The sequence below is a fragment of the Photorhabdus akhurstii genome, assembly GCF_018448925.1.
Classification (GTDB): Bacteria; Pseudomonadota; Gammaproteobacteria; order Enterobacterales; family Enterobacteriaceae; genus Photorhabdus; species Photorhabdus akhurstii.
The window spans coordinates 115,343-173,013 of sequence record NZ_RCWE01000003.1; the positions used below are offsets into that span (position 1 = coordinate 115,343).

56 protein-coding genes and 2 pseudogenes (1 of these 58 cut by a window edge) are annotated in these 57,671 nt (G+C 42.0%); 50 read left to right on the forward strand and 8 right to left on the reverse strand.

The genetic code is table 11. The annotated features are described in order from the left end of the window. Window positions 1–154: 154 nt before the first annotated feature. The 32 genes from EAE93_RS05190 to EAE93_RS05345 all read left to right on the forward strand — a co-directional run bounded on the left by EAE93_RS05190 (window position 155) and on the right by EAE93_RS05345 (window position 25,014). Window positions 155–514, forward strand: a complete 360-nt coding sequence (locus tag EAE93_RS05190; protein WP_072164817.1) for a POTRA domain-containing protein — start codon at window positions 155–157, stop codon at window positions 512–514. Beyond that, entirely contained in the window at window positions 466–9,576 is a 9,111-nt protein-coding gene (locus EAE93_RS05195) for a two-partner secretion domain-containing protein (protein WP_250150884.1), read from the forward strand. Before EAE93_RS05190 ends, EAE93_RS05195 begins: the two co-directional genes overlap by 49 nt. A 7-nt stretch (window positions 9,577–9,583) precedes the next feature. Further along, window positions 9,584–9,781, forward strand: coding sequence for a DUF4926 domain-containing protein (locus tag EAE93_RS05200; protein WP_040154812.1), 198 nt, complete (start codon window positions 9,584–9,586; stop codon window positions 9,779–9,781). Between the two features lie 291 nt (window positions 9,782–10,072). Further along, window positions 10,073–10,528: a hypothetical protein gene (locus EAE93_RS24350; RefSeq protein WP_250150885.1), complete on the forward strand. Its 456-nt coding sequence runs from the start codon at window positions 10,073–10,075 to the stop codon at window positions 10,526–10,528. A gap of 27 nt (window positions 10,529–10,555) precedes the next feature. After that, a complete protein-coding gene (locus EAE93_RS05210; protein WP_214039229.1) occupies window positions 10,556–10,984 on the forward strand; it encodes a hypothetical protein in 429 nt (142 codons plus the stop codon). A 36-nt stretch (window positions 10,985–11,020) separates the two neighbouring features. Next, on the forward strand, window positions 11,021–12,229 hold the full coding sequence (locus tag EAE93_RS24355; RefSeq protein ID WP_250150886.1) for a DUF637 domain-containing protein: 1,209 nt from the start codon (window positions 11,021–11,023) through the stop codon (window positions 12,227–12,229). An 8-nt stretch (window positions 12,230–12,237) separates the two neighbouring features. Continuing rightward, window positions 12,238–12,600, forward strand: a complete 363-nt coding sequence (locus tag EAE93_RS05225) for a hypothetical protein (protein WP_065821667.1) — start codon at window positions 12,238–12,240, stop codon at window positions 12,598–12,600. 130 nt (window positions 12,601–12,730) lie between these two features. Then, window positions 12,731–13,048 (forward strand): hypothetical protein, encoded by a 318-nt coding sequence (locus EAE93_RS05230; RefSeq protein WP_040154251.1) that lies wholly within the window; start codon window positions 12,731–12,733, stop codon window positions 13,046–13,048. A gap of 59 nt (window positions 13,049–13,107) precedes the next feature. Continuing rightward, window positions 13,108–14,502, forward strand: a complete 1,395-nt coding sequence (locus EAE93_RS25280; protein ID WP_250150887.1) for a deaminase domain-containing protein — start codon at window positions 13,108–13,110, stop codon at window positions 14,500–14,502. Next, complete coding sequence (locus EAE93_RS05240; protein ID WP_040150920.1) at window positions 14,502–14,849, forward strand: hypothetical protein; 348 nt, start codon at window positions 14,502–14,504, stop codon at window positions 14,847–14,849. Before EAE93_RS25280 ends, EAE93_RS05240 begins: the two co-directional genes overlap by 1 nt. A gap of 136 nt (window positions 14,850–14,985) precedes the next feature. Then, the gene (locus tag EAE93_RS05245) at window positions 14,986–15,228 is read left to right on the forward strand and encodes a hypothetical protein (RefSeq protein ID WP_214039230.1); all 243 of its coding nucleotides are present in this window, start codon (window positions 14,986–14,988) and stop codon (window positions 15,226–15,228) included. Then, entirely contained in the window at window positions 15,210–15,830 is a 621-nt protein-coding gene (locus EAE93_RS05250; RefSeq protein ID WP_214039231.1) for a CdiA family toxin C-terminal domain-containing protein, read from the forward strand. The genes EAE93_RS05245 and EAE93_RS05250 overlap by 19 nt, the downstream gene beginning before the upstream one ends. Window positions 15,831–15,838: 8 nt before the next feature. Then, a complete protein-coding gene (cdiI, locus tag EAE93_RS05255; RefSeq protein WP_214039233.1) occupies window positions 15,839–16,198 on the forward strand; it encodes a ribonuclease toxin immunity protein CdiI in 360 nt (119 codons plus the stop codon). A 131-nt stretch (window positions 16,199–16,329) separates the two neighbouring features. After that, window positions 16,330–17,124: a cytidine deaminase-like fold-containing protein gene (locus EAE93_RS24365; protein ID WP_250150888.1), complete on the forward strand. Its 795-nt coding sequence runs from the start codon at window positions 16,330–16,332 to the stop codon at window positions 17,122–17,124. Beyond that, entirely contained in the window at window positions 17,121–17,531 is a 411-nt protein-coding gene (locus EAE93_RS05265) for a DUF6911 family protein (protein WP_214039234.1), read from the forward strand. Before EAE93_RS24365 ends, EAE93_RS05265 begins: the two co-directional genes overlap by 4 nt. A 24-nt stretch (window positions 17,532–17,555) precedes the next feature. After that, window positions 17,556–17,801: a hypothetical protein gene (locus EAE93_RS05270; RefSeq protein ID WP_040152663.1), complete on the forward strand. Its 246-nt coding sequence runs from the start codon at window positions 17,556–17,558 to the stop codon at window positions 17,799–17,801. A gap of 1 nt (window position 17,802) precedes the next feature. Then, a complete protein-coding gene (locus EAE93_RS05275; protein ID WP_214039235.1) occupies window positions 17,803–18,279 on the forward strand; it encodes a DUF769 domain-containing protein in 477 nt (158 codons plus the stop codon). Window positions 18,280–18,631: 352 nt separating this feature from the next. Beyond that, window positions 18,632–19,186, forward strand: a complete 555-nt coding sequence (locus EAE93_RS05280) for a CdiA family toxin C-terminal domain-containing protein (RefSeq protein WP_269468821.1) — start codon at window positions 18,632–18,634, stop codon at window positions 19,184–19,186. Window positions 19,187–19,194: 8 nt separating this feature from the next. Continuing rightward, on the forward strand, window positions 19,195–19,554 hold the full coding sequence (gene cdiI, locus EAE93_RS05285; protein ID WP_181148423.1) for a ribonuclease toxin immunity protein CdiI: 360 nt from the start codon (window positions 19,195–19,197) through the stop codon (window positions 19,552–19,554). Window positions 19,555–19,772: 218 nt separating this feature from the next. After that, window positions 19,773–20,075, forward strand: coding sequence for a hypothetical protein (locus tag EAE93_RS05290; RefSeq protein WP_110086751.1), 303 nt, complete (start codon window positions 19,773–19,775; stop codon window positions 20,073–20,075). A gap of 81 nt (window positions 20,076–20,156) precedes the next feature. Then, a complete protein-coding gene (locus EAE93_RS24370) occupies window positions 20,157–20,525 on the forward strand; it encodes a hypothetical protein (protein ID WP_250150889.1) in 369 nt (122 codons plus the stop codon). Continuing rightward, a complete protein-coding gene (locus EAE93_RS24375; protein WP_250150890.1) occupies window positions 20,522–20,749 on the forward strand; it encodes a hypothetical protein in 228 nt (75 codons plus the stop codon). The genes EAE93_RS24370 and EAE93_RS24375 overlap by 4 nt, the downstream gene beginning before the upstream one ends. Then, entirely contained in the window at window positions 20,746–21,246 is a 501-nt protein-coding gene (locus EAE93_RS05300; RefSeq protein WP_036810725.1) for a hypothetical protein, read from the forward strand. The genes EAE93_RS24375 and EAE93_RS05300 overlap by 4 nt, the downstream gene beginning before the upstream one ends. 307 nt (window positions 21,247–21,553) lie before the next feature. Further along, a complete protein-coding gene (locus EAE93_RS05305; RefSeq protein ID WP_214039236.1) occupies window positions 21,554–21,898 on the forward strand; it encodes a hypothetical protein in 345 nt (114 codons plus the stop codon). Beyond that, window positions 21,885–22,139 carry a hypothetical protein gene (locus EAE93_RS05310; RefSeq protein WP_214039237.1) on the forward strand — a complete coding sequence of 85 codons (255 nt, stop codon included), beginning with the start codon at window positions 21,885–21,887 and terminating at the stop codon, window positions 22,137–22,139. Before EAE93_RS05305 ends, EAE93_RS05310 begins: the two co-directional genes overlap by 14 nt. A gap of 190 nt (window positions 22,140–22,329) precedes the next feature. Continuing rightward, window positions 22,330–22,518 (forward strand): hypothetical protein, encoded by a 189-nt coding sequence (locus EAE93_RS24380; protein WP_250150891.1) that lies wholly within the window; start codon window positions 22,330–22,332, stop codon window positions 22,516–22,518. A gap of 5 nt (window positions 22,519–22,523) precedes the next feature. Beyond that, window positions 22,524–22,703 (forward strand): hypothetical protein, encoded by a 180-nt coding sequence (locus tag EAE93_RS05320; RefSeq protein ID WP_214039238.1) that lies wholly within the window; start codon window positions 22,524–22,526, stop codon window positions 22,701–22,703. Window positions 22,704–23,095: 392 nt separating this feature from the next. Then, on the forward strand, window positions 23,096–23,599 hold the full coding sequence (locus EAE93_RS05325) for a filamentous hemagglutinin (protein ID WP_238326583.1): 504 nt from the start codon (window positions 23,096–23,098) through the stop codon (window positions 23,597–23,599). A gap of 11 nt (window positions 23,600–23,610) precedes the next feature. Next, complete coding sequence (locus EAE93_RS05330; protein ID WP_040154113.1) at window positions 23,611–23,958, forward strand: immunity 8 family protein; 348 nt, start codon at window positions 23,611–23,613, stop codon at window positions 23,956–23,958. 138 nt (window positions 23,959–24,096) lie between these two features. Then, window positions 24,097–24,264, forward strand: a complete 168-nt coding sequence (locus EAE93_RS05335; protein WP_157297563.1) for a VENN motif pre-toxin domain-containing protein — start codon at window positions 24,097–24,099, stop codon at window positions 24,262–24,264. Then, window positions 24,227–24,400, forward strand: coding sequence for a hypothetical protein (locus EAE93_RS05340; RefSeq protein ID WP_214039239.1), 174 nt, complete (start codon window positions 24,227–24,229; stop codon window positions 24,398–24,400). Before EAE93_RS05335 ends, EAE93_RS05340 begins: the two co-directional genes overlap by 38 nt. A gap of 95 nt (window positions 24,401–24,495) precedes the next feature. Further along, a complete protein-coding gene (locus tag EAE93_RS05345) occupies window positions 24,496–25,014 on the forward strand; it encodes a hypothetical protein (protein WP_036810718.1) in 519 nt (172 codons plus the stop codon). 138 nt (window positions 25,015–25,152) lie between these two features. Here the strand turns inward: EAE93_RS05345 and EAE93_RS05350 are convergent, their stop codons facing one another. Next, window positions 25,153–25,359, reverse strand: a complete 207-nt coding sequence (locus tag EAE93_RS05350) for a hypothetical protein (protein WP_146110684.1) — start codon at window positions 25,357–25,359, stop codon at window positions 25,153–25,155. A gap of 91 nt (window positions 25,360–25,450) precedes the next feature. Here EAE93_RS05350 and EAE93_RS05355 point away from each other — a divergent pair, with 91 nt between their 5' ends. From EAE93_RS05355 to EAE93_RS05365, 3 genes and pseudogenes are all read left to right on the forward strand, one after another. Further along, a complete protein-coding gene (locus EAE93_RS05355) occupies window positions 25,451–25,666 on the forward strand; it encodes a hypothetical protein (RefSeq protein ID WP_146110683.1) in 216 nt (71 codons plus the stop codon). Further along, window positions 25,663–26,145, forward strand: a complete 483-nt coding sequence (locus EAE93_RS05360; RefSeq protein ID WP_052739693.1) for a hypothetical protein — start codon at window positions 25,663–25,665, stop codon at window positions 26,143–26,145. The genes EAE93_RS05355 and EAE93_RS05360 overlap by 4 nt, the downstream gene beginning before the upstream one ends. A gap of 161 nt (window positions 26,146–26,306) precedes the next feature. Further along, window positions 26,307–26,588: pseudogene (locus EAE93_RS05365) on the forward strand (DUF637 domain-containing protein); the annotation flags it as partial. A 374-nt stretch (window positions 26,589–26,962) separates the two neighbouring features. On the opposite strand, the pseudogene EAE93_RS05370 reads toward EAE93_RS05365, so the two are convergent. From EAE93_RS05370 to EAE93_RS25030, 6 genes and pseudogenes are all read right to left on the reverse strand, one after another. Continuing rightward, window positions 26,963–28,003, reverse strand: a pseudogene (locus EAE93_RS05370) (IS630 family transposase). A 638-nt stretch (window positions 28,004–28,641) separates the two neighbouring features. Next, window positions 28,642–29,907, reverse strand: coding sequence for a hypothetical protein (locus EAE93_RS05375; protein ID WP_036782113.1), 1,266 nt, complete (start codon window positions 29,905–29,907; stop codon window positions 28,642–28,644). 2 nt (window positions 29,908–29,909) lie between these two features. After that, entirely contained in the window at window positions 29,910–30,461 is a 552-nt protein-coding gene (locus EAE93_RS05380; protein WP_036782115.1) for a hypothetical protein, read from the reverse strand. After that, window positions 30,430–31,293, reverse strand: a complete 864-nt coding sequence (locus tag EAE93_RS05385) for a multinuclear nonheme iron-dependent oxidase (RefSeq protein WP_036782117.1) — start codon at window positions 31,291–31,293, stop codon at window positions 30,430–30,432. The genes EAE93_RS05380 and EAE93_RS05385 overlap by 32 nt, the downstream gene beginning before the upstream one ends. A gap of 40 nt (window positions 31,294–31,333) precedes the next feature. Next, entirely contained in the window at window positions 31,334–33,100 is a 1,767-nt protein-coding gene (locus tag EAE93_RS05390) for a B12-binding domain-containing radical SAM protein (protein ID WP_214039240.1), read from the reverse strand. 258 nt (window positions 33,101–33,358) lie between these two features. Further along, entirely contained in the window at window positions 33,359–33,481 is a 123-nt protein-coding gene (locus EAE93_RS25030; protein ID WP_269468822.1) for a hypothetical protein, read from the reverse strand. A 243-nt stretch (window positions 33,482–33,724) separates the two neighbouring features. On the opposite strand from EAE93_RS25030, the gene EAE93_RS05395 reads away from it, so the two are divergent. Then, window positions 33,725–33,973, forward strand: a complete 249-nt coding sequence (locus EAE93_RS05395; protein WP_144408102.1) for a hypothetical protein — start codon at window positions 33,725–33,727, stop codon at window positions 33,971–33,973. 163 nt (window positions 33,974–34,136) lie between these two features. Here EAE93_RS05395 and EAE93_RS05400 read toward each other — a convergent pair whose 3' ends face one another. Then, a complete protein-coding gene (locus tag EAE93_RS05400) occupies window positions 34,137–34,922 on the reverse strand; it encodes a cupin-like domain-containing protein (RefSeq protein WP_214039241.1) in 786 nt (261 codons plus the stop codon). Between the two features lie 1,428 nt (window positions 34,923–36,350). On the opposite strand from EAE93_RS05400, the gene EAE93_RS05405 reads away from it, so the two are divergent. The 14 genes from EAE93_RS05405 to EAE93_RS05460 all read left to right on the forward strand — a co-directional run. Beyond that, the gene (locus tag EAE93_RS05405) at window positions 36,351–37,784 is read left to right on the forward strand and encodes an NAD(P)/FAD-dependent oxidoreductase (RefSeq protein WP_036782125.1); all 1,434 of its coding nucleotides are present in this window, start codon (window positions 36,351–36,353) and stop codon (window positions 37,782–37,784) included. After that, on the forward strand, window positions 37,781–38,632 hold the full coding sequence (locus EAE93_RS05410; RefSeq protein ID WP_214039242.1) for a HemK/PrmC family methyltransferase: 852 nt from the start codon (window positions 37,781–37,783) through the stop codon (window positions 38,630–38,632). Before EAE93_RS05405 ends, EAE93_RS05410 begins: the two co-directional genes overlap by 4 nt. A gap of 24 nt (window positions 38,633–38,656) precedes the next feature. After that, on the forward strand, window positions 38,657–39,931 hold the full coding sequence (locus EAE93_RS05415) for an 8-amino-7-oxononanoate synthase family protein (protein WP_214039243.1): 1,275 nt from the start codon (window positions 38,657–38,659) through the stop codon (window positions 39,929–39,931). Between the two features lie 61 nt (window positions 39,932–39,992). Beyond that, window positions 39,993–40,334 (forward strand): chorismate mutase, encoded by a 342-nt coding sequence (locus EAE93_RS05420; RefSeq protein WP_046397125.1) that lies wholly within the window; start codon window positions 39,993–39,995, stop codon window positions 40,332–40,334. Next, window positions 40,315–42,390: an aminodeoxychorismate synthase component I gene (gene pabB / locus EAE93_RS05425; RefSeq protein WP_214039245.1), complete on the forward strand. Its 2,076-nt coding sequence runs from the start codon at window positions 40,315–40,317 to the stop codon at window positions 42,388–42,390. The genes EAE93_RS05420 and pabB overlap by 20 nt, the downstream gene beginning before the upstream one ends. Beyond that, window positions 42,383–43,270, forward strand: a complete 888-nt coding sequence (locus tag EAE93_RS05430) for a prephenate dehydrogenase dimerization domain-containing protein (RefSeq protein WP_036810687.1) — start codon at window positions 42,383–42,385, stop codon at window positions 43,268–43,270. The genes pabB and EAE93_RS05430 overlap by 8 nt, the downstream gene beginning before the upstream one ends. A 21-nt stretch (window positions 43,271–43,291) precedes the next feature. Beyond that, window positions 43,292–44,824 (forward strand): MFS transporter, encoded by a 1,533-nt coding sequence (locus EAE93_RS05435; protein ID WP_214039246.1) that lies wholly within the window; start codon window positions 43,292–43,294, stop codon window positions 44,822–44,824. Window positions 44,825–45,855: 1,031 nt separating this feature from the next. Then, window positions 45,856–47,100 carry a hypothetical protein gene (locus EAE93_RS05440; RefSeq protein WP_036810681.1) on the forward strand — a complete coding sequence of 415 codons (1,245 nt, stop codon included), beginning with the start codon at window positions 45,856–45,858 and terminating at the stop codon, window positions 47,098–47,100. Between the two features lie 140 nt (window positions 47,101–47,240). Then, the gene (locus EAE93_RS25035) at window positions 47,241–47,375 is read left to right on the forward strand and encodes a hypothetical protein (protein ID WP_265183089.1); all 135 of its coding nucleotides are present in this window, start codon (window positions 47,241–47,243) and stop codon (window positions 47,373–47,375) included. 502 nt (window positions 47,376–47,877) lie between these two features. Then, window positions 47,878–49,173 (forward strand): hypothetical protein, encoded by a 1,296-nt coding sequence (locus tag EAE93_RS24385; protein WP_036810678.1) that lies wholly within the window; start codon window positions 47,878–47,880, stop codon window positions 49,171–49,173. A gap of 791 nt (window positions 49,174–49,964) precedes the next feature. Then, window positions 49,965–51,290, forward strand: a complete 1,326-nt coding sequence (locus tag EAE93_RS05450) for a hypothetical protein (RefSeq protein ID WP_214039247.1) — start codon at window positions 49,965–49,967, stop codon at window positions 51,288–51,290. 141 nt (window positions 51,291–51,431) lie between these two features. Further along, the gene (locus EAE93_RS05455; protein WP_214039248.1) at window positions 51,432–56,636 is read left to right on the forward strand and encodes a type I polyketide synthase; all 5,205 of its coding nucleotides are present in this window, start codon (window positions 51,432–51,434) and stop codon (window positions 56,634–56,636) included. Window positions 56,637–57,160: 524 nt separating this feature from the next. After that, on the forward strand, window positions 57,161–57,295 hold the full coding sequence (locus EAE93_RS25040) for a hypothetical protein (RefSeq protein ID WP_269468823.1): 135 nt from the start codon (window positions 57,161–57,163) through the stop codon (window positions 57,293–57,295). Window positions 57,296–57,347: 52 nt separating this feature from the next. Further along, window positions 57,348–57,671: the beginning of a collagen-like protein gene (locus EAE93_RS05460; RefSeq protein ID WP_036777618.1), read on the forward strand. It continues 1,002 nt past the right edge of the window; the window shows 324 of its 1,326 coding nt (coding positions 1–324); its start codon is at window positions 57,348–57,350; its stop codon lies off the right edge, out of view.

Genomic DNA, 57,671 nt, shown 5'->3' on the forward strand with positions numbered 1-57,671 from the left:
ACCGCGATTTTCTGGCATTTAATATATCAGATTCTCCATTAGCAGGATTAAAAATCCGGGCGCTGATCACATTTTATACTGATAATTTAGACGGATAAATCATTCTTCATTAGAATAGTTTAATTATGTCACTATCAAATTATCAATATTTTCTATGGAAAGATTATCGCTTTATCACCGCAGTCTGGCAGCGCTTGTCCTGCTGGCAATATCCGAATGGACTCATGTTTCAACATCGGGTGCATTGGGATCTATTTGTCACACTATTCACCGGATTGAATTTGCAGGGGCAGAAAGTTTGTCCCGGTCAGACCAAGAACACTCGATGCATCCTTATTTATCCGCAGGGTTAACTTCGCAGGATATCAACGCACGGGTACGAAAAACCACTAATACCTCATTGGGTAATTTATTAGTCAGCATTACTGACTTTGCCACACTTAAATTAAGAAAAGGGACAGTACGATGGATAAACGCCACAATTCGATGGCCAGGGTCACGAGTTATCTTTTAATTTACCTGACGGCAATCCAGCCATTGCACCCGGCGATGGCTGTCGGCATAACACCGGATAACAACCGCACACAGGTACAAAATCAGGGCAATGTGCCGGTGGTGAATATCGCCACGCCGAATGATGCGGGCATATCCCACAACACCTATCAAGAATTCAATGTCGCCACTCAGGGAGCCGTACTTAATAACGCGACACAAACGGCTCAATCGCAACTGGCAGGGCAACTTAACGCGAACCCTAACCTGAAAGGCAAAGCGGCGGAACTGATTATTAACGAAGTCACCGGCAGTGGCCGCTCTGACTTGCAAGGCCAGTTGGAAATTGTTGGCAATAAAGCCAACGTGATGATTGCCAACCCTAACGGCATTACCTGTGATGGTTGTGGTTTTATTAATACCACCGGCGCAACCCTGACCACCGGTAAACCCCAATTTGATCAACAGGGCGCACTAGAAGCACTGGAAGTGAAAAAAGGCCAGATTACCATTGGCGGTAAAGGGCTGGATGGCAAGACGACAGATTATGTCGATATCATCAGCCGGGCGGCGGAGTTGAATGGAAAAATTCAGGCTAACACCCTGTCGCTGACTCAGGGGGCCAACCGTATCAGCTTGAAAGACGGCACGGTTAAACCTATCGCCGGAGAAGGAGCAAAACCGCAATTAGCGGTTGATACCAAAGCCTTAGGCGGCATGTATGCCAATAAAATCCGACTGGTTGCCACTGAAAAGGGGGTTGGGGTTAATCTCACCAACCTGACCACAACCCAAGACGCTATCAGTTTAACCGCTGAGGGTAAAATTATCTTGGGGGAGGTACACGCCAAGACAGATATCAACATCAACAGCAAAACCGTTGAAACGGCGGAAAAAAGCCATGTGCAGGCGGGCCAACATCTGATATTGACCACCGAAACACTGCAAAATCAGGGACAAATCCGTGCGGGTGGCGATGTCACGATTAAAGCGACTAAACTGGATAACGTAAACCCGACTAAGAAAAGTCACCCTATTATTACCGCGGGTAAAAACAATAGCATTACTGCTAACGAGATAAATAATGTTGGCGAGTTAAGCGCGGCGCAAAACCTCACCCTGACAGGCAAAAATTTTTCAACCAAAGCAATAAAAGACAGTCAGGAAAATATCGTCGGTAAACTGAGTGCCGGTGGGGATCTGACGGCGACATTTCAAGATACATTTCGTTTTGATTTTGATAAAGAACATTTTAAAGCGGGAAAGAACCCCACTGATCTGGCGTTAATCACCGGGAAAAACATTTCTCTCACTGCCCGAGATTTAGTAAATCGTGCGTCAATGAGGGCAGAACAAAACTTAACCGCTGACGCGGAAACGATCTATTTAGGCCAGGGGAATTTAAAAGCCGGGAACCATGTCATGTTGGATGGAAAGTCACACCTTGATGTGAATGGTTATGATATCTCCGGTCATGATGTGACCTTGCTTGCCAGCCGGGGAATGCTGTCTGTTGTCTCTGGGGACGACTATACCCCGGAAGGAACAAGGGTATTAACCACGCTTTCTGCTGATAACCTATTACGCATTATCGCCGATGGTCCTATTGATATTGCAGATACCCTGATTAACCGGGCGAAAAATATCTTTTTGGCAACCAATGATAAACTTGAGATTTATGCCTCGGGTGATTTAATTGATGAACAGAGTCCACTCAATGACGGTGCTAAACAAGAATTAATTAATCAGCGTCTGCGTCAGCTTAGCCAATTGCAAGCGGATGAAAATATTGAGATCCATGCAGGAAAGATTGTCGATCTGAGAAGTATTTCTTTAACCGCGGGGAAGGATATTACGCTGACCAGTGGCGGCATACTTGATGTGAGTAAAATCACAGCGGAGAACCCTTATGAATATTCAAATGAGCATGGAGATGACTATGTAAAACATTATGAAAATGCCGATGACGAGGAAGACGAACAATCTTACCCACAATTTCAATTCCCGATAATAAAAAGTACCCTCACGGCCGGCAATAACTTAACCATTAATACCGGTGGTGACATTATTGATACTGAGGCAACGTTATTGGCAAAAGGGACAACTGCCATCACCAAAAACAACGCAGAGTTGCATTCATCGGCGGGGAAGTATAACTCAGTTGAAGGGAAATATACGCCGGTGACTTCTGCGCTGATTGGAAGTGCGTTAAGTCATGCTCCTCAACTGACAATAAACTTCTCAGAAGTAGAAGGAGAAGTACCGGGAATTAAACTGGCGGATAAGCAAACACGGATCACCTCGAAAAACAATCGCCCTATTATTCATATTGCAGCGCCTAACGCCCGTGGTGTTTCACATAACCGTTATCAGGAATTTAATGTTGGGACCTCAGGATTAGTATTTAATAACGCGACCCATAATACGCAGTCTCTGTTGGCGGGGCAAATTGGCGCCAATCTTAACTTCAACGGTAAATCAGCCGAGCTGATTATTAATGAAGTTGTGGGCACCTTAGCCTCAAATTTGCAAGGGCTGTTGGAAGTCGCAGGGCAAAAAGCCGATATCCTCATTGCCAACCCGAACGGCATTACCTGTAATGGCTGTAGTTTTGTTAATACCCCGGCTGTCACCTTATCGACCGGTAAACCGGTGTTTGATAAAGAGGGCGCGTTAGCGGCTCTGGAAGTAAAAAAAGGCGCCATCACCTTGGGTGAAAAGGGGCTGGATGCGACGGCGCAAGATTCTATCGATATCATCAGCCGGACCACTAAGCTTAACGGTAAACTACAGGCGAAAAACCTGACATTGACACAAGGCCCCAACCGGATTGATTTCAAACGCGGGACCCTTGTCCCTATTGCAGAGGAAGGTTATACCCCTTGGAAAGCGATTGATACCGGGTTATTGGGGGGAATGTATGCCAATAAAATCCGTCTGGTGAGTACCGAGCCGGGTAAGGCTGTCAATCTGACTAACCTGACGGCAACCCAAGGCGACATCAGTCTGACGGCGGATGGCAAGGTGATTCTGGGGGATGTACAGGCTAAAACGGATATCACCGTTAACGGTAAAGACATTGAAACGGCGAAACAAAGTCATATGCAAGCCGGTCAGCATCTGATGTTGACAACCGACACATTGCAGCATTGGGGACGAATTGGCGCCGACGGTGATATCGCCATTAAAGCGAAAACCTTGTCTTTAAATGGGGGAAATGTCACCGCCGGGAACCAGGTTCTGCTACAGGGAAAGAACAGTTTTACGGTGCGTGGCACTGATATTTCAGGTCATGACATTACCTTAATCTCCAGCGGTGGTGGTATTTATGTTTCATCTGGAGGAGATAATTCCGCTACGGCAGGCACACAGGCGCCATCTACTATTTCTGCGGTTAATACATTACATATTCTGTCTGAACAGGGAATATCGCTTTCAAATACGCTAATTAACCGGGCGAAAAATATCTTTTTAGCAGGTAATGGTTGGGTTAATACTAATCAGCCTTTGGTAGCGGATGAGAATATTGATCTTCACGCTGGATGGGGGATAAATTTGGATGGGATTTCCCTGACCGCCGGGAAAGATATTACCCTGACCAGTGATGGATCGATTAATATTGGCAAGGTTACTGCCGGCAACAATTTAACCTTGATTGCCGGCAGCAATATGAAGGAGACAGCATTATCGGCAGAAGGCGCGACCACAGTCGCCCAATATAGTACCGCGTTGCGCTTAGCTGACGGGAAATATACCCCGGTGACTTCGGCGTTGATTGATCTTGCATTAGGCAATGCCCCCCAACTGACCATCAATATCCCAGAAATAGCCGGTGGAATACCGGGGATTCAACTGGCGGATAAACGAACGCGGATTGCCGTGAGAAATAACCTGCCTATTATCCATATTGCAGCGCCTAATTCTCGAGGTATTTCACATAACCGTTATCAGGAATTTAATATTGGGGCTGCCGGGCTGGTGCTCAATAACGCTACCGATACTACCCAATCCATACTGGCGGGACAAATTGGGGCAAACCCTCACTTTAACGGTAAATCGGCTGAGTTGATTATTAATGAAGTGGTGGGGACTTTAGCCTCAAATCTACAGGGCCTGTTGGAAGTGGTGGGGCAAAAAGCTGCTGTCTTCATCGCCAACCCGAACGGCATAACCTGTAATGGCTGTGGCTTTATCAATACCCCGGCTGTCACCTTATCGACGGGTGAACCGGTGTTTGATAAAGAGGGAGCGTTAGCGGCTTTAGAAGTGAAAAAAGGCGCCATAACCTTTGATGAAAAGGGGATGGATGCGACGGCGCAGGATGATGTCGATATTATCAGCCGGACCACGATACTTAACGGCAAAGTGCAGGCGAAAAACCTGACACTGACACAAGGCCCCAACCGGATTGATTTCAAACGCGGGACCTTGGTCCCTATTGCAGGCGAGGGTGATACCTCTTGGAAAGCGATTGATACCGGATCATTGGGGGGAATGTATGCTAATAAAATCCGTCTGGTGAGTACCGAACCGGGTAAGAAAGTTAACCTGACCAACCTGACCGCAACGCAAGGCGACATCCGTTTGACTGCTGATGGAGAGGTGACGCTAGGAAATGTGCAGGCCAAAACAGACATAACCGTTAGCAGTAAAGGCATTAAAACGGCGGAACCGAGTCATGTACAGGCAGGCAAAGATATCACGCTTGCCGCGAACACGCTGAACAACACCGGTAAGATTATCGCAGAAGGTGACATGCGGTTATTTATCGACCATTTATACAATCGGAATAAGGGGCTGATTCAGGCAAATAACCATCTCTGGTTGCAAAAAGATGCGAGCGGTAACTTAAGCACTGAAATTAACAACGCTTCAGCGACGCTGAAAACCCATAACGGCGATATTATTATTCGCACAAAAGCGTTAAATAATACCCGGGATGCCAGCGTCGCTGCGGGAATGAACGCTTATATCAATGTGACAAAACTGGATAACAGCCAAAGCCAGTTTCATGCGAAGAAAAATCTCATCTTAACCGGTCACGACTTTAACAGCGGGATGGACGGTAAACTCTCAGCCGATCTGAATGTGGTGGCTGATTTTATTAATCAATTCAACGGAACTGCGTTCATCTCGGCGAAAAATATTCTGCTTCATGCCGGTGAAATTATCAGCATGGGATACTTCAAGGCGGACAATGATCTGTCCGTCATCGCTGAGCGTGGAATAAATGCCCGCCAAAATACACTGGAGGCAAAGAGAAATCTGACCTTGATTGCGGGTAAAGATATTGAGGCATTTCAAGTCGGGTTGAAGGGAGAAAATATTGAACTGCTTACGCGCGAAGGCGACATTCGGATGTGGGGGGACGGTTCGCGTATTTCGGCCAGCAACAATTTGCGGATATTGGCGGATCACAAACTGGATCTGTATGACCTTTTGTTCGATAAATCAAACACGATAACGTTAAACGCGGGTCATGAAATTGATGCCAGCCAAGTTAAATTGGCCGCACAGAAAAATCTGACCCTCATTGCGGGCAAAGGTATCACCGCCCGTCAAACTGAACTGAAAGGGGAAAATATTGAGCTTCTCACGCGTGAAGGCAACATTCAAATGGGCGGGCATGATTCGCGTATTTCGGCCAGCAATAATGTGCAGATGTTTGCGGGACACGAACTGAATATCCAGGATCTTTTGTTCGATAAAGCCAACAATATGACATTAAACGCGGGGAGTGAAATTAATGCCGACCGGGTTAAATTAGCGGCAAATAAAAATCTGACCTTAATTGCGGGCAAAGATATCACCGCCCGTCAGGCAGAGTTAAAGGGAGAAAATGTTGAACTTCTGGTGCGGGAAGGCGACATCCAAATGGGACGGAATCGGTCTCATGAGTTATTGGCCTCAATTTCGGCCGATAATCATTTGCGGATTTCAGCAGGCAAGGATCTGGATCTCTCCGGTACCCGGTTGGATAAATCACAAAACCTGACATTAAGTGCGGGTCGTAACCTGAATGCCAGTCGAAGCCAATTGAACGCTGCGGGCAATATTAATCTGTTTGCGGGAAATGATTTAATGTTGCGGCAAGCTGGTATCCGGGCGGGGCAACAAGTCATGCTCAGTGCGGGCCACGATATTGATATCTCTCGCCCCAATACGCCAGAGAGCTTGTTTTATTTATCCGAATTAGATGGATTAGACAAATTCGCTGAATTAGGCACGCAAATTACCGCGGGTGATCACCTGCAACTCAGTGCGGGGGGCGATATCGCGGGTATCGCGAGATTAACATCGACTAAAGGAAATGTATCGGTTAACGCTGGCCGGGATTTACTGTTCTCTGCCCGGAAATATTCGCCGATTAATGATGGCGATAAACAGTACCTTTATGCTGCCAGCGCCATCAACGCGGCCCAAAATCTCACATTAGTTGCGGCAGGCAACCTGCTGACATCCGGGGCCAGCTTGACATCCGGCAATGATATGCGGCTTTCCGCGGGTGGAAATGTTCGTTTTGAATCGCGGCAAGAATTTATCCGCGAGGGGAATATTGAGCGCTTTACGCAACACGCCAGCCGGCTGAATAGTGGCGGCGCATTAACGATTCGCTCCCAAGGCAGTATTTTATTCCAGGCGACGGAATTAATCGCCAAGGGTGTAATGGATATCGCGGCAACAGGCGGCTTTCTCTATGCGCAAGCAATGGAGGAAGTTTATAAACGGGAAGAAACAGAGAAAAGCTGTAAAGGTTTTGGCCCCATAAAGTCGTGTAAAGTGTTTGGGTCTAAAACAGAACATCGAATACAAATCAAGAAGACCAACAAAGTCACGGAATTTACGGCCGGGGGTGATATTAACCTGATGGCAAAAGATGAGGTGACATTGGAAGCGAGTCGGATAGAGACCAGTAAAAACGCGAAAATCACCAGCCAGACAGGGAAAGTGAACTTCAAGGCGATGCCCAATATTGATTTTGAGCAGACCATCACGACATCAAAAGGCTTTTTTATTACACAGCGCGATAAAGGTCATCGTGAAGAGACCTGGATAATCCCGTCAGTGCATGTTGGCGGTACGCTGACGGTGGATGCGGCGAAAGGCATCAATGCGGATGTGAAAGTAAAAGAGGGGCAGTTACTGGAAGACGCGTTAGGAGTACTGGGTAACACCCCCGGCACCGAATGGTTGAAAAATCTTCAAAACCGCAATGATGTCCAGTGGAATCAGGTTAAGGACGCTTACAGTAGCTGGGACAAAAAAAGCGAAAGCTTAAACCCCGTAGTGGGTGCGGTGATTGCGATTGCGGTCGCTGCGGTCACGGCGGGTTCGGGCCTGGCGGCTTGGGCGGGAAGCGGCGCCGTGGGGGCGACAGGCGCCACGGGAGCTACGGCGAGCGCGGTTTATGGGGCGGCTTATGGCGGAATGATAGGGTTGACCTCGCAGGCGGCGGTGGCCTTAGTTGAAAATAAAGGGGATCTCACCAAGACACTGGCAGCCTTAGCGAAACGCGATGCGGTCAAATCCCTTGTTACCCAAATAGCTGTGGGTGGCGCATTAGGTGGCTTAGACCACACGATGGGCTGGGGAAAATTAGTGGAGGGAAAAGGCGTTGTCGATCCGATAAAAGCGCAGCTTCCCTTATTGAGTAATAATAATTGGAGTCAGGTGGCCCAGCGTGTTGCGGCGCAATCCGTGGTGAGCTCAACAATAGGGACGGCGATTAACGGCGGCAGTTTTACGGATAATCTGCAAACCGCATTGTTGAGTAATATTGGTAATCAGATTAATGCGGAAGGCGCCAAACTGATTGGGGATAATGGGGAGGTTTTAGGCCACTCAGGCAAGATATTGAGCCATTCGGTTGTGGCAGGCATCAGTGCTGAAATTGCTGGTGGGGATGCCAAAGGGGCGGCTGTAGGTGCGCTGGCGGCTGAATTAGCGGCAATCACAATGGAAAGCAGGCTATTTGAACCGGCGTATAAGAATGAAACAGAGCGACAAATCCATAAGCTTCAGGAAGCGTTGACGGGTAATGAAGTTAAGGCCCAGACCGCTAAATTTGTCGGGGCGTTGTCAGGCGCACTGATTAGCCATACCCCGGAAGGCGCTTACAGTGCGGCGAACAGCGCGGAGCTTGTCTATCGTAACAACATGACTGAGCACATGTTGTACCAGTTATCGGTAGATAATCAAAAAGACATCTTAGCGGCAGGAAAAGGGGATAAAGCTGCGGAAGAGCGAGTTATTGCACGGCGGAATGCCGCGATTGCCGTTACCGCAGTGGCGGCAGGCGGTTACGCGCTGGTTTATGGCGGTCAGATACTGATTGCGGGTTCGGCTGAAATAGCAACCGCAGGGCGTGTTGCGCTTGAAGGTTGTAAAACCAACCCGGCGCTGTGCCTGAATAACGTGGGCATTTTTGTAGCTGATACGGTTGCGCCAGAAGCGGCGGTTGGGACCGGCGTTTTGGCTGCGGGAACGGTAAAGGTATTAGGTAATACCAAAGAAGGTGCAAAGAATCTGGCAGAAGGATTGAGTAATACCTCAAAACCGCTGTTAAGAAATGCTAAGCCTGATACTGATGCCGTAGCTAGTTTGATCGAAAATGAGAAGTTGTATGCTGGAAAGGGGAAGAGTGTAGCTGATAATGCAACTTTACCTAGTAAAGATAAGCTAACAGGCCAAACTGCTAATTGGAAAGACTACACACATGCAGAAGCGGTAATAGAAGTTAAGAATTCAGGTAAATTAGTTAATGCTAATAATGCTGTGATTGATTTGAATAAAGTTACTTCTTATGCATTAAATACTGAACATCCGGTTGGCGGAAATAAAGCTAAAGTTTTTGAATCAGCCTTGGGATATAACCAATCAAATGCTACTGATTTAATATCTAAAATACAGGCAGGGACTAAAACGAATACAGCTATTCTTGGTAATGTTGATAAGTTTGGTCAAAGAATAACTATTGACATGCCAATTACTGGACCAAACGGCAAAACAGCGATTGTTCGTACAGGTTGGATATATGATACTGGATCATCAACACCTAGATTAACAACGCTCTATGTAAAGTGAGATAGGTATGAAATATTCTCTTTTTGATGTTGTTATTTTAACCTCAGACATTCCTGAGCGTGGACTTAAAACTGGAATGAAGGGAGCCATTATTGATGTTTATTCTGAACAGGAAGAAGCATATGAGGTTGAATTTTGTGATGAAGATGGTCGGACTATAGATATGTTACCGTTATATGCCAACCAATTATCTCCATTTGAATAAGATAATTATGTGACATATTTAATCCCTCGATCATTCTGAACTGTCCCCCGAATGTTAGACAAACATATAACATTCGGGGGCTATATTCTTCTATTTTTATGATAACTGGTTTGCCAGCATAAAAGCCGAGCTGTTCCAGTTAGAACCCTTTGCCGTCACCGCAGTAGCAGCAGGCGGCTATGCGCTGGTTTATGGCGGTCAGATACTGATTGCGGTTCGGCTGAAATAGCAACCGCAGGGCGTGTTGCGCTTGAAGGCTGTAAAACCAACCCGGCGCTGTGCCTGAATAATGTGGGCATTTTTGTAGCTGATGCGGTTGCGCTAGAAGCGGCGGTTGGGACTGGTGTTTTGGCTGCTGGCACGGTAAAGGTATTAGGTAATACCAAAGAAGGTGCCAAGAATCTGGCGGAAGGATTGAGTAATACCTCAAAACCGCTGTTAAGAAATGATAAGCCTGACACTGATGCCGTAGCTAGTTTGATTGAAAATGAGAGATTGTATGCTGGAAAGGGGACGAGCGCAAATAAACCCCTTGGTTTAGGCTCTACTGGACGCAATACTCCTGCAAATTTGAATGAAAAATTAGCACTTGAGCAAGCTATATCCAATCCTAATTCGGGGCGGCAGCTCCCTGTTCCTATGACTGATAAACGGTGGACTGCGTCAGATGGTTGGGTAAAAATGTCTCAAAATATTAACGGAATAGAAGTCCACTATGTAAAGAATACAAAGACAGGGGGCTATTGATGATTTTAAATTTAAGTGAGTATTTTTATGTTAATTAAATGTATTTTTAATTCGGGAAAGAATTTACCTGATGATAGCCGTTGTTTGGGCGAAACAGATTATTCTTTTTTGGAGATTGGAACTGAATATGTAGTTTATGGTTTGATGTTGCTTTCATGTCGAATCGATTATTTAATCTGTCCTAATAAAGGTAACCCTGTATGGATTCCTGCTAATTTATGCGAGATTAAAGACGGTAAATTGTCTTCTAATTGGTCAATTTGTATAACTCATTTAAATGATGACTATAAAGTCTTATATGATAATTTTAAGATACAATCGATTATAGGTTATTCTGAGTTAGTCACATCCATCTCTCATTACATAGGTATTATTGAAAGGGAATCAGAGGATCTAGGAGCTTTTTTTCTCGAAAAGCAAAAAATCGATGGCGAGTTTGCTTCTTCAATTGACTGAAACGGCAGCAGTTTTACGGATAATCTGCAAACCGCATTGTTGAGTAATATTGGTAATCAGATTAATGCGGAAGGCGCCAAACTGATTGGGGATAATGGGGAGGTTTTAGGCCACTCAGGCAAGATATTGAGCCATGCGGTTGTGGCGGGCATCAGCGCTGAAATCGCTGGAGGTGATGCCAAAGGGGCGGCTGAATTAGCTGCAATCACAATGGAAAGCAGGCTATTTGAACCGGCGTATAAGAATGAAACTGAGCGACAAATCCATAAGCTTCAGGAAGCGCTGACAGGTAATGAAGTTAAGGCTCAGACCGCTAAATTTGTCGGGGCGTTGTCAGGCGCACTGATTAGCCATACCCCGGAAGGTGCTTACAGTGCAGCGAACAGCGCGGAGCTTGTCTATCGAAATAACATGACTGAGCATATGTTGTATCAGTTATCGGTGGATAATCAAAAAGATATCTTAGCGGCAGGAAAAGGAGATAAAGCTGCGGAAGAGCGCGTCATTGCGCGGCGGAATGCCGCGATTGCCGTTACCGCAGTGGCGGCAGGCGGTTACGCGCTGGTTTATGGCGGTCAGATACTGATTGCGGGTTCGGCTGAAATAGCAACGGCAGGGCGTGTTGCACTTGAAGGTTGTAAAACCAATCCGGCGCTGTGCCTGAATAACGTGGGCATTTTTGTCGCTGATACGGTTGCGCCAGAAGCGGCCATTGGGACTGGTGTTTTGGCTGCTGGCACGGTAAAGGTATTAGGTAATACCAAAGAAGGTGCAAAGAATCTGGCAGAAGGATTGAGTAATACCTCAAAACCGTTGTTAAGAAATGCTAAGCCTGATACTGATGCCGTAGCTAGTTTGGTGAAGAATACACGGAATCAATCTACAAATATACGGATAAATGAAATATCAGAATTATTTGAATATAGTCACCCAAGAACGGGGATCCAGATCGGTGATAGGACATTGATTGAGATGCCAAATAAAGGAAATGCGAAAATATTTAGTGGTGCTTCAGAAGCTGAGGTTAAACAGTATTTTATGGAGCTTACTGGAAGTGAAAATTTACCAGCAGGGAGAAGCATTCCTGGTAAGGGAAATATTTATACAGTTAAAACCCCTAAAGGTACATTTAACCTAAGGGATTTTTCAGCATCATCCAGTGAAACAGGAAGCGCGTGGACCATTGATATACCAAGAGGTGTAGGTAAACCTAACGCTCCTGTTGAAATTAAATTTTTGAAGTGAGGTGCTTTATGAAACTTGTACCTAATTTTGAGCAAATAGTTAATGACTCTAGAGGATTATGGTTGTCTGGCCTGTTTAGTTCAATTATAGGCTGGAATCCTGGTTATGATTTACCGGCATATAAGGAAATGTTTTTTATCACACTGAAAATATTGTTGGATAAGGATATTATACGTTTTTGTGAACCAACAGATCCTCTAGGTCATGATATTACTCATTGGAAAACTGATAGTAATACAATAATCCGCTATCTTCGAGAATGTTGGCCAGAAGGTATATCTCATGAAGATGATGAAAATCTGATCACATATTTTTATGAAGTTCCAGCCATTCTATGGTCAGATGGTACTGGCAATTATTTAGGCTCCTAACGGTAGATTAGCTTTTAGTCATTGTGAAGTGATCTTAAAGAGTTGGATTACACTAAACTGTGAGATCTCTGACCTTGCAAACGGGGCGCATATTGTTCCAGCTAACCCTATTCAGCATTGAGGTTTTTTTATGATGTTAAAAACTATACCAGACGAGTTGTTTATATGGGTGTCAAAAGCTCTTCTTGGAGAAATTTATCCGGCTATTAGAGCAATAGCCGTTGGATTCAATAATGAAGAGAATCTCCTAACATTAAGATATTATCTTGATCGTGAACCGACAGAAGAAGATTACGAAAGTTTAGATATAGTCATAGCGAATATTTTAGCTCACACATCATCTAATAACGATATTAGAGGTGTAAACGATGAGGTAGTTTTCTCTACAAAACCATTTAGAGATCTTGATAGCTTAAGTGGTTTTATATACATAAGAAGAGAATATTAGAGGTTAATGTAGGTATCGCGATTAACGGCGGCAGTTTTACGGATAATCTGCAAACCGCGTTGTTGAGTAATATTGGTAATCAGATTAATGCGGAAAGCGCCAAACTGATTGGGGATAATGGGGAGGTTTTAGGCCACTCAGGCAAGATATTGAGCCATTCGGTTGTGGCGGGCATCAGCGCTGAAATCGCTGGAGGTGATGCCAAAGGGGCGGCTGTAGGTGCGCTGGCGGCTGAATTAGCGGCAATCACAATGGAAAGCAGGCTATTTGAACCGGCGTATAAGAATGAAACAGAGCGACAAATCCATAAGCTTCAGGAAGCGCTGACGGGTAATGAAGTTAAGGCCCAGACCGCTAAATTTGTCGGGGCGTTGTCAGGCGCACTGATTAGCCATACCCCGGAAGGCGCTTACAGTGCGGCGAACAGCGCGGAGCTTGTCTATCGAAATAACATGACTGAGCACATGTTGTACCAGTTATCGGTAGATAATCAAAAAGACATCTTAGCGGCAGGAAAAGGGGATAAAGCTGCGGAAGAGCGCGTCATTGCGCGGCGGAATGCCGCGATTGCCGTTACCGCAGTGGCGGCAGGCGGTTACGCGCTGGTTTATGGCGGTCAGATACTGATTGCGGGTTCGGCTGAAATAGCAACGGCAGGGCGTGTTGCGCTTGAAGGTTGTAAAACCAATCCGGCGCTGTGCCTGAATAACGTGGGCATTTTTGTCGCTGATACGGTTGCGCCAGAAGCGGCCATTGGGACTGGTGTTTTGGCTGCTGGCACGGTAAAGGTATTAGGTAATACCAAAGAAGGTGCAAAGAATCTGGCAGAAGGATTGAGTAATACCTCAAAACCGTTGTTAAGAAATGCTAAGCCTGATACTGATGCCGTAGCTAGTTTGATTGAAAATGAGAGATTGTATGCTGGAAAGGGGACGACAGAATTAGCGAAACCGACTCAAGCTTGGGGAGGTTACTTGGATGCTGAGAAAGCCGTTCTGCAATCAGCGGCAATGAAGCAACAAGTCATGGATGTAAGGGCTGGTTTACCTTCAGCCTTGAGACGAGAAGGTAATGTTGCGGTTGCCAATATTAGTGTAGAAGGTTTGCCATCACAGATGTCAGCTCATAGCCGAATTGATGCTCCAACACTAGCACAGGCTGCTCAGGGCATTGTTGGTAAAAGTAGTGGAATATTCACAACACAAACCTTACCAAATAAAGCTGGAGCAATGATCCCTAGAGCTACTGATTCAGAAGCTAAAATTTTAGATAATATTGCTCAGAAACTTGGTAACAATACATTCGCTAAAGGTACAGTGAATATTTTTACTGAACGACCTGCATGTGCAAGTTGCCTCAGTGTTGTAGATCAGTTCAGGGCTAAATATCCCAATATACAAGTTAATGTATTGGATAATAACGGTATTGTCTTAAGACCACCGAGGAAAAATTAATGGAAGAACGAACCATTTATTCAGAAATTAAAGAATGGCTATTAGAGTCATATTTTATGAGTTGTAGAGATCGTAGGAATAGTGAAGACGGTTGGACACATGAATCGATAGTTGCTGATATTTATGATGGGTATACATCAAGTTTTAACTATCCTATTGAGTATCTAATGCTAGAAGTTGTAGCTTTAGTGTTAGTTGGTGGTTGGTATCCTGCTCAAGTGGAATATCACCAAGAAGAAATATCTCGATTATTAACTGAAAATAAGCTTGATGATTTATTAGCTGTTGTACCTAAGGAAGAAGCAGAAGAACTTCTTCATGATATGAATATCCTAAAACTCATCTGAGTAATGGCCCGGCCTAGAGCCGGGCTATAAGCTTGTCATTTAAATAGCTATGGAAAAATGAGGGAGAATTTTCGCATCATCGAAAATTTCAGATAGCGTGTTGTCGGTCAGGGGGGATTCTGATTTACACAAAAATATGCTGTATCAGTTATCGGTAGAGAATCAAAAAGACATCTTGGCGGCAGGCGGTTACGCGTTGGTTTATGGTGGTCAGATACTGATTGCGGGTTCGGCTGAAATAGCAACGGCAGGGCGTGTTGCGCTTGAAGGTTGTAAAACCAATCCGGCGCTGTGCCTGAATAACGTGGGTATTTTTGTCGCTGATGCGGTCGCGCCAGAAGCGGCGGTTGGACCGGCGTTTTGGCTGCTGGCACGGTAAAGGTATTAGGTAATACCAAAGAAAGTGCTAAGGATTTGGCGGAAGGATTGAGTAATACCTCAAAACCGCTGTTAAGAAATGCTAAGCCTGATACTGATTCCGTAGCTAGTTTGATCGAAAATGAGAAGTTGTATGCTGGAAAGGGGACGACGACCATCATAACCCCAGAAGGTATCAGTTTCCAGATTAACCAGCCAAAGCATTTAGCGACTGTAGATGGTTTTTCTCAAAAATCAGGTATTAGTGGGGCACACAATGCTGATGCGTTTAATACAGCTGTCAAACAATATAACGTAAAAATTGTGAGTGAAACACCTACAGGAGTGAATGGGATGACTAATATTCAATATCAAGTGCCTGCCTTTGATCGTGCAGGTAATGTAATTGGATATAAATCAGAAGTAAAAACTAAAACAGTCTATGATCCGAAAGTATTTACAGATCAAAAAATATTAGACTTAGGCCAACAAGCTGCGGCTAAAGGATATAAAGATGCGATGTCAAGTTCTAAAGGGATTGCGGATGCAACTGTAAATGGAGTTACCTTTAGAATTTATGTAGACAAAATAACTGGGGAAGTTCGCAATTTTCATCCCAAATAAGGTAGATAATGAATATTAAATTATTTGAACAAATCAACTATGATTCTAATGAGATGATTACAACGTATTTTGATGTTATGTATAGTGATAATCGACTTTTAGAGGCTATAGGTTATCTTATTAAAAAAATAGGATTTAGTACCGATGGCGCATACTGCCATTTTCCAGATATGAACAGCTATGATGAAGAAGATCATTTTGAAGGTGTTCAGTTTGCTGTTGGTTATCCGCCAACTGATGAAGATACAATAACAGTCAGTGAAGAAACCTGTTATCACTATGTCAGATTAGCTGGTGAAAAGTATCTTGAGATTCATCCAGAAGATATAGATAAGGTTAATGAGCTACTGGCAAAAATACCAATATAAAATCAATATTCCCCGGTCATGTGAATTGCACCCCAAAAGTTAGACACTAATTGATTAAGGTGTAGTTCATTCAATCGTGGGCTATATTCTTCTATTTTTATGACAACTGGTTTGCCAGCATAAAAACCGAGTTGTTCCAGTCAGAACCCTTTGCCGTCACCGCAGTAGCAGCAGGCGGCTATGCGCTGGTTTATGGCGGTCAGATACTGATTGCGGGTTCGGCTGAAATAGCAACCGCAGGGCGTGTTGCGCTTGAAGGTTGTAAAACCAATCCGGCGCTGTGCCTGAATAACGTGGGCATTTTTGTAGCTGATACGGTTGCGCCAGAAGCGGCGGTTAGGACCGGCGTTTTGGCTGCGGGAACGGTAAAGGTATTAGGTAACACCAAAGAAGGTGCTAAGGATCTGGCGGAAGGATTGAGTCACGCCTCAAAACCGCTGTTAAGAAATGATAAGCCTAATACTGATGCCGTAGCTAGTTTGGTGAAGAATGTATCTACAAAAGAAACCATAGCCCCGAAAGTTACAGCTAAATTAGAAGTGAATGGAAAAATATTTACTGATACGAATCAAACAGCAAGAGCTTCTGAACAGGCAAATGCGAAACAAGGTACTCTAATTGCTGACAGGATTTTGGCAAAAAAAATAGCTAAAGGTAAAGAATTACCAAACGGCAATATGGCAACTGCTCATGCGGAGATCGGTGCCATCCAACAAGCCTATGATGCAGGTGTTTCAAAAGGTGCTGATTTAAAAATAACAGTAGTAGGAAAAGATGTTTGTGGTTATTGCAAAGGAGATATTGCAGCAGCAGCCGATGTTGCAGGTGCAAAATCAGTTACTGTCAATGCTGTAGATGATATAACTGGTTTACCGAAAACATATATTTGGCAATCAGGAATGAAATCCTTACGGGAGGTTAAATGAATATAGATATGGTTATTGGGGGATTTATTCTTACATGTTTAGGAGAGAGAGAGCAGCTTTCCCCGGTTATAAGACCTTCTGAACAGGACCTATACCGATTGTTAGAATATATGCGTGATAGAACCGGTGTATTGACTATAAGAAATAATTTCGCTGATGAATCAGGCCCTTATCAATTATCTTTGTATTCACAAGATAATAATTACCTACTATTATTAAGTGAATTTGATATAGAAGGTGAACATAATGTAAGAACACCAAATAATGACAATGCCTCTGGAAATTGCATTGATATTTTAGGTGAAATGCATAGTGATAAAACTTTAGTTCAAAATTTCGATTTTATATATCGCGTATTTAAAGAATTTTTTAACACAGGCAATGTATCAAAAGAACTTCTAAATTAAACAACAATCCCGGCACTGTGAGCTGTGCCGGGGCTAAACGGTTCAACGCTCACGCTGTGCCTGAATAATGTGGGTATTTTTGTAGCTGATGCGGTTGCGCCAGAAGCGGCGGTTGGGACCGGCGTTTTGGTGTCTAACTCTGTTCTTATTTTGGACAAAAGCAAAGAGAGCGCCAGTGCATTGACAAAAGCGTTAAATGAATCCGCGAGTGTTTTATCGAAAACTGGGAAGTTCGAAGAAAAAGCAGTCGCACAAGATCATTCAAGCTGAAATGAAAAGTGATGTACTGTCAAAATCAACTCTTGATGCTTTGCAAGCAGTTCAAAAGATACATAAAGAAGATATTCTGAAGATTTTTGATCGTAATAATACCGAAAGTGATTTGATGGTTTTTGGACAAAAATTTAAGCAAGTGTTAGGTGAGGGAGGTAGCAACAAAGCTGGTAATGTTAAAGTGTTTGCGACCGAAAAATTGACTGAGCAGAATATCCGCGCTTATGCAGAAAGTTTAACGGGTGGAGTACCTTTCACAGAAATACCTAATAAACCTGGTCGTTATTATGCCAAGTTAGCAAACGGTAGTACCGTAAACTTGCGTAAAGTTTCAACCAGTGCATATGCCACTATTGAAGATTTCCCTGAACTGTTACGTAAAGGAATTGCTGTTTCTTATACGTTAGATTTTACAAAAGATCGATTGTTGGATAATGATAAAATTAATGAATATTTTCCTAGGATGTATTCATAGTTTTCTTGCTTGTGTTGAGTAAACGTCGAGCACAATATCCGTATCATTGGAACGGGAGATACACAGGCTCAAAAGAACGGCGGTGATATTCAGGTGCAGCGCAGTAAACTGGATGCGATATCGTTGCAGTTAAAACAGGGTATTGTACTGAAATAGACAGAGATCTTCAGATGTGGGATCTCTGACTTCGCCTGACAAAGCATTTTTAAACTCTCATTTTTTCAATGAAAGCTCCATAAGGCGTTTTACTTTTCAAAGCAGCAGAACTAGCGGCCATAACGCTGGATAAAACCTTTAGCGACCTGATGGCAATTCAGGCATTAAAGAAGGTGCCAAGAATCTGGCAGGAGAATTGAGTAATACCTCAAAACCGCTGTTAAGAAATGCTAAGCCTGATACCCATGCCGTAACTAGCTTGATTGAAAATGAGAAGTTGTATGCTGGAAAGGGGACGACGACCATCATAACCCCAGAAGGTATCAGTTTCCAGATTAACCAGCCAAAGCATTTAGCGACTGTAGATGGTTTTTCTCAAAAATCAGGTATTAGTGGGGCACACAATGCTGATGCGTTTAATACAGCTGTCAAACAATATAACGTAAAAATTGTGAGTGAAACACCTACAGGAGTGAATGGGATGACTAATATTCAATATCAAGTGCCTGCCTTTGATCGTGCAGGTAATGTAATTGGATATAAATCAGAAGTAAAAACTAAAACAGTCTATGATCCGAAAGTATTTACAGATCAAAAAATATTAGACTTAGGCCAACAAGCTGCGGCTAAAGGATATAAAGATGCGATGTCAAGTTCTAAAGGGATTGCGGATGCAACTGTAAATGGAGTTACCTTTAGAATTTATGTAGACAAAATAACTGGGGAAGTTCGCAATTTTCATCCCAAATAAGGTAGATAATGAATATTAAATTATTTGAACAAATCAACTATGATTCTAATGAGATGATTACAACGTATTTTGATGTTATGTATAGTGATAATCGACTTTTAGAGGCTATAGGTTATCTTATTAAAAAAATAGGATTTAGTACCGATGGCGCATACTGCCATTTTCCAGATATGAACAGCTATGATGAAGAAGATCATTTTGAAGGTGTTCAGTTTGCTGTTGGTTATCCGCCAACTGATGAAGATACAATAACAGTCAGTGAAGAAACCTGTTATCACTATGTCAGATTAGCTGGTGAAAAGTATCTTGAGCTTCATCCAGAAGATATAGATAAGGTTAATGAGCTACTGGCAAAAATACCAATATAAAATCAATATTCCCCGGTCATGTGAATTGCACCCCAAAAGTTAGACACTAATTGATTAAGGTGCAATTCATCCAATCGGGGCTATATTCTTCTATTTTTATGACAACTGGTTTGCCAGCATAAAAGCCGAGCTGTTCCAGTTAGAACCCTGTAATAGTGAGTTGAGGTCGATGAAAAATATGGCCGGGTAGTTACAGTAGACTTTGGGATTATAAGACAATGAATAAATTAAATAATATTACTCTTACTGAGTACGACTTTAGACAACTTAATTTGATGAAAGAAACTCTAGGAGCATATGTTGAAAATAAAATTCCTTTAAATGTACTAATTGATCGCTTAAGAGATTTATTGGATTGCTTACAAGATGTGAATAATGAATGGAAGGAGCAGTTTTATGAGCATTGGCTGAGTTTGGAGCAAGTTTATGCTGTAGCTTTAGATAGAAATGAACCACTAAGTCAATATGAAAGTTATATTAATGATTCAGTTAAGGGACTGAATAGCCTGTTAGGATTGTGATTAAAAGATACCGATTTTTTTAAGCTATACCCTAATTTCTGGATAGTTTTATCCGATGGTTAGCATGACTTGGGGCCGGTATTGTGTACCGGACTCAGGACATTCAATTTTAAAGGTTTTGTAGAGGCTAAAAGCGCATTAGATTATCTTGCTACTGCAATCGCTATTATTCCCGGTGCGGGTGATGCCGCTGGAAAAACTATCAAGGCGGTAGAGAAAGCCTTACAGAAAGGTGATATTGGGGAAGCTTCCAAACTGCTCAATAAGGCCAGTGATGAAATTACATCAGTCTCACGCCCTAGCCATAGAAAATCAGAAATTGATGTCGGGAAAGATTTGGGGGATGGAATGGTCAGGTTACATTTAAAGAGGGTAAGGAAGTCCCCTATGGAACTAAAGGCAGTGTTCGTCCAGACTGGTGTCAGGGCAATGTTTGTAGTGTTGAAGTGAAGAACTATAATATTGCAACGAACAAAAATGGCTTGATTAATAATGTTGCCAGACAGGCGATTGAACGGCAGAAGAATCTACCTGCGGGGATGAGACAAGAAGTTGTTATTGATATTCGAGGGCAACATGTTACACAAAGGCAAAAGGATACGATCATTCAGGGAATAGTTCAAAAATCGAATGGTGCAATCAGTCCGACAGATATAGGGTTTAAAACAAAATGAAAAACATAGGGTTTCATGGTGGCCATACTGTTTATGAACATGGTCCTGCTTCAGATGTGGTTGTTTTTTTTCAGTGTATAACGACTTATGCCGAATATGTTCAATCTGAATATGATTTTAGTTTATTAACGGATCGTCTTTATCGTCGTTATCTGAAACAAGATGAGCTCAAACCAGCAGAGGAGCTTATGTCTATTGTTGAATATTTATTTAGTAAAATTCAGAGTAATACAGTAGATTGGCAAAAGATGGGAGGAGATACTGAGTTAACCAATCTGGATTTTAAGCAGCCAACATTAAATCTTGTATTTATGGATTATTTCCGTCGTTTTATTGATGCTAAGGAGTCTGCAAAATCATTTTTAGACACATTTAAAATATATCAACCAGTAAAAATAGTGATCTCCGATTTACCATGGTTTATTGATGATAAAAATCGCCCTCTTGAGCAATACGATGCCTTAGATCCAGATGATCCACCATTCTGGTTACGTTAAAGAAGTTCTCGATATGCTGAACTGACCTAAAGAATTGGACAGGTTACACTAAACAGATAATGATATCTGAGTTCGGAATTCTACCGGACTCAGGACATTCAATTTTAAAGGTTTTGTAGAGGCTAAAAGCGCATTAGATTATCTTGCTACTGCAATCGCTATTATTCCAGGTGCGGGTGATGCCGCCGGGAAAACTATCAAGGCGGTAGAGAAAGCCTTACAGAAAGGTGATATTGGGGAAGCTTCCAAACTACTCAATAAGGCCAGTGATGAAATAAAAGTTAAGTGGGTTGATGAAAATGCAAGCATGAGTCAACGGGCAAAAGGCTATAATGATTCTGCATCAGGTGCTCGTTCAAATATTGAAACTAAAAAGGGACAGGCTCCCAGTATTGATAGAATAGACACTGATGGAAAAAACAAGCCTGTTAGGTTTGATGGTGTAGATGATAATGTCATGATAGACAGAAAAATATCTGTTGTGACAACCCGAAAAGCGAAAGATCAGGCATTACGACAATCAGATGCGTTAAAGCGCAATGGTATGACAGGACGTTGGGAAGTACCTGATCAAACTCAGGCGAATAGAGCACAAAAAATGTCTGATGAATTTGGAATCAAAAACATAGAGGTGAAAGTTGTTAAAGAATAGCAATATTAGGCTTGTAAAGGTCATTATTGATCTTGCCATATTTTTGGAGTTTACAAGTGAAGAACTGCTTAATCCGGATTCAGCAATAGAAATAATGGAACAAATGGCAGCGGAACTTCAGTTACTTAATGATGATGAGAAACAAGAGGTAATTAGACTTTTCCAAGATTTATCAGATAATTATACTGGTGAAGTATATGATTATGTAAAAGGATTACCAGGATTTCTTGGCTTAATTTAATAGAAAGAACCCTGACATGTTGAATTGCACCCCAAAAGTTAGATGCTAATTGATTAAGGTGTAGTTCATCCAATTAAAGAGGCAAGGAAGTTCCCTATGGCACTAAAGGCAGTGTTCGTCCAGACTGGTGTCAGGGCAATATTTGTAGTGTTGCAGTGAAAAACTATAATATTGCAACGAACAAAATGGCTTGATTAATAATGTTGCCAGACAGGCGATTGAACGGCAGAAGAATCTACCTGAGGGGATGGAACAACGGATAGTTATTGATGTTCGAGGGCAAACCGTGTCACTAGAACAGGAGAGGGAAATTATTAAAGGCATTGTTCAAAAATCAAATGGAATTATAGACCCAGCGGTGATCGAATTTAAAGGGTAACTCACATGAAACATATCGGTTTTTATGGTGGTAGTTCTATTGTGGAACTTGGTTCTGTTTCAGAAATGACCCAATTTTTTTCTGTCTTAAATGAACAGATACACGATATTAACGATCGAAAAATCTTGTTTCAGTTTTACCAGAAGTATCTTCATCTTTATGAATTAGAAACAGCATCTTCGTAGTAACACAACTCCAGCAGAAATTATCAAAGGAGCAGAAATGCAGATTTTTTAAATATTTTGAAGGAATAGAGCGTTGTATAAAATCCGCTCAAGTATTTCATGAAGACTGGGGTATTTATAAGCCAGTCAGAATAGTGATAACAGACATGCCTGATTTTATGACAGATAGAGATCGCCCTCTTGAGCAATACGATGCTTTAAGCCCAGATGATCCGCCATTCTGGTTACGTTAAAGAAGTTCTCGATATGCTGAATTGACCAAAAAATTGGAATAGCTCAGGTTACACTAAACAGGTAATGATATCTGAGTTCGGAATTCTACCGGACTCAGACCATTCAATTTTAAAGGTTTTGTAGAGGCTAAGAGCGCGTTAGATTATCTGGCCGCCGCAGTGGCGATTATTCCAGGTGCGGGAGATGCCGCTGGGAAGGCTATCAAGGCAGCAGAGAAAGCCTTACAAAAAGGTGACGTTGGCGAAGCTTCCAAACTGATTAATAAGGCCAGTGGTGAAATCTCTGCATATAACTCGGCAACCTATCCGAAATTGAAACATGACTTGGCAAAACAAAATTTGCACAATATCGCTTCACAGGATTCAAGACTAGCCGCAGCGATTAAGGGAGATAATGGTAAGGTTAACTTTGGCATAGGAAATGGAAGTCGTGAAGAAGCTGATCGGTTAGGTAAGATATGGGTTGGTGATGGAGCAAGACCAACCAGTGACGGAACTGGATTAGTTAGTGCTGATGGCACTCGTATATATCGTTTCCCGGCAGAGAAGAAAAATAGCAAGCATTCCTCAACAGGAGTTCAAGCTAATTTTGAAACCTTTAAAATAAACCCATCTACGGGCGATAAGATTAAAGTAGGAAACGGTCATTTGGATATTCAATAGGATAAATTTTTATGAAAGCGGAACTAAAAAGCATTTCTAGTGATGATTATGATCTAGATTTATATTTTCCTGATGACGACGAGAAATTTTTATTAAAGGTCATATTGCGCATTGGTGAAAAAGATAGCAAGGAAGCAGATAATTTTGATTTACTTATTTGTACCCCAAATTGGTTAAAAAATAACCACTGGACTCCTCAATTAATCAGGCACATGTTACTAGTGCGTAAATATGATCTGGATGAAATCACAAAGACGATTACAGATTATATCGACCAGTGCGAAGGTGATGATTGGATGGGAATAGCCCAAAAGCTTTCCCGAGTTTTTGCCTGGGAGTATGAGGATTACCAAGATTAACATTGATAGCCCCGGCCTTATACCTGCCTCTCAATCCGATCTCTTGGTTAAGAGACAGAACTTGGCTGGGGTTTCTTTACCCTCTGGTTACTACTTACCTATCAGCGAAAATTAGTCACAAAGTTGACGGCAATAACATTGGATGAAACCTTTAGCGACCCGATGGCAATTCAGGCCGGTGGTAAAATCATTGGTGGCGCTGCGGGAGCCATTGCAACCAACAGCGCAGAAGGTGCCAACAGTAGTGCCAATGCCGGTGAAATGGTGATTGTCTACAATTCGCTGGTGTCAGGGCAATATTTGTAGTGTTGAAGTGAAGAACTATAATATTGCAACGAACAAAAATGGCTTGATTAATAATGTTGCCAAACAGGCGATTGAGCGGCAGAAGAATCTACCTGCGGGGATGAAACAGGAGGTCGTTATAGATATTCGAGGGTAAGTAGTGACAGCTAAACAACAAGCCGAAATCAGGCGGGGTATCGTTGAAAAATCAAACGGTGCAATACACTCTTCATTAATCAGGTTTAAAGCGGAATGAGGCATATAGGATTTAGTGGAGGTGCTCTTATAGTAGAGTTAGGCACAGTCAATGATGTAGCATTGTTTTTTGAATGTTTGAAACTCTTTGTTGAATGGAAATATCCAAAACAAAACTGGCATCTTTTGACAGATAGACTCTACAAACGCTATTTACGTCTAGAAGATGTAGAAGTTGCTAAAGAGCAGATGATGCAAGCAAGACAGTTATTTATGGAATTGCCGAGTTCAGTTATTGAATGGGATCAGACTATTCTGGCGGATTCTGAAAAGAGTAAGTTGAATCCTGAATTACTAATGCTTTCTGATGTATTCTCACGTTATTTTAGTGCATTTTTAGAATGTCTTGAGTCTGCGGAAGTTATGTACGAAGAATTTAAATCTTATCCTGACTACCAATATGAGCCGTTAAAGGTAGTTATTACAGATATGCCTTTATATTTAGACGATCAACATCGTCCATTAGAACAATACGATGCTTTAAGCCCAGATGATCCGCCATTCTGGTTACGTTAAAGAAGTTCTCGATATGCTGAACTGACCTAAAGAATTGGACAGGTTACACTAAACAGCTAATGATATCTGAGTTCGGAATTCTACCGGACTCAGGCCATTCAATTTTAAAGGTTTTGTAGAGGCTAAAAGCGCATTAGATTATCTTGCTACTGCAATCGCTATTATTCCCGGTGCGGGTGATGCCGCTGGAAAAACTATCAAGGCGGTAGAGAAAGCCTTACAGAAAGGTGATATTGGGGAAGCTTCCAAACTGCTCAATAAGGCCAGTGATGAAATAAGACAGTTACCAAAACCAGGAACTACATCACTCCCCAGTAGTGGTGTTGGAGCGGGAAGTGTTTTCAAAGTTGATGATGCTCAGTTAGGGAAAAAACTTGGAAAGCATGTTGAAGATTTTGGCGGTAATGCATCAAATGCTACAGACAGAAAAATGCTGTTGGATAAAATAAATGATATAGGTAACAACGCAGATAAAACAATCCCAGGAGTTTTTGCTGGACAGGGCCCTAATGGAACAAGAGGTGATGTATTCTTCAAAATAAAGGGTAATGACGTTGTTGTTACTAAACCAGACGGAACTTTTGTTACCATCCTAAAAGATGGGGTTAATAATACTTCTGTCAAAAACGCCTTAAAAGGAGAACCTCGTTGAATATTATTTCTAAAGAAGCCCATGATTGGGGAATGGGCATTATTGGCAACCGTCTTAAATCTGTTCAGGGATTAGTCTATATACTCCATGTAGAGGATATAGAGCACCCTCAAGAATTACTTTTCGAATTTGAAGGGGCTGGTGTATCAAGGAAGATATCTTGCAGTCAAGACGGCTCATCACTAGTTGTATGCAATAAACCGATGTTCGAGAGTGACTTAGGTGAATACGGGAAACAAATAATTAAGGATATATCCCAACATCCAATATTCAATGAATTGATAGGCCAGAAGCTATCTCGTTTTAATGCTATTTACTCTGAAATTGAGCAATGCGTCATTGGTTTTAATTTTATTTTTTGTAGTTATGGTCAGATTAGCTTGCTTAATTTGGGAGATGAAATATATATATATAACGATATTCCAGAGTGTATTTTTCTTGAGGAGAAAATCACTTTAGTAAATATAGTAAATCTATAATTTTAACCCCACTATGAATATGAGCTGCCCCAAAGTTGGGCAGGTTACACTCGGCAGCTAATGATACCTGAGTCCGGAACTTCACCGGACTCAGGCTATTTCACTTTAAGCTGATTCTTTCGTGGTGGTCATAGTGGATAGACTCTTCTATCCACTATTTCATCGTGAGTTCGACACTGGGCACGGCCATTAATGGCAGCAGTTTTACGGATAATCTGCAAACCGCATTGTTGAGTAATATTGGTAATCAGATTAATGCGGAAGGCGCCAGACTGATTGGTGATCAGGGGCAGATTCTGGATGTTCCGGGTAAAGCGATTAGCCATGCCGCAGTGTCTGCGCTGGCGGCGGAAATTGGCGGTGGAGATGCTAAAGGGGCGGCAGTGGGCGCATTAGCCGCAGAACTGGCCGCCATCACCTTGGATAAAACCTTTAGCGACCCGATGGCAATTCAGGTATTAAAGAAGGTGCCAAGAATCTGGCAGAAGGATTAAGTCATACCTCAAAACCGCTGTTAAGAAATGCTAAGCCTGATACTGATGCCGTAGCTAGCTTGATCGAAAATGAGAAGTTGTATGTTGGAAAGAGGGCGATTAACCAACAATACCTTACAGAAATGTCTAAGAATGGTGTCAAATTTTCACCTGAAAATGTCTTAATAGCCGAAAGGTTAGCTGATGGTAAAATAGTGTTTCTTGAGAAAGGTAATTCATTTGCGGGGTTTCAATATATTGTCGGTTAATTAGTTTTTCTTTAATGCTTAATAACGCTTCATTCTATCAACAAAGGTTAAAAGTTTTTAGGATTAAATAAGGTTTCATAATTGTGCTACACCCATTTTTTGTCTTCCTGGCTTTTGCTGTGATGAAAACGATTCCAAAAAGGCATCAACATAATTAAGCAGCTGCCACATAAATTGACAACAATGATTTCGCGTTATTGTCTCATGGAGCGACTGCCATAACCGTTCTATTTTATTTAGCCACGGTGAATAGACCGGTAAAAACAACAGGGTAAATTTGGGATGTCGTGCCAGCCAGTCCTTTACCTTCTGACTTTTATGAATACAGTAGTTATCTAAAATTAATGTGAGGGTTTCCGCATGGGGATATTGTTGCTCCAGTTCAGCTAACATTTTGATAAATAAATCAGAGTTCTTTTTTACTCCTTTAACATAGGTGACTTGCTCTGTTTGGGCATTGAGGCAGCCCGCAAGGTAATATTTTTCATTTTTTCCCGGGGTGATAACCCGTTTTTGCTGACCTTTGAAACACCAGTCCGCGCCGATTTTCGGGTTGAAATCAATATCCATCTCATCTTCATAGAAAACGGGATGTTTTTCTGAGATATTCGCTTTGGCTTGCGTGATCTTTGCCATTTTCTCATCGTATTCAGGATCAGGTTGTTTTACCGTGGGTGCCGCTCTGCGCCAGACAATCCCCGCCTGAGCAAAGTAACGATAGAGCACATTTTGTGTCAGAGAGAGGTTGAGTCATTCATTGAGGGTATGAGTCATGAGCTCAAGGCTCCAGCGAGAGCGAAGATAGCCTAACTTTTGGGGGGATTGCTGTAATAAGAAAAGCAATAAGTTATAGAGAGGGGTGAGATCCCAGACAGCAGGTCGGCCAGCCGGTAAACTTTTGAGCCCTTCGAGCCCATATAATGTAAACCACTCAACCCAACGATTGACGGAAGAGCGTGCGGCATGAAGGGTTTTGGCGACATAAGTCACCGTTAATCCCTCATTGAGCATCAATAACGCCGTCAATCGACGGGAATAGTTCTTATCGCGGGTTTTATGGATAAGTTTTCTCATTTTCTGGCATTCATCTTGAGGTATGGGTGCTATGATAGGCATCACTCAGTCCGTGTTGGGGTTTGGGATTTTTTGCAATTGATCAGATCGCAAAAATCGGACTGAGTTCCCTCCAAGTGATCTATTATTTTGAAAAGTTATTTAGCTGAGTCAAACATAGCCGCTTATTGATAATTCTGGGTTTTCTATACTATATCATGGTCGTAGACGCAATATTAGAACGTTCACGACCATGTACTGGCAATTATAAAGCCACCATTTCAGTACAATTTTAAATCTAAATTATATGACATATAAACTCGTTATTCTTAGATTCAGCCAAATCTCACAACCTATCTATTTCCTCTCATTCCCTTAATCAAATGAAAATGTTTAATACCTAGAAGTATTTAGTCCCAAATCTTGATGATACAACACATCCACTTGCAATGAATCAAAAAAGAAAAGTGCCACAATATTATGAAAAACTACTCATTGAAAAATAACTTTCCGAATGATTTCTAATGATATGAAGAATTATTACGACCAAATTATCTTTGCCTTCCTGAGTATAAACAATAACTATACCCTATGGATTTCAAAATGCATCGCGACGACAAAGGAGTGAATCCCCGGGAGCATAGCAAACTATGTGACCGGAGTGAACGAATGCAGCCAACGAAGAAGCAACTTCATTTTCATTAGCTATCCTTCTCATAAGAAGAAGGCAATTTAACAAAGAAGGTGTAGATAAAATAACTCAACAAAAAAACAATAAGTCCTACGCAAAATGCCTTTATCACGCTATCCTCTTTAAAAAATAGGCTCCCTGCTATGGAAAATAATATAATGAAACCAGTAGTCATCGTTTCCACAAAGAGGAAGAAAACAACACTTTTCCTTTCATCAAACTCATAAAGGGCTGTATTGATCGCAATACGAGTCATAATAAGACCAACGGATACACCTATCAGACTAAAAAATGAAAGCGTAATAAACTGACTAGCCCCAAGTGGAGAAATTAACAATAAAGTGGATGCAAGCAATGAAACCAAGACCAGTGACTGTTTTAACTTAATACTCGTCTCGAACCGTTTAAGTCTGACCATAATTTGATTACCCATAACTGCGGAAAAAAGATAAATTACAAATGCAACAGATGAACTGCCAAGCCATGCAAGGTAATTGGGAAGATTAAGGTAAACTTGATATTTATATAATAATCCAATGGAATACATAAGTACTATAGATTCAAATATATTTCCTGTAATAAAAAGCAGGGAATTCGGAACGTTTAATTTTACTACCGATAGAAAGTCTTTTAATTTGTAAAATCCCAATACATTATTATTGTTTTTTTCTTTATGAATACAATCAAGATCCTTTTTAGATTGGAAAATCTGTATCAACCTTAATATCATGATCATAGAAAAAATTGCTATTGCAGCCACTTTCTCATTAAAAAAACCAATCAACACAATTGTTATGCCAAGAAGAATAAATGGCAATATCAATCTAATGTAAAGATAATATTTAAAAGAATTGACATAATCTGCTGGTTCTCCGATTTTAAAAATGCTCATCATATTGTATGAAGGTCTGAATGTCGTTTTTAAGCATCCTGTTCCAGCCGCATCACACACAAATGACATAATAATAATAAACCAAGCGAGATAAAAATAACCAATATAAGATAAAGCAAAACCCGCTAAAAGAAGAAATGCGGATAATAGTTTCAACCAAAATCCAATTACAGTTGTTCTCGCTAACCCAAAATTAAAACTCATCATACTACCAGAGGCAAATTCGATAATTAACGAAATAACCAATTGGGAAATAAGTGTAAATTCTAGTGAAAAATTACCTAAATGTTCATTGGTTGCAATAAGGGCCAGCTCAAGTATTGTTACACTCATAGCAACACTGCTATACATAGCATCCGCTCGCGCAATAGTGAGAAGAACCATCTTTACACACTCTCCTTGTAAATTACACCTGGCTCAGTCAGTATCGTTTTATATAAAAATGAAGGAGCAGAAGCACGAGCATAAAACATAATACTCAAATAAAGTGACTCTAGATCATAAGGTACCAAAATATTCTTTTTATCCTTATTATCTTTACTATAAATATAATGTCTCCCTGGATGTTGATTCACATAATCCTCGTAGTCCAGTAATTCTACAAAGAGTTCATTTCCTGAACTTTTTATCTTGTTATAGAAAATATTACATGATGCCGCTGAAATACTATGGCTTGTAGAAGCTTTTATATGAAACTCATCAAAAACATCAATCAAAACACATTCATCAGAAAGAGAAAGAATATATTTCGAAACATAAATCCACCGTTTATGAACCGCACGAGTTATATCTAAAAACCGTCTGACTCTATCAAATAGCAAGTGATTTTCTGCAATGGTTTGGTTGATATTAAACTCTAATAAAGCTCTTCCAGAATAAAGATTCGACATTCTCTCTAAACTATCTTCATTCATATGCAAATCTTGGCGACGTTTCATAGATAGCCTCCCAAATGCTATTAATGTTTAGTTTTTCAACTTGATGGCTAGCACCTTCTTGTTCAAGTAACGTGTTTTCTAGTCGTTTGCACCGTGATTTACACTGTTTATATAACGAAATCAAATCCGCATCAAACGGATCTGAATGCTGATCTAACCACACCGATACCCCCCTCCATTTCCATTTTTTCATCCCGGAAATATGTATCGTTATAATTTTATCCCAAATCACATTATCCATATCAGGCAGAACAGTTGCATCGGACTCAAGTGTTCGGCAATACCCAATATAATGTCCTAAATCGAAGGCAAAATAAGCCTTAGATTCTTCACAAAGTTTAATATAATAATCCCAAAAGTTTATATCACCTAATTCGCTATATACGGGTGGGTTTTCCAAAGCAATCTCTTTTTCAAAAAACTCTCGTGCAAACAAAATATTTTTTGCAGTTACTAGGATACTTTCCTCATTAAGTACAGGATTCGTTTGATGAGGTCCTAGAAAAAGATCTCCACAACGCCATATACCAATATCCTCTTCTAGATAAGAAATAGGTAGTTTTTTTATCAATTTTTTTAAACGAAGCATTTCTTCTTTAATAAGCTTACCTGAGAAATTGATATCAACCGGATGAAAAGAGATCGTCATGTTACCCATATTAGCCATCGCGACAATTTCATCATCAAACTCATCCCATACCCTTGCTCCCAGACTAAAATGCCCAATTTTATGAAAAATGCTATTCCTATCTTTATTTTTTTCATGATAAACGAAACGAAGTTTTTCAATATCACCACTCACACCAATACACATGTCTTTTATTTCATCCATTGATTCCCCCAATCACTAATCTAATTTAAGAAAAAACTTATCATTGTGTATTATTGCCGTCCACGCTTTGTATCATCACAATTTCTCCTTTTCTTCCACCAACACCTACTGTTTCAATACCAAAATATTTTTTATTTATTCCAAAAAAACGGGTATTCTCTTTTATGGTGTTGCTTATCACATCTGTGTAGATATTAAAATCTTTGACTGCGGAATTCATATCAGAGAGATCATCTGCATGACAAAGTTCCCACAATACTTTAAATGGAATGTGCCTCAGATATACATTCCTTAACGAAAGAGAAGAAGATAACAATTTATTTTTTCTATTGTTTCTTATTACCTCCAAATTTAATGATATCGCCTCTTCTAACTGATGAAGCCAAGGCTTAGCAAATTTATCGATGAATAAATGATAAATCTTTTTTACCCCATGATCACTAATAAGCTCTCGACTGTTAGGCAGCCTATTTAAACTGAATAATTTTCCCAGTTTTTTTTCGAGATCAATTCTAACTGGAGTACCAGGATACAACATCATTAAATTAAAATAATGATCAAGGGACTCATGCTCCGCCATACCAGATTTGATCAAAAATGTCAGATTCTCGATAATCTCAGTTTTTGTTTGATCATGGTAAAACATGATAAAATCTAATCCAATATCAATTTTATTTTCTTGTAACGCCCTGATAGCATCGATATTCTCCTGTACTGTCACACGTTTATTCATATAGTTGAGTTGAGTTTGAGAGCCTGATTCAACACCCATCTCAACTAACCTTAATCCCTCTTTAACCAGAGTAGGTAATTCTTCTCGTAGACGAAGTAAATAGCGAACTGTAGAAGAAGAGCTCCATGTAATATCACCATTTCCAATCTGATGTAACCCTTTAGAAAAGGCTAATACTCTATCTTTCTTCACAAAAAAATTCGCATCCATCATATAGACATGTTGGAAATCGTATTTTTCGCGTGCTTCTTTAATCCAATTAACCAAAATATCAGCGTCTACAGCACGCCATCTGGGGCCTTCTGCATCTGCGGCAATAATCGCACAAAATGAACAAGTTAGTGGACAACCTCGACTACTGGTAAAGGCAATAGCTTTTCTTTTGCGTCCATCCCGTCTGTCAGTAAAAATCAAATTTTGCAAGCGTTCTGAATCATACTCCATAAGAGGGTTTACCCACTCCTCTGAAGGAAGTTGGTATTTCTCAACTCTACTGACCTGCAACTGATCATTTCTGTCGAAATAGACAGCATTTACTATATTTTTTCTAAAATACTCAAAATACAAATAATTCTCTGCTGGTATTGATTCACCATACTGCTTTTTAAACCGGTTGAAAATCTCCGCCAGAATTTTTACAGAATATTCCCCCTCTCCTTTAAAAGCCACACTATAAATATCTCTTCCAGTTTGCATAAAATTTTCTGCGGCCAAACTTATATGCGGACCACCGCAAAAAAGGAGAGAGTTAGGAATTAGACTCTTAATTATTTTTCCCCAAACTAATGCTGTATCAACATGGCTGCTATAAATCGAAATCCCAACAATATCTGGTTTCCATTCAATTAAATCAGCTAACTCCTCTGTTCTGTCCTGAGTTAAATCTGAATAATCAAATATTTTGGTCTTGACAAAATTTGTATTTTTCTTGATATATGCGGAAATATTCTGAAGACCCAAAGGCATGATGACCTGCGGCCCTTCTCCATAAGGCAATGCAACTAATGCTAAGCGAATATTATTTTCACAGGACACTATATTATGGCAGTGTAAATCTCTGAACACTTTGTTCATATGAAAATATTCCATCATGAGTTACTTGGCATAATGTGAAAAAAAGTGGATATCTTTCAGAAAGTCGAATAGCCAAATTACTATCCTCAAAACTTTTCATAACCAATATTTTTTTTAGTTTTACCATTAATTCACCGTTATGGAAAAAACAAAAACCTAAGTCTTCCAAACAGATAATATCATCCTTAACTTTCAAATACATATTTTCAAGCCTTTAGTGTAGCCTTACTACTTATAAAAAGAAGTAAGGCTAAAAAATTAAAATTCAGGTGCCGTCTTACCCCCGATTGATTCATAATCTACTTCAACAACAGCTGTTTCAATATCCATATCAGAAGCAATTTCTTCGAGAATTTCTATGTTTGTTACTTGAGTGATCATAGATACATCCTCCATTGTTATTTATGTGTAATGCAACATTGGAATTTTCATTACACATAAGTATTGTAGGTTTTTTTTAGCTGTCAAGTCATTATTGTATTAAAATGTTAATATTCAAAATACAAATGATCATGGTTATCGTTACATGAAACTATTACTCGTAATCACCGATCATACACTGAACCTTAAGTATTAAACCTCTCAAAAATACCCTCCAACATATTGTCTTTATTGGATTTTATTTTGGCAACTTCAACGCGTTTCCAAACTGATTCCACTCAATCAATTCAGTTTTTAACTAAGAACTTCGTTGAAATTACACCTGAAATTTTTCATGCCATTCCATATGGCGTTTCATTAAACGTCGGCACTCCCGTTATTGGTGCAACAGGACAACCAGCCGCGTTTCTTCTCAATTCCGCTAAATGGCCAGTAAGTGGAATAAAGATAAGCAGAAATAATAAATCATCGTTACATACATCAATTTATTGATAATACTGAGTCTTACACACTATATCATGGTCGTAGACGCAATATTAGAACGTTCACGACCATGTACTGGTAAGAGGGATTTATTAACCGCGTATTGTTTAAATAAGAAGAAACAGCCACTGAATTTTTTCATTCGGGAGTGACGGTTTAAACAAAATTCCGGTTAACTTAACTCAGGAATCAACATCCGAATAAAATTTGCTTGTTCCGGTGATATATCATCGTCGTTGTTTATGGAATGCTTAACCAGCTCCAAGTTCGTGTCATTAATAAAATTTTCAGTGATTGAAATTCCTGCCTCCAAATTTTTAACTTGATGATAGTGTGTACAAGGCGTGAAAACAATATCACCAGGATTCTGTACACAATGAATACCCTGAGCCTGAACGAAATCGGGATATAAGACCCGATCAGGGTTAAAAGCATCAACTTTGCCATAACCTATTTTCATTGCTTCTTCCGGCCCATAAAATATCCACTCTTTTCGACCACTCATCACCGCATTCCAGGCATGAGTAGAAGCAATGTCCAAATGCATACGAGAGCCGCTGTTTTTAGGCCCCATATAAATCCAGCGAAGTAATAGTAATGCTGCTTCATTATGCAAAATATCGTCTGCAACACGCTGACGAATTAAGCAAGAAAAATAGTCAGGGACCTCATAATCATTGACTAACTCTTTAAAATAGAGCGAAAACGGCCACGCAGAAACGTAATAAGGATCGGGTTCTTCTACATCTTTTATATAATCAATATAGTCACCAAGAGACATATATTTATTATCTTTATTATTTGATGATCGAAATACTTTTATCAGGTGATGACCAAATTTTTGCTGAAAATAGTCCCATGTCCACTTTGTTCTTGCTACCCACTGTTCAGCGCCTCCTCGAATAATAAAATGGACTCTATTCAGCATACAAGCAAATACATCCTCTATGGATGGCATGGTGAACTCTACGCATTTCTGATAACCAGAATTAGAAAAATCCATCATATTTATATCGTTCCAAAGAATAAATAGTTTTTACCCGTCATCTTTCAAGTCGCCTCTTTGTTGGCTGCACTCACTCACCCCGGTAACAGAGTTTTCTATGCTCCCGGGGATTCGCTCCCTTGCCGCCGCGATGCATCTTGAAATCCATAGGGTATATGACAATAAATAGGCTTTTTAAAATCACGCTGTACCTTTTAAAAGAGGGCATTAATAATGTACTGATTTTTTTAACCCTTAGTTGAATCATTGCCGATAAAAAGGCGTTTACGATCGCCAAGAAAGTGAATAATGTTAAAAACATAATGTGCTTGTTCTTTTTTCCTGATTTTAAAACCACACTGACAGATAAAAACGGATTTTCTTAACACCTGTTTTATCACATTGGGATAAAGGTGGGATTAATCATTATTTTAATGAGTGAAAGTTGCTATAACCATTTGCTTTCAAATGGAATGAAAAATGGCAATCCATATGATTTAACCTGAGCAAATTGGATCGTTGGAGTTAATAGAAAACGCGACACTGAAAGATTAAAGGCATTAAAAACAGTGTTAAATCCCTCCGATGGTAACAAAATACCATTCCCATGCAGATTGCTAATACAAATTTTCTCGTTTTATTACTGAGGAAAACTCAGCAGTGATAGTCGAGACGTTAAAAGTCAATAATCTGAAATGTGCATGTTCACTGCGTGCACGTTAATCGTAAATAATCACTAATATTATAGTTAATAAAGATATAATAACTTGAGTGTTTTATCTATCTATATTGGTGAAAGTTGATGGAAAATATAAATTTAAAAAAACACCTTTCTTGAGAATTTTTGTTTTTTTATTGAAGAAAAAAAGACATTTAGAATATTGTTCCCCGTAACAATTTAAATATAAATTGTTTTTATTTTATACTGAAAGTATTTATATGATTTTTTTGTTTATAATATAAGACTAAATTTGTTTGACAGTTTTGTATTTGATGATTATTGTTCATCCCTGATTTGCAGGTGTTATTTAAAATACAATAATATCTCTTGTTATTATTTCTTTTAAATATGAATGGAATTTTGTGATGCTATTCAATTTATTGTTTTTATTGGAAATTTTTATTTTCACAAATTAATTAATATGGGTGATTGTATTTGATTGATAATAAATTGAAACTATTTCTAATGTAATGGTTCGTTATTGCATATTTGTTTTTAAATTTAGTGTAAATCTGAGCGTGATTCGTCATCTTAATTGCTGATGAATGCATGGTTATTTTTTTACAATTGATGTAAAGCAGTAAAAATATCCTCACTATAAGAGGGTGACAATTATTTTTCCGTCGTTATTGACAAAATATTTAAAATAGATTGGCCGCGGGCCATATAGGAGTAAATAAGTGAAATACGACTTTATTGTCGTTGGTTCAGGGGCAATTGCAGGTTCAATCGCTTATGAGCTGGCAAGCAGAAATTTCTCGGTTTGTAGGGTTGGAGAGACTGATCGAACCAATGCCGCCTCCAAAGCCGCCGGTGCAATGAATGGCTGTTTTGGCGAAATTACCAGTGGTTTATTAGCCAGTGAACACGGTAAGTTGAAATTGAATATGGATTGTATCGCCAAAGAGCTTTGGCCGGCTTGGGCGCAACGGTTAGCTGACGCTTCCGGTGATACCCGATCGTTGTTCACCGCTCAAGGCACTCATGTGATACTCAACACTGCCGGGATGGAAGAGATTGACACTATCAATTATGAGGCTATCGAGCAAACTCTGATCGATTATGCGGCTGCTTATGAAACTGTTGATCCACGTGAAATTGAGTGGTTGAAACCCAACGATTTAGTGCGTCCGCTGCGTGCTCTGTATATCCCTGATGAACATGCGCTGAACTCGCATTTATTGCTGGAAAAGCTGGATGCGGCATTTGTGGCTGAGGGTGGGGTTCTGAAAGCAGAGAATATTAAATGTGTGCTAATCGAAGAGGGTGTAGCCACCGGCGTTGAATTGCTGAGTGGCGAGCGTTTAATGGCAGATAAAGTCGTTGTGGCTGCCGGTGCGCACTCGTTGGATCTGTTATCAAATATACCTTCTATTGTTCGCCAGATTCCGCCAATCTTTGCCGGCTATGGGGTATCCATTCTGGTCAAGATGCCGAAAGGCAGAGAATTGCCGACCTCAGTCATCCGTACCCCGAACCGGGCATTTGCCTGTGGGCTGCATTGTGTGCCACGCGGTGATGGTGTGCTGTATCTTGGCGCGACCAATATTCTGTCTGAAAAACCACGCAGTCAGGCGCTGATTTCTGATGTGCAGTTCTTGTTGGATTGTGCGTTAGATCAGTTGGATATTAACTTACATGATGCTGAAATCCTTTCAATCCAGGTTGGCAACCGGCCAATCCCGGCTGATGGATTCCCGTTGATTGGTGAATGTGGCGTGAATGGTCTTTGGCTGGCTACCGGTACTTATCGCGATGGCTTACATCAGTCGCCATTATTGGCGGATTACATCGCCAACGCTTTGACGGGAGTAGAAAATAGACTGATTAATCTTGATGATTTCAAGCCCGTTCGTCCGCCGCTGGTGGGTTTCTCCCGTGAAGTAATGGCTAAAGAGACCGCCCAACAAATGTTTGCCACCGGTTATGAATATCGTTGGGATATCAAACCTTACTGGCTGCCACTGCTGAATGAAGGGATGATGCGCAATTATCAGAATGTAATTGAGTCTCTTCATCCGCAGTTCACGCCACCGCCGGAGCTGGTCGCTTTCTCTCATATTTATGAATCTATGCGTGAACGGTTACGTAGTTATTATGAGGCATGGTCATGAGTTTTTCGCTGAAAGATCAAGTCGTCATTGATAACGCCAGGAAATTACTGTCAGAGGCAGGGGTTTGGGATGTGGAAACTGATCTCACATGTCTGATTGACCGTTATCTGGAAAGGCGTTGTAAGGACCGCGCCCGTGATGAATTTATGCTTGCGGTTCATGAACGCTGTAACCGGATACCACTTGGGCATATTGTCGGCACTGTGGATTTTGATGGATTGCCTCTGACGGTGGGGACGGGGGTATTTATTCCGCGTCCTCATAGCCAGGTTATTCATAAATGGTTGGAGAATGAATATCAAGCGCCTCACGGGGCAGTGGTTCTGGATTTATGTTCCGGCAGTGGCGCCATCGGTTTAGCTATTGCTAAACGTCGCCCGGATTTAAAGGTCACTTGTATCGAATATGATGATGTGGCTTTTCAATATCTGACGCGCAATATCCATCGGTTGGCGAATTGGGCGATTAAAGCCGATGCATTAAAAGCAGATTTACGGGATTGGCAAGCGTTTTCTCAATTTAACGAATCGGTGGCGTTGATTGTGGCGAATCCACCTTATGTGCCGGAACAGCAGGAAATATTGCCGGAATGGGAGGAGCATCATCCTTATGCGTCGGTGTATTCGGGGGATGATGGGCTTGACTTAACGCGGTTGATTATCAAACAAGCTAAACAGCTCCTGCAATCAGAGGGTTGGTTAGTGATTGAACATGGTGAAAGCCAGGAAGAGAGCGTCAGAGCATTATTTGCAGATGCTGGTTTTTCTCTGGTACGAACCATTATTGATGAAGATGTTTCTGACACAACGGGCAGTTCGGTAATCACTGTTGGTTGTAAGCTCCTTTGAACTTAACCAGTTGGAATCTAAATAATGAATGTAAAACACAAGCAGGATTGGATGACAATTCGCCGGTCACGGACAACCGGCGCTTTAGCACAGGCTATCGATGAAGGTTTGACCAGCTTCACTGTCGTAGAGCGTCAAGGTAAGCAAGTTACTACAGAGGAAGGAAAAGTTTTTACTGAATTTGTTTCCTGCTCTTATTTGGGATTAGAACATCATCCTGCTTTAATTGAAGCGGCAAATCAGGCAATGTCTCGCACAGGGATACATTTGTCATCGTCCCGTGGCGCGATGCGCCCACAATATTTGGGGCAATTAGAGAAACTGTTGGAAGAGATTTATCAGGGGGGGTCTGTTGCTGTGTTTACTTCCACCAGCAATGTTCACCTTGGTGTATTACCGTTATTGGGGAGTGGTTCTTTACCCAGTTATCCTCTTTCCCGGCCTGTACATTGGTTGATGGATAAAACCGCTCACGCATCTATGCAGGTATTACGCGGTATTCTCGAACAGTTCGGACCGGTATCTCGGGTTGATAGCGCAGATGTACAGTCAGTACAGCAAGCTTTGCAGAACTGTCAGGAGAATCATCAGACGCCTATCCTACTGATTGATGGTATTGGTTCAATGAATGGTTTAATTCCGGTTGCGGAATTAACTCGACAATTGGCCGCGGCTGGAGGCTATGTCTATGTAGACGATGCTCATGGTATTTCCATTATGGGGCGTCATGGCGCCGGTTATGCCTTTGCTGCCCTTGACCATATTTTGCCGTCCAACTTCATACTTGCAGGTTCGTTATCCAAAGCATTTGGCGGCGCCGGGGGTTTTGTGGTGGTTGCAAGTGCCGATGATGTCGAAGTGATCAGTACCCTAGCGAACCCTCTGGTTTTTGGTCATTCGATCATGGTGCCGATGTTGGCAGCCAACGTTGCCTCAGCAAAACTTCATCTTAGCCTTGAGATAGAAATCCGGCAGGAACAGTTATGGAAAAACATCAATCTATTTGATTCTCTGATGGGGAACCATTTGATGAATGCCGGTGTTCAATCTCCCGTTCGTGGCGCTTTATTCGAAAATGAAGCAGAAGGGCTTGAAGCGGCTCGTTTGCTGCGTGACAACGGCATCTTATTGTTCCCGGTATTTTATCCACTGGTCCCGGATGGCAATGCGATGCTGCGTTTTGCCTTCTCTAGTGAACATAAGGCCGGCGAAATCAAACATTTAGTAAATACCTTATTTGAAATAAGGGAAAAGGGGCTGAATTGGGTTGAGCCACAGGCTGTAGTTCCACAGGTATAAACGACGCCAGCTTATCAATAAAGAAGATAATTGAAATGAATCAGTGACGAAGATTAAACATATGACTCAATCAATAATAAATAAGCAGGGTATATTACAACCTTACAGGGAATCTCTGGATGATATTAATATACAGATTCTGGCGCTGCTTTCTGAACGAATGAAAGTCTGCATGAAAATCGCCGAGGTAAAGGCGGAACAGGATATTCCGATGATGCAGCCACAACGTATTACCTCGTTATTGGATATGTTGCGGGATAAATCAACAGATTTTGGGTTACGGCCTGAATATACTGAAGCAATATTTCAACTGGTTATTGAAGAAACTTGCCGTCGAGAAGAAGAGCTGATTGATCAGTTGTTACACGAGAAAGTAAAGAATAATGAAAATACTGCTCATTGATAATTATGATTCCTTTACGCAAAACATTGCTCAATATCTGTATGAAGTGACGGGCAGTGTGCCGTCTGTAGTCACCAATTCTTTGACTTATGAAGAGTTAACAATAGACGAATATGATGCGGTAGTCCTTTCTCCAGGGCCAGGACATCCGGCTGAAAGCAGTGATTTTGGTGTCTGTGCTGAGGTTATTGCACGTGCCAAAGTTCCACTGTTAGGTATTTGTCTCGGTCATCAGGGAATTAGCCTGGCATTTGGCGGCTGTGTGGAACATGCCCCCAATCCGGTACATGGCTATCGCAGCCGCATCAGGAACACTGGAGAAGGATTATTCCTCGGTTTGCCTGAACAGTTTGAAGTGGTCAGATATCACTCGCTGGTATGTACCCGGCTTCCTGACAATCTAAAATGTACGGCCTGGACTGATGATGGCTTAATCATGGCCATTGAGCACACCGAAAGGCCGATCTGGGGGGTTCAATTTCACCCTGAATCGATTGATTCTGAATATGGGCGTGAGCTACTCAGTAATTTCGTGCGTATAGCGGAGATGTATAAAGAGAATAACAAACAGGAGGTTGCCGCTCAGAATATATGCACTGATGTCAATGAGGCTTATCTTGCGGTAGGTGGAAGACAATATCTCAACCTGAATTATCGTGAATGTAAGGAGATAGTCGATCCTAAATCCTTGTTTATTCAACGTTACGGCAATGATACACACGCTTTCTGGCTTGATAGTGAAAATTCCGACAGACCTAATGCTCGTTTCTCAATGATGGGAAGCGGTAATGAACAGGGCGCTGTCAGGCTTGAATACAGTGTACAGACAGAGAGTTTGCGTTTGACCGGTCCCGATGGCGAGAGGAGTGTTCAGGGAGACTTTTTCTCACTGATGTCTGAATTGCTTGGTTTTGTGGAAATTCTGACGCCAAAATCGATGCCATTTGTATTTAAAGGCGGCTTTGTCGGTTATTTAGGATATGAATTAAAAGCGCTGACAATCGGCAGCAACAAATACCGTTCAGAACATCCTGATGCCAGCTTAATATTTACTCCGCATTTTTTTGTATTTGATCACCAACAGAATAAGCTTTATGAGTGTCTTATCTCGCCAATAGGACAGCCACAAAATTGGCCGCCGGAACTTTTAATTACCAATGCAGAAAATACCGGTGAAGTGATACCTGACTTTATTCCTGGCGCTGTTGATCAGAATAAAATTTGTCTGGAATATGGCGCTCAGAAGTATATAGATGGAATCCATAAATCACTTCAATACATCACAGATGGTGAATCTTATGAAATCTGCCTGACGAATAGGGCCAAGATGGCTTATTCCGGGCATCCATTGGACGCTTATCGGCGTATGCGTTATGCCAGCCCTGTACCTTATGGCGCTTATCTGGCATGTGGGGATTTTTCTGTACTCAGTGCGTCGCCAGAAACGTTTTTACGTATTGATGAGACCAGAAATATTGAATCCAGACCGATTAAGGGGACCCGGCCACGAGGAAAAACGGCAGCAGATGATCAGCGTTTGCAGATGGAATTGAGTCAGTCCACTAAGGATAGGGCAGAAAATCTGATGATAGTGGACTTGGTGCGCCATGATCTTAATCAGGTATGCCGTCCAGGCAGTGTGCATGTACCTGAATTATTTAAAGTTGAGAGCTTCTCTTCTGTACATCAATTGGTTTCGACCATTCGCGGTGAGTTATGCGAAGAAACGTCATCAATGGAGGCTATCCGGGCATGTTTTCCAGGAGGATCAATGACCGGAGCGCCGAAGAAACGTACAATGGAGATTATTGATGCTTTAGAGTCATCGGCTCGCGGTGTTTACTCCGGCGCGCTTGGATGGCTATCTTTCAGTGGTGAAGTGGAATTGAGCATTGTGATACGTACGGCTGTATTACATCAAGAATGTGCTGAATTTGGCATTGGAGGCGCAATTGTCGCTCATTCCGATCCTTATGGCGAATTTGAAGAAACATTGGTCAAAGCGAGTGTGCCCTATTTCAGTTTTAGTCATATGGCGGAGGAAGCGTGTGAGTAACCATAAAGTGGTCATTCTTGGTGGGCGAGGGGCTATTGGTTCTTTATTGAGTCGCCTTTTTACTGGTTGTGGTCACATAGCCTACAGTGTCGACAAACGAACGCAGGGAATGCGTTCTCATGACTATTATTCTCATGACTATCAGATTGATATCTTAAACCCGGCGGCTGATGCGGGAGAGGTTTTTAGTGGGGCGAAGGCGGTAGTCTTTGCCTTACCGGAAGCCGTCGCCATACAAGCGTTGCCTTGGGTGTTGTCTGCTGTTGGTGATGATGTACAGATCGTGTCAACCTGTTCAGTTCAGGCCCCTTTCTATTCTGCGTTAAGAGCTGCCGCCCCCGGGCAGCCTTTTATTGGTGTTAACCCGATGTTCTCGCCATCTTTGCCGGAGCAAAAAAGGCCAGTTGCAGTCATTCTCGATAACTGTCATGTTAGTGAACATTGGATTGAGTGGGTATTGACGCAGGCTGATATGCGTATCAGTAGGATGACGCCGGAGGAACATGATCGGGTTATGGCGCTTTGTCAGGCTTTGCCTCATGCCGCGATCCTGATTTTTGGCCTGGTGCTGGCGAAAAGTCCGTTAGATATCCGTACTTTGGCAACAATTGCGCCACCGCCGATGCGTACAATGTTGGCGTTATTATCAAGGATCTTACGTAATCCAATAGAAGTGTACTGGGACGTTCAATATGAAAACCCGATGGCTGCCGAACCGCGTCAGGCGTTGCTGCATGCCATACAACAGTTAAATTCGATAGTACAGGCTGGCGATCAAACTGAATTTGGCAATAACCTCGGAGATATTGCGCAACAACTGGGGGAACAGCTCGATATCAGTGCTGCTGATTGCCAGCATATTTTTTCAACGCTTGAATGATATAGGAAAGGAGTTGAGGGGATGTCGTTAAATAGAGTTGCTGAGGCTAACGGGCGGGCAGGACTCAGAAATTGGCTGGGATTACTGATATTGATGTTGCCAGTATTATTGGTGACGGTGGACAATACGATCTTAAGCTTTGCTTTACCAAAAATTGCGGAAGCTCTGGGGCCTAGTGCAAGTCAGCAATTATGGATAATTGATGCTTATTCATTGGTATTGGCTGGTTTATTAGTATCAATGGGGAGTATTGGCGATCGTGTCGGCCATCGTTCATTACTGTTATTTGGATCGTTGGGATTCACGGTTATTTCGGTGTTCACAGCACTGTCAACTTCACCTGAACAATTGATTATCGGGCGAGCCGTACTTGGATTTTTTGGTGCGATGCTGATGCCTTCTACTTTGGCTTTGATAAGCACTCTTTTTGAGGATCGTGAACAGCGTCGGTTGGCTGTCGCTATTTGGGCGACAACATTAACTATCGGTTCAGCCTTAGGTCCCGTAGTGGGTGGTGTTCTATTACAATTTTTCGATTGGAGTGCAATTTTCCTATTGGCAGTACCGGTATTAGTACCGTTGCTGATTTTCGGACCGATGTTATTGCCAGAGTCCGATAAAAAACAGACTGGCATTATCGATGTGTATAGCGTTCTGTTATCGATCATTGCTATGGGGGGTATTGTTTACGCGATTAAACACCTTGCCAGTGATGGATTTGAAATAAGTGTCATACTCGAACTGTCGGTTGGCCTTATTGCCGGCGTGCTATTTGTTCGCCGACAACAGCGTCTGCCTGTGCCATTGATGGATCTTTCCCTATTCCGTAACGGTATGTTTACCGGTTCGATTATTGTTAACTTACTGAGTTTGGCATTGCTGGTTGGTTTTGTCTTTTTTGCCACCCAAGTCTTGCAAATCGTACTCGGTATGGAGCCGATTATGGCTAGCCTGGCGCTGGTTCCCGGACAAATAATGGCGATTGTTATGGGGATGGCGATAGTGCCCATTGCTCAACGGGTGCCGGCTCATTATCTGGTGCCAATTTTGCTGAGTATTGCAGGTATTTCATTTCTTCTGGTCGCGAGTATCGGCAGTGATTTAGTCACTCTGATTGTTGCTTTTGCATTATTGGATATTAGTGTGGGAGCAATTGCTTCGGTATCTAACGATTTGGTGCTTTCGTCAGTACCCTCCTCTAAAGCAGGAGCGGCATCATCAATAAGCGAAACGGCTTATGAAGTGGGGGTGGTACTTGGTACGACGATTCTGGGGGGATTGGTCACGGCCTTCTATCGTATAACATTACAATTGCCGAATGAGGTCTCTCAGGAACAAGCTGGATTGGCTTTAGAGACTCTGGCAGGAGCTTACGTTGTAGCAAACTCATTAGCTGAATCAGAAGGGCAGAAACTGATGACAGCGGCGGCGGAATCATTCACCAGCGCTATTCATATGATGAGCTGGTTGACAGCGGCATTGACCGCGGGGGTGGTATTGCTAGCCTGGCGTTTGCTGAAAGCGCCGCAGAAAGAACAAGTGCTTGAGTACTGATAGTTTGACGTGCAGCCATTAGAAATGGCTGCACTATTGTTTTGAGCGGCTATGTTTTGAGTGGTTATCCGCAGTTATTAAATATCCTGAAAATAACATTTCATCTCACAGTATTATTTATATTTCTAAAATTCTAAAGGAATATGATAAATAGAATGATTAATGAATGGTAATAAGTTGAAATTTATAATAATTATTTCTCCGATCTATTGTTGATTCAATTATTTCTATTTGTTCCTTGTTTTATCAGGGACATTTCATTGGTTTTTTTGCATTTAAATATTTATTTGTAAAATGAGTTTATTTAAAAGTTGAAGTTTGTTTGTAAAAAATATTCTTATTGTTAAAAAGGAATTACTTTCCATCTTTAATTTAAATCATATTCATAGTTTCAATATTCAATAATATCTATAGGTTTTTATTTTATTGTGATTTTTAAATGCAATCTATTTGTTGTTTTTATTCTTTTTTTATAATAATACCTCGTGAGATAAATATAAAATTGAAATTTTCAATTAACACACATTAGAAGGTAGCGATATATCACATAAATACTCTCTTTAATTAATGAAAAAAGTGGGGAATTACATTAATATTTTAGATTGTGTAATTTAAATATTGTATTCAATCACTTTCTGTAAAGTGAATAAATATTTACCTAATTAATTCTCATCGTAATTATTTTTCTGGCATACCCGCTATCGAAGTGCTTATATCTTTTGCCAGAAAAAACTGATGTTTTCGCTACGGCTAATCTGGTCATTAGCCAAAAGCAAGATTTTGACTATTAGCAGTTTATACCCTATGGATTTCAAGATGTATCGCGACGGCAAGGGAGTGAATCCCCGGGAGCATAGGTAACTATGTGACTGGGGTGAGCGAGTGCAGCCAACAAAGAGGCAACTTGAAAGATGACGGGTATAGTGACATTACCGGTAGTGATGGCAGTAGAGACTTTAGAACTTGGCTAAATAGACAACGGATATATGAAGTTATCCTAAATGTATAAACTTAAATTCAGAGGAATTCTCATGGATAAAATAAGAACGTTTTCTGAGGCTTTAGCAGTATTACGTCAACGTCACCATTTGTTTGGTATAGAACGACAGCCAAAGCAACTTAAGACCTCCGACTTTGATGGGCCGGTGGTATTTTCTAACGATCTGGAAACGGCTACTGTGCCGCCTGCATTTTTTACGGTGCAAACGATACAAGAGCTGAAAGCACTCGGTGGGGTGCCTGACAGTCATTATGGCTCTGGAAAAATGGAACCCCATCATCCGTTGCCTGAACCGTTTTCTGCTGAACGACTGGCAGACGCCTCTGGTAATCATATTGATTTATGCAAAGCCTTTCGTGCCTATATCTATGGTGATTCTGCTTTGGTCAGAGATTATGAGGAAATGCTTAATGCTAAGCGTTTTCCGATGAAAATTGCGTTCTTCGGTGGCGAAGAACTCACAATATCCGCAGATAAACCATTGATTATTGCAGATAAAGATTGCTATGGCGAACCTGTTGTCTTGGTATACGACCAGATAACCATTGAGCCAGGAGGTGAAATTATTTACTGCACTAATGGTACGGTTAAAGCTAATGCTATTGTAGGTCATGGAAGTGCTCAGAAGCCTGATTTTATCAGTAAAGGCAGTAATGGAATTGATGGTTTTGATGGTGAATCAGGATGTAATGGACTTAATGGCAGAGATGGTGTTGCTGGCATAGATAAGGCATACGGCTGCGCTGTTGAATCCACCGCCGGTACTGATGCAATTGACGGCTCTTCCGGAGGATTAGGGATGGGGGGAGGAAGTGGTGGAAATGCAAATGACATAGTTATTGATGTTCAACTTATTACTGGGCCAGTAAATGTGTTGTCTATAGGCGGCAATGGAGGGAATGGCGGTAATGGTGGAAATGGCGGCAATGGAGGGACAGGAGGCAATGGAGGTAATGAAGTAGGCAAATGTAGCGCAGGGAGTGGTGGGAACGGGGGTAATGGTGGAGATGGAGGGCATGCGGGCAATGGAGGGAAAGGTGGAGATAGTGGTAACGTATATATTTATTTTCCTGAAGGTCAGCCGGTAATTAATGCTCGGTCATATGGAGGTAATGGCGGTAATGGAGGGAAAGGCGGGAAAGGTGGAGAAGGCGGGAAAGGTGGAACTGGCGATAGTAGTCAGCCAGGAGTATCTGGTCAAGATGGTATTGATGGAAAATCAGGAGGGGTAGGTGTAGCTGGCAAGATATATGTTAACGGTAATGTACAGGGCTAATCCTTAGGGGCGCAATAATCAGGCTGGTTTGAACGACGGTAATTGAGCTGACGGTTTGGCGTTGATGAGTAAATATAATAATTTTTTTGCAAATGATTAATCGAAGTAAGAAATATCGATGTGAATCGGCAGCGGGTCTGATGGTTTATGAAATTGGAAGCTTTGTCCAACAGAACCGGGGAACCGTCACCATATTAAATTGCCGATTTGCCCGTATTGAACTACAACAAGATGTGCAGCTATTGCCGATAGCTGCACTATATCATGATAATTAATGTCTATGGATTTATATCTTATGGTGATTTTTGAAAAATAGAATCGTACTTATTGTTTTATTTGTATTTTCTAATAATACCTCATGAGATAAGTATAAAATTGAAATTTTTAATTAATATCTATTAAAAGGGAGTGATGTATCACAGAAATATTTTCTATAGTTAATGGAAAAAATGGGGGTTTACATTAATATTTTAAATTGCGTAATTGTAATGTCGTATCTAATTGCTTTCTGTAAAGTGAATAAATACTTACCTAATTCATTCTCATAGTGATTATTTTTCTGGCATACCTATTGTTGAAGTGACCATATCCTTTGCCAGAAAAAATCGATATTTTTGCTATGGCTAATCTGGTAACTAGTCAAAGGCAAAATTCTGGCTATTTAGCCATTCAGTACCACAACCGGTAGTAATAACAGTAGATACTTTAAAACCTGGTCAAATGAACAACGGATATGTGAAGTTATCTTAAACAGCGTATAAACTCAGGAGAATTCCCGTGGACAAAAGAAAAACTGTTGCTGAAACTTTGGCGAAATTACATCAGTATCATCATTTGGTTGGTATAGAACGGCAGCCAAAGCAACTTAAGACCTCGGATTTTGACGGCAAGGTAATATTCTCTAACGATCCAAAGACAGCTACTGTGCCACCTGCATTTCTCACGGTACAGACAATACAAGAGATGAAGGAACTCGGCGGTGTGCCTGACAGTGAATATGGCCCCGGCAAAATGGAGCCCCATCATCCGTTACCTGAGCCGTTTTCTGCTGAACGACTGGCAGATGTCATGGGGTATCATATTGATTTGTGCAAAGCTTTTAGGGCCTATATTTATGGTGATTCTGCTTTAGTCAAAGATTATGAAGAAATGCTTAATGCGAAGCGTTTCCCGATGACGGTTGCATTATACAGTGGGGAAAAAATCACTATCACCGCCGATAATCCATTGATTGTTGAGGATAAAGATGACTATGGCGAACCGGTTGTTTTGGTATATGACGAGATAATCATTGAACCGGGAGGTCAAATTATTTACCGCACTAATGGTCGGATCGAAGCTAACACTCTTGTAGGGAATGGAAGTTCTATACATCAAGGCATTATTAATAAAGGCACTCATGGCGCCAATGGGGTTGATGGTGCAATGGGATCTCGTGGAGCTACCGGCAGCGATGGTGGTGATGGTATATCGGATAAATATGGCTGCTTAATTGACGCTACGCCGGGTATGGATGGTGCGCCGGGTTCTGCCGGAGCGCCTGGGGGTGATGGCGCTCCGGGTGGAGGAGCAAATGACCTAACTATTGATGTTCAATATGTTACTGGAATAATAAGGGCGGTAACGTTAGGTGGCAGAGGTGGAAATGGCGGTACCGGGGGGCTTGGCGGCGCCGGGGGGCAAGGGGGAAATGGGGGGAGTTCGGGACCTTTGAAAAATGGAGAAATCAGGAAGTGTCTTAGTGCGGATTCGGGAAATGGGGCAAATGGAGGAGATGGCGGAAATGGAGGGAATGGGGGTAAAGGTGGCGACAGTGGCAACATATATGTTAATTACTCTGACGGTGATCCAATACTTGAGGTTGAGTCATATTGTGGTTTTGGCGGGGAAGGCGGGAGAGGGGGGTTGGGCGGAATAGGTGGTTATCCTGGAGATAACCCTATGCCACACTTTCCTAAAAAAAGTGAAAAATATGGGTTCAGTGGTAAAACTGGTCGTGTTGGAGAATTTGGCGATGACGGCGCCACTGGCAAGATATATATCAACGGTAAAGAAAAAAAACCTGATCATTAGTGGTGCCGCAATCAGGCTGGTCTGAGCTAATACATATACCTAATGGATTTCAAGATGGATCGCGACGGCAAGGGAGCGAATCCCAGGGAGCATAGAGAACTATGTGACCAGCTAACAAAGAAGCAACTTGAAAGATAACGGGTATAAATGAGGGGGGAGATGAGGTCAGGTCTTGGTTTTGCTTATCGAATTAGCCGAGAAATCTCCCTATGATATTAATCTGCCTTGTTGTCTGACTCAGTTATTTTGATTTACTTTGTGAATCCAAGGATAAGCATTATTTTTTATCCTTTATTTAAATTACACTCATAATTTCATTGTTCGATAATATCTATATATTTCTATCTTGTTGTGATTTTTGAAAAAATACAATCATATTTATTGTTTTTGTTTCCTAATAATAACCAGTGAGATAAATATAAAATTGAAATTTTTGACTAGCATACATAAAAAGATAGTGATGTATCACAGAAATATTATCTTTAATTAATGAAAAAAATGGATAATTACATTAACATTTCAAATTGTGTGATTTAAATGTTATATCCAATCCCTTTATATAAAGTGAATAAATGCTTACCTAATTAATTCTCATGGAAATTATTTTTCTGGCATACCCGTTGTTGAAAATTTATATCCTTTGCCAGAAAAAATCGATGTTTTCGCTATGGCTATTCAGCCATTCAGTACCACGAACGGCAGTAATAACAGCATATATTCTGGAGATTGACCAAATGGATAATGGATATATGAAGTTATCTTAAACAACATATAAACTCAGGAGAATTCCCGTGGATAAAAGAAGAACTGTTGCTGAAACCTTGGCGGTATTACGTCAGGATTATAATCTGATTGGTGTAGAACGGCAGCCAAAGCAACTTAAGACCTCGGATTTTGCCGGCAAGGTAATATTCTCTAACGATCCAGAGACAGCTTCTGTGCCGCCTGCGTTTTTTACGGTACAAACCATACAGGAGCTGAAAGCGCTCGGGGGTATTTCTGACAGTGAGTATGGCCCTGGCAGAATGGAGCCCCATCATCCGTTACCTGAACCGTTTTCTGCTGAACGACTAGCAAATGTCACCGGTTATCATATCGATTTGTGCAAAGCTTTTAGGGCCTATATTTATGGTGATTCTGCTTTGGTTAAAGATTATGAAAGAATTCTTAATGCTAAGCGTTTCCCGATGAAGGTTGCGTTATACAGTGGCGAAAGAATTACTGTTACCGCAGGTGCGCCATTGATTGTTGAAGATAAAGATGATTATGGCGAACCCGTTGTCTTGGTGTATGACCAGATAATCATTGAACCGGGAGGTCAAATTATTTACCGCACTAATGGTAAGGTCGAAGCTAACACTGTTGTAGGGAATGGCAATGATAAAAAGCAGAGCATTGTCAGTAAAGGTCTTGATGGAGCCGATGGTTTTGGGGGCGAACAGGGAAGTAATGGAGTGAATGGCAGCAATGGTTATATTGGTTCAGAGGATAAACACGGTTGCTCTGTTAAATCCACGCCAGGTACTGATGCAACTGGTGGTTCTTCTGGAGCACAAGGGATGGATGGCAAAAGGGGGGGAAGTGCAAATGATGTCATTATTGATGTTGAACTTTTTACTGGAGTAGTCAACGCGGCATCGATAGGCGGTAAGGGGGGAAATGGTGGATATGGCGGTAATGGGGGGAATGGAGGGAATGGGGGAAATGGAGGAGATGCAACAAAAAAATGTATTGCTGGATATGGAGGCAGGGGAGGGGATGGCGGAAATGGAGGGGATGGGGGGAATGGGGGTAAAGGTGGGGACAGTGGTAACATCTATGTCAATTTCACTCAGGGTCAGCCAGTAATTAATGCGCTGTCATATAAAGGTTATGGCGGAAATGGAGGGATAGGTGGTAAGGGAGGAACAGGCGGAATAGGTGGGTCAGGTGGCGGTAGTAGTGGTGAATTAAGTAGTGGTGAATTAAATAGTGAGGGTCATGACGGAGTATCTGGTGACGCTGGTACTGATGGAAAATCCGGCGATGCAGGTACCGCTGGCAAGGTATATGTTAACGGTCATGCACAGAAGCATGGTGATGATCGGGCTTTGGACTGGCTAAACGACTATAAATAAGGGAGATAGGGTGTCAGAGCTTTGGCTTACCACCTCATCCGCCGAAATGTATTCCTAGTCCGACTGAATGGTGTTAATGAGTAAGCGCGATAATCGGGTAAGTAACAGATCGGAGTAAAGAATCCCACTATGGATATCAATATGATGAGAAGTGACAATATGCCGATTGCCATTATCGGTATGGGTTGCCGTTTTCCTAGGGGCGTTAACTCCCCAGAAGAATTTTGGCAACTGTTGTGTGGTTCAAGTGACGCTATTACCCCAGTCCCCCCCGAACGTTGGTCAACTCAGGTTTATTATTCTCGGGATCGCAATCTACCAGGGCGAATGGTGGCGCGAGAAGGAGGGTTTATCACTGATATAGCCGGTTTTGATGCAGCGGCGTTTAGTATCAGTAGCGCAGAAGCGCCTTTTATTGATCCACAACATCGTCTGATGTTGCAGGTAACTTGGGAAGCGCTGGAGCGAGCGAGAATACCACCAAAATCGTTGGCGGGTCAGGCGGTTGGTGTCTATATTGGCGCTTTCACTCATGATTATTTGCACCTGCAATTTACTGATTTGCGTCAGATGACGGGCTATACCTCAACTGGCACAATGGGAACCATGTTGTCAAACCGTATTTCCCATGCGTTTGATTTTCAAGGGCCATCTTTGACCATCGATAGCGCCTGTTCATCGTCCTTATTGGCGATACATTTGGCTTGTGACAGTTTACGGCGGGGAGAGTCACAATTGGCGCTGGCAGGCGGCAGTCAGTTAATGCTGATCCCTGATTTTTCGATAGTGGAAAGCCGTACTGGTTTTCTGTCACTGACCAATCGTTGTCACAGCTTTTCAGCTAACGCTGATGGTTATGTGCGTAGTGAGGGGGTGGGCGCTGTTTTGCTGAAACCCTTGAGTGCGGCTTTACAGGATGGCGATCCCATCTTGGCAGTGATCCACGGTTCGGCCGCAAATCAGGATGGCCGTACTGCCACGATGACCCAACCAAGCGGCACAGCACAGCAGCGGGTGATTCGAGCAGCTTGCGCTCAGGCGGGGATTTCGCCGGAAGAGATTGATTATATTGAAGCTCATGGTACTGGAACGGCGGTCGGTGATCCGATAGAAGCAGAAGCTTTGGGGCTGGTATGTCGTCCAGAACCGACAGATCGCCCATTACTGATCGGTGCGTGTAAATCCGTGATTGGTCATACAGAAGCCGCGGCGGGCATTGCCGGATTGATTAAAGCGGTATTATGTTTACAGCGAAGGCAAGTGCCGGGCAATTTACATGCCGATCCGCCTAACCCCTATATCCGTTTTGCGGAATTAGGATTGCAGGTTCCACGACAGTTAACGTCATTGCCTAAAGGTAGAGTTGTCGCGGGAGTGAATTCTTTTGGTTTTGGCGGGACGAATGTCCATGTGGTATTGAGTAATTATGTGGCCCCTTGCGTACAACTTCGCGAAACCGAAGGGCAGGCTTTTATGTTGCCATTATCTGCCCAATCTGAGTTTTCCCTGACACAACAAGCACAGCGTATTGCCGATTTACTACAGCAGCAGCCAGAGATTGCCCTTGATGATCTATGTTACAGTTTAGCGATAACTCGTCACCGTTTCCCGCTGCGTAAAGCCATAATATTTAGTGATCGAAAACAGTTGCAACAACAGTTAACGCATCTGAGTCTGTCGCCGAAGCATAATAATAGAAAGGTAGATCACTTGGCTTGGGTGTTTCCTGGTGTTGGCGGTGAAGGGTGGCAGGAGGTGGCAACTTGGTTTCAGTTATTTCCTGCATTTGCCGAGCAATTCAGGCGTTGCGAAGCTATTTGGGCTGAGTTTTCTGCGCCGTCTCTACGTGCTGCATTACTGGTTACTGACGATTTAATGGCGCCGCCGGTGCAGTTTGCGGTACAAATATCTATGGTCGCTCAGTTGCAGCAGTGGGGATTTAGGCCAGCGGCATTGCTTGGTCATAGTACCGGTGAAATGGCGGCTTGTTATCTGGCGGGAATTTATGATCTGACTCAGGCATTGACACTTTTGTATCATCGTTATTACCGCTATCGTGATCTGCAAAGCGCGTTGGATCAGAAGGGCGGATTGTTGATGGTAGCGGCTACGGTGGAACAGATACAGCCCTATTTGTCTGCCCATGATGTTGATCCCGCAGTCGTGATTGCTGGAAGAAACAGCGCCAATAGTTGTCTGTTATCGGGTCCTGTAAGCGGATTAACTGCCATTTCCCATCGTTTAAAACATCATCGTATCGCCAGTAGCCACATTAACTATGGTATTGCTGCCCATTCTCCATTGCTGGAACCACTCCGAGCAGGGTTAATTGCCGATGCTGCGACTATTCCGGCCTCAAAACCCTTATTACCTGTGTTCTCATCAGTCACAGGGAAGAAAATTAATGATAAGTTGGGTCCTGAGCATTGGGCTGACAATATGATCGAACCCTTTCGTTTTGATGATGCGATGGAAAATATGCTGAAAGCAGGTTTCCACCATTTCCTTGAAATTTCACCCACATCCCTGTTGAGCGGTGGATTGCAGGATTGGAGTAAACCTTATCGCGGCCAGGTGTTTGCTTGTCGAACAGGGCAGAGCTGGTCACAGCTATTGGGCCAATTATTTGAAGCCGGTATTGAGCCTGATTGGCGGACTATAACGCCTATGGCTCATTTAATCGATCTGCCAACGTATCCCTGGCATCAGCAATCTTATTGGCATGAACCGAAAATCAGCCGCCGCCACCGGCTGCGCAAGTCGAGCGGTGTGTTATTGGGCGAAGCACAGCCAGGTAGCGAGAGTTGGCAGGCTGAATTGGTTGTTGAGCAGGCGCCTTGGCTACTCGATCATGTCGTCATGGGAAATGCGATGTTTCCTGCTGCCGGCTATATCGAAGTCATGTTAACCGCGGCGCGTATCTGCTTTCCGGGTGTTGGATTGGCGCTGAATAATATTGTGTTGCAATCGGCTTTACTGCTGGAACCCGGCATGGAGTTCAGGCTAAAAACCCGCTTGGATCGTCAGCGAATGGAAGTGCAAGTATACACTGCCAATAATCTGGATGAAGATACCCAATACCAATTTGCAGCCAGTGCACAAGTGAACATTGTTGTACCGGGCGCGACTGCCTGTGTTATCCCATCATTAGTTGTAAATGATCGCTATCTTGGTACGCAGAATCAGGAGGCTCAGGAGGCGTTGTGTCAGGGGGAATTGTATCAGAAAGAATTATATCAGAAGGAATTGTATCAGGCGTTTCAACACCTGCATTTTAGTTATAGCGGGGTATTTCGTACTCTGTGTCAGGCGATTATCGGTGAAAAGGAGACAATCTGTGATATTGAGTTGCCACCTACGCCAGAGGGAATGAATTTCCACCCGGCGGCTTTGGATGGCATTTTCCAGTCATTGCTGGCGATTCAGTCTGTTGGCGTTAATGCTCCAATCCCTGCTAGCGATTTCCGTATTCCGGTAACTATTCGACATCTACGCATTAACGGTAAACTATCCGGCCGAGTGAGAGCCTATGCTCGAATGACTGAGCAGACACAACAACAGTGGCTTGGTGATATCGATGTATACACTGACCGCGGCATACTGATTTGCCAAATCAAAGGATTTTGCGTTCAGCTTGTCAGTAACAGGAAAAGCGATTTATTGCCAGTACCTCACAATCTGGTGATAGGTCAACCCCTGTGGCGTGAAGTGCCTTCTTGCCCATTGCTAGCGCCTTTAGCACCATGTTTAGCACGATGGGCTATTTTTGGCGATGAAACTGTGTTGGCAGAGGAATTGGCGAGTGAATTGCAACGGCGTGGTGGATATGCCTATCTACGTTCCGGCCTGCCTGACAGTGAGCAGAAAGTTCAGGAGTTGGTTGATACTCTTCCTTCTGAGGTTGAAAGGATACTGATCCTCTGGCCGTTACATAATCCACGCAAGACCTATCATGCTTTGATCTATTTGTGTGCGGCATTGGCAGAACGAGCGGTGAAACCACGCCTGTGGGTCATAACTCGATATGCTCATCAGGTGACTGAACAAGATCTGCCTGATCCGTTTGCTGCGGCATTATGGGGAATGATGCGGGTTATCGGTCAACAGGAAGCGACTTCACTCTGGGGAGGGTTGTTGGATATTGACAGTACTACTGCGCCAGCCCAGTGGTGGAATGCATTATTAACGGATGATGGTGAGGATCAATTAGCTCTGCGTCGTGATCAACGCTATGCGCTACGTCTTGTGCCGTTGCCAGAAATGCCGCCATTGTTGCCGTTGGCGCATTTTCGTCCAGACGGCAGCTATTTGCTGACGGGCGCTTTCGGGGGAATGGGACGTCAGTTGATTTCCTGGATGGTGAAGCGTGGTGCTCGTCATTTGTTGTTGATCGGTCGTTGTCATACGCTTGAGACGGATGATCAGATGTTACTGGAAATGCTACGTCAACAGGGGATTGAAGCAGAATATCTGCCGGTTGATCTGGGTGATGTAAAAATGACTAATAATTGTCTGGCTCAGTATCGGCAACGGGCCAGTCAGCCGTTACGAGGCGTAATTCATTGTGCCGCGCATGTTGAAGCTCAAGGATATCGTGAACTGAGTACTCAGGCTTTCGATAGAGTCTTTGCCGCTAAAGCACTTTCTGCCTGGACACTGCATCAGGCATTAGCTGATGCGCCGTTAGAGCATTTCGTTATGTTTTCCTCAATAAGCTCATTATTGTCTTTGCCGGGTATGGGATCTTATGCAGCCGCAAATGCCATGCTGGACAGCTTGGCCTATTTGCGGCGTCAGCAAGGTTTACCTGCGTTGAGCCTTAACTGGGGGCCGTGGAAAGCAGGTATTGCTTTACGAGATAGTCGCATGCTCCCGGTGTCCGAAGACAATGGGCTGCCGCTATTTAGCTTAGAGGAGGGGTTAGCCACGTTAGAGCGTCTGTTTGCCCGCATTGAGCCGCAACTGGTGCCGTTCTTGGCTGATTGGTCAGTGTTACTCTCCGGTCCAATGCGCCATCTGGCATTATTTCGTGATATTCAGCAGGAAAGCGTAGCTCAGGCTTTACCAGCAGACAGGGGGCTTGAGGCCAATAACTTGGATGATGTTATCAGTTTATTACAGGCTTTCTGCGGTGAGATTGTTGGGACGAAAGCTGAGGTTTTTCATCCGGATCAACCACTGACTGACAATGGTATTGATTCGCTGAATGGGGTGATGTTGGTGCAAAAAATTAACAAACAGTTACGCGTGGATATTCCATTGGAATTGTTGTTGAACAATAAGCCACTGTCGGAACTTGCATCGTTGATTACGTATCGATTGCAAGTTAAGTTAATTGCGAAGTAGGAATAACCTGAGTCAAAGTATTTTCTGAAAGCCCGATAGGGCTTTCAGGTTGTTGATTTTTAAAGCTTCGACTATCACTGCCGAGTTTTTACCAATGATAAAATAGATAAGAAGAGACGTTTTTTATCTGTCAGTGTGGCTTTAAAATCTGGAAAAATAGTCTGATATTAGAAGAGAAAACATCAGGAAAAACGGGTTTTACATGACAGAGTTATTTACAGATTCTTTGTGATTTTTGAAAAATAAAATTATGCTCATTGTTTTTATTTGTATTTTATAATAATACCCCATGAGATAAATATAAAATTGAAATTTTTAATTAGTATCTATTAAGGGGTAGTGATATATCACGGAGATATTCGTCATAATTAATGGAAAAAGTGGTGAATTATATTAATATTTTAAATTGTGTAATTTAAATTTCATATTTAAATTGACTTCCGTAAGTGAATAAATATTTACCTAATTAATTCTCGTCGTAATTATTTTTCTGGCCTGCATGTTGTTGGAAGTGGCTATATCCTTTGTCAGAAAAAATCGATGTTTTCACTCTGGCTAATATGGTGATTAGTCAGGGGAAAAATTCTGACTATTCGCTATTTAGTGACATAACCGGTAGTGATAGTAGTAGAGATTTGGGAACTTGGTCAGATGGGTAATTGATATACGAAGTTATTCTAACTGTATAGACTTAAACTTAGGAGAATTTTCATGGAAAAAATAAGAACGGTTGCTGAAACGTTAGCAATATTACATCAATATCACCATCCGGTTGGTCTGGAACGACAGCCAAAGCAACTTAAGACCGCCGACTTTGACGGGCCGGTAATATTTTCTAACGATCCGGAAACGGCTACTGTGCCGCCGGCATTTTTTACAATACAAACGATACAAGAGCTGAAAGCACTTGGCGGTGTACCTGACAGTCGGTATGGTCCTGGAAAAATGGAACCCTATCATCCGTTACCTGAACCGTTTTCTGCTGAACGTCTGGCAAACGTCTCGGCTAATCATATTGATTTATGCAAAGCCTTT

Bases quoted from the DNA above. Each gene is read 5' to 3' on its own strand.
- EAE93_RS05190 (WP_072164817.1), top strand. From the start codon at position 155: ATGGAAAGATTATCGCTTTATCACCGCAGTCTGGCAGCGCTTGTCCTG.
- EAE93_RS05195 (WP_250150884.1), top strand. From the start codon at position 466: ATGGATAAACGCCACAATTCGATGGCCAGGGTCACGAGTTATCTTTTA.
- EAE93_RS05200 (WP_040154812.1), top strand. From the start codon at position 9,584: ATGAAATATTCTCTTTTTGATGTTGTTATTTTAACCTCAGACATTCCT.
- EAE93_RS05210 (WP_214039229.1), top strand. From the start codon at position 10,556: ATGTTAATTAAATGTATTTTTAATTCGGGAAAGAATTTACCTGATGAT.
- EAE93_RS05225 (WP_065821667.1), top strand. From the start codon at position 12,238: ATGAAACTTGTACCTAATTTTGAGCAAATAGTTAATGACTCTAGAGGA.
- EAE93_RS05230 (WP_040154251.1), top strand. From the start codon at position 12,731: ATGATGTTAAAAACTATACCAGACGAGTTGTTTATATGGGTGTCAAAA.
- EAE93_RS05240 (WP_040150920.1), top strand. From the start codon at position 14,502: ATGGAAGAACGAACCATTTATTCAGAAATTAAAGAATGGCTATTAGAG.
- EAE93_RS05245 (WP_214039230.1), top strand. From the start codon at position 14,986: ATGCTGTATCAGTTATCGGTAGAGAATCAAAAAGACATCTTGGCGGCA.
- cdiI (WP_214039233.1), top strand. From the start codon at position 15,839: ATGAATATTAAATTATTTGAACAAATCAACTATGATTCTAATGAGATG.
- EAE93_RS05265 (WP_214039234.1), top strand. From the start codon at position 17,121: ATGAATATAGATATGGTTATTGGGGGATTTATTCTTACATGTTTAGGA.
- EAE93_RS05275 (WP_214039235.1), top strand. From the start codon at position 17,803: ATGAAAAGTGATGTACTGTCAAAATCAACTCTTGATGCTTTGCAAGCA.
- cdiI (WP_181148423.1), top strand. From the start codon at position 19,195: ATGAATATTAAATTATTTGAACAAATCAACTATGATTCTAATGAGATG.
- EAE93_RS05290 (WP_110086751.1), top strand. From the start codon at position 19,773: ATGAATAAATTAAATAATATTACTCTTACTGAGTACGACTTTAGACAA.
- EAE93_RS05300 (WP_036810725.1), top strand. From the start codon at position 20,746: ATGAAAAACATAGGGTTTCATGGTGGCCATACTGTTTATGAACATGGT.
- EAE93_RS05305 (WP_214039236.1), top strand. From the start codon at position 21,554: ATGAGTCAACGGGCAAAAGGCTATAATGATTCTGCATCAGGTGCTCGT.
- EAE93_RS05320 (WP_214039238.1), top strand. From the start codon at position 22,524: ATGAAACATATCGGTTTTTATGGTGGTAGTTCTATTGTGGAACTTGGT.
- EAE93_RS05330 (WP_040154113.1), top strand. From the start codon at position 23,611: ATGAAAGCGGAACTAAAAAGCATTTCTAGTGATGATTATGATCTAGAT.
- EAE93_RS05345 (WP_036810718.1), top strand. From the start codon at position 24,496: ATGAGGCATATAGGATTTAGTGGAGGTGCTCTTATAGTAGAGTTAGGC.
- EAE93_RS05375 (WP_036782113.1), bottom strand. From the start codon at position 29,907: ATGGTTCTTCTCACTATTGCGCGAGCGGATGCTATGTATAGCAGTGTT.
- EAE93_RS05380 (WP_036782115.1), bottom strand. From the start codon at position 30,461: ATGAAACGTCGCCAAGATTTGCATATGAATGAAGATAGTTTAGAGAGA.
- EAE93_RS05385 (WP_036782117.1), bottom strand. From the start codon at position 31,293: ATGGATGAAATAAAAGACATGTGTATTGGTGTGAGTGGTGATATTGAA.
- EAE93_RS05390 (WP_214039240.1), bottom strand. From the start codon at position 33,100: ATGAACAAAGTGTTCAGAGATTTACACTGCCATAATATAGTGTCCTGT.
- EAE93_RS25030 (WP_269468822.1), bottom strand. From the start codon at position 33,481: ATGATCACTCAAGTAACAAACATAGAAATTCTCGAAGAAATTGCTTCT.
- EAE93_RS05400 (WP_214039241.1), bottom strand. From the start codon at position 34,922: ATGCCATCCATAGAGGATGTATTTGCTTGTATGCTGAATAGAGTCCAT.
- EAE93_RS05410 (WP_214039242.1), top strand. From the start codon at position 37,781: ATGAGTTTTTCGCTGAAAGATCAAGTCGTCATTGATAACGCCAGGAAA.
- EAE93_RS05415 (WP_214039243.1), top strand. From the start codon at position 38,657: ATGAATGTAAAACACAAGCAGGATTGGATGACAATTCGCCGGTCACGG.
- EAE93_RS05420 (WP_046397125.1), top strand. From the start codon at position 39,993: ATGACTCAATCAATAATAAATAAGCAGGGTATATTACAACCTTACAGG.
- pabB (WP_214039245.1), top strand. From the start codon at position 40,315: ATGAAAATACTGCTCATTGATAATTATGATTCCTTTACGCAAAACATT.
- EAE93_RS05435 (WP_214039246.1), top strand. From the start codon at position 43,292: ATGTCGTTAAATAGAGTTGCTGAGGCTAACGGGCGGGCAGGACTCAGA.
- EAE93_RS05440 (WP_036810681.1), top strand. From the start codon at position 45,856: ATGGATAAAATAAGAACGTTTTCTGAGGCTTTAGCAGTATTACGTCAA.
- EAE93_RS25035 (WP_265183089.1), top strand. From the start codon at position 47,241: ATGGTTTATGAAATTGGAAGCTTTGTCCAACAGAACCGGGGAACCGTC.
- EAE93_RS05455 (WP_214039248.1), top strand. From the start codon at position 51,432: ATGATGAGAAGTGACAATATGCCGATTGCCATTATCGGTATGGGTTGC.